General features: G+C 73.2%; 46 protein-coding genes and 1 pseudogene. 15 read left to right on the forward strand and 32 right to left on the reverse strand.

The window, feature by feature from the left end:
• Nucleotides 1–92 precede the first annotated feature (92 nt).
• Entirely contained in the window at nucleotides 93–746 is a 654-nt protein-coding gene (locus AB0D44_RS06850; protein ID WP_362585487.1) for a hypothetical protein, read from the forward strand.
• A 22-nt stretch (nucleotides 747–768) separates the two neighbouring features.
• Here AB0D44_RS06850 and AB0D44_RS06855 read toward each other — a convergent pair whose 3' ends face one another.
• The 3 genes from AB0D44_RS06855 to AB0D44_RS06865 are packed head-to-tail and all read right to left on the reverse strand — an operon-like array spanning nucleotide 769 to nucleotide 4,658.
• Nucleotides 769–1,143, reverse strand: coding sequence for a hypothetical protein (locus AB0D44_RS06855; RefSeq protein WP_362585490.1), 375 nt, complete (start codon nucleotides 1,141–1,143; stop codon nucleotides 769–771).
• Nucleotides 1,144–1,164: 21 nt separating this feature from the next.
• Nucleotides 1,165–3,636, reverse strand: coding sequence for an excinuclease ABC subunit UvrA (locus tag AB0D44_RS06860; RefSeq protein ID WP_362585493.1), 2,472 nt, complete (start codon nucleotides 3,634–3,636; stop codon nucleotides 1,165–1,167).
• Nucleotides 3,637–3,641: 5 nt separating this feature from the next.
• Nucleotides 3,642–4,658: an LLM class flavin-dependent oxidoreductase gene (locus tag AB0D44_RS06865; RefSeq protein ID WP_362585496.1), complete on the reverse strand. Its 1,017-nt coding sequence runs from the start codon at nucleotides 4,656–4,658 to the stop codon at nucleotides 3,642–3,644.
• 47 nt (nucleotides 4,659–4,705) lie between these two features.
• On the opposite strand from AB0D44_RS06865, the gene AB0D44_RS06870 reads away from it, so the two are divergent.
• On the forward strand, nucleotides 4,706–5,197 hold the full coding sequence (locus AB0D44_RS06870) for a hypothetical protein (RefSeq protein ID WP_362585499.1): 492 nt from the start codon (nucleotides 4,706–4,708) through the stop codon (nucleotides 5,195–5,197).
• Between the two features lie 122 nt (nucleotides 5,198–5,319).
• Here the strand turns inward: AB0D44_RS06870 and AB0D44_RS06875 are convergent, their stop codons facing one another.
• A complete protein-coding gene (locus AB0D44_RS06875; RefSeq protein ID WP_030663252.1) occupies nucleotides 5,320–5,535 on the reverse strand; it encodes a dodecin in 216 nt (71 codons plus the stop codon).
• A 171-nt stretch (nucleotides 5,536–5,706) separates the two neighbouring features.
• On the opposite strand from AB0D44_RS06875, the gene AB0D44_RS06880 reads away from it, so the two are divergent.
• From AB0D44_RS06880 to AB0D44_RS06890, 3 genes are all read left to right on the forward strand, one after another.
• Nucleotides 5,707–6,966, forward strand: a complete 1,260-nt coding sequence (locus AB0D44_RS06880) for an extracellular solute-binding protein (RefSeq protein WP_362585812.1) — start codon at nucleotides 5,707–5,709, stop codon at nucleotides 6,964–6,966.
• A gap of 227 nt (nucleotides 6,967–7,193) precedes the next feature.
• The gene (locus AB0D44_RS06885) at nucleotides 7,194–8,030 is read left to right on the forward strand and encodes a GNAT family N-acyltransferase (protein ID WP_362585501.1); all 837 of its coding nucleotides are present in this window, start codon (nucleotides 7,194–7,196) and stop codon (nucleotides 8,028–8,030) included.
• Nucleotides 8,027–8,956 carry a lysophospholipid acyltransferase family protein gene (locus AB0D44_RS06890; protein ID WP_362585504.1) on the forward strand — a complete coding sequence of 310 codons (930 nt, stop codon included), beginning with the start codon at nucleotides 8,027–8,029 and terminating at the stop codon, nucleotides 8,954–8,956. Before AB0D44_RS06885 ends, AB0D44_RS06890 begins: the two co-directional genes overlap by 4 nt.
• On the opposite strand, the gene egtD is transcribed toward AB0D44_RS06890, so the two are convergent.
• Genes egtD through egtA form a run of 4 tightly spaced genes read right to left on the reverse strand, consistent with a single transcriptional unit; the run spans nucleotide 8,839 to nucleotide 13,191 of the window.
• Nucleotides 8,839–9,813, reverse strand: coding sequence for an L-histidine N(alpha)-methyltransferase (gene egtD / locus AB0D44_RS06895; protein WP_362585507.1), 975 nt, complete (start codon nucleotides 9,811–9,813; stop codon nucleotides 8,839–8,841). The two genes, AB0D44_RS06890 and egtD, sit on opposite strands and share 118 nt — an antisense overlap.
• On the reverse strand, nucleotides 9,810–10,586 hold the full coding sequence (egtC, locus tag AB0D44_RS06900) for an ergothioneine biosynthesis protein EgtC (protein WP_362585509.1): 777 nt from the start codon (nucleotides 10,584–10,586) through the stop codon (nucleotides 9,810–9,812). The genes egtD and egtC overlap by 4 nt, the downstream gene beginning before the upstream one ends.
• Entirely contained in the window at nucleotides 10,586–11,890 is a 1,305-nt protein-coding gene (gene egtB, locus AB0D44_RS06905) for an ergothioneine biosynthesis protein EgtB (RefSeq protein WP_362585511.1), read from the reverse strand. Before egtB ends, egtC begins: the two co-directional genes overlap by 1 nt.
• Nucleotides 11,887–13,191 (reverse strand): ergothioneine biosynthesis glutamate--cysteine ligase EgtA, encoded by a 1,305-nt coding sequence (egtA, locus tag AB0D44_RS06910; protein WP_362585514.1) that lies wholly within the window; start codon nucleotides 13,189–13,191, stop codon nucleotides 11,887–11,889. Before egtA ends, egtB begins: the two co-directional genes overlap by 4 nt.
• Before the next feature lie 125 nt (nucleotides 13,192–13,316).
• Between egtA and AB0D44_RS06915 the strand changes: the two genes are divergently transcribed.
• Nucleotides 13,317–14,153, forward strand: coding sequence for a TIGR02452 family protein (locus tag AB0D44_RS06915; protein ID WP_362585517.1), 837 nt, complete (start codon nucleotides 13,317–13,319; stop codon nucleotides 14,151–14,153).
• Nucleotides 14,154–14,179: 26 nt separating this feature from the next.
• Here the strand turns inward: AB0D44_RS06915 and AB0D44_RS06920 are convergent, their stop codons facing one another.
• The gene (locus tag AB0D44_RS06920; RefSeq protein WP_362585520.1) at nucleotides 14,180–14,644 is read right to left on the reverse strand and encodes a type II toxin-antitoxin system PemK/MazF family toxin; all 465 of its coding nucleotides are present in this window, start codon (nucleotides 14,642–14,644) and stop codon (nucleotides 14,180–14,182) included.
• A gap of 62 nt (nucleotides 14,645–14,706) precedes the next feature.
• Complete coding sequence (locus AB0D44_RS06925) at nucleotides 14,707–15,369, reverse strand: O-methyltransferase (RefSeq protein ID WP_362585522.1); 663 nt, start codon at nucleotides 15,367–15,369, stop codon at nucleotides 14,707–14,709.
• 118 nt (nucleotides 15,370–15,487) lie between these two features.
• Between AB0D44_RS06925 and AB0D44_RS06930 the strand changes: the two genes are divergently transcribed.
• Nucleotides 15,488–15,892, forward strand: a complete 405-nt coding sequence (locus AB0D44_RS06930; RefSeq protein ID WP_362585525.1) for a RidA family protein — start codon at nucleotides 15,488–15,490, stop codon at nucleotides 15,890–15,892.
• Between the two features lie 183 nt (nucleotides 15,893–16,075).
• Here AB0D44_RS06930 and AB0D44_RS06935 read toward each other — a convergent pair whose 3' ends face one another.
• Nucleotides 16,076–17,458 carry an amidase gene (locus AB0D44_RS06935; protein WP_362585815.1) on the reverse strand — a complete coding sequence of 461 codons (1,383 nt, stop codon included), beginning with the start codon at nucleotides 17,456–17,458 and terminating at the stop codon, nucleotides 16,076–16,078.
• 153 nt (nucleotides 17,459–17,611) lie between these two features.
• Nucleotides 17,612–18,307, reverse strand: a complete 696-nt coding sequence (locus tag AB0D44_RS06940; RefSeq protein WP_362585528.1) for an alpha/beta fold hydrolase — start codon at nucleotides 18,305–18,307, stop codon at nucleotides 17,612–17,614.
• 697 nt (nucleotides 18,308–19,004) lie between these two features.
• Here AB0D44_RS06940 and AB0D44_RS06945 point away from each other — a divergent pair.
• The 5 genes from AB0D44_RS06945 (at nucleotide 19,005) to AB0D44_RS06965 (ending at nucleotide 25,186) form a co-directional block, all read left to right on the forward strand.
• Nucleotides 19,005–20,219, forward strand: coding sequence for a LacI family DNA-binding transcriptional regulator (locus AB0D44_RS06945; RefSeq protein ID WP_362585531.1), 1,215 nt, complete (start codon nucleotides 19,005–19,007; stop codon nucleotides 20,217–20,219).
• Nucleotides 20,220–20,417: 198 nt separating this feature from the next.
• Complete coding sequence (locus AB0D44_RS06950) at nucleotides 20,418–21,617, forward strand: thiolase family protein (RefSeq protein WP_362585533.1); 1,200 nt, start codon at nucleotides 20,418–20,420, stop codon at nucleotides 21,615–21,617.
• Nucleotides 21,618–21,800: 183 nt separating this feature from the next.
• Entirely contained in the window at nucleotides 21,801–23,240 is a 1,440-nt protein-coding gene (locus AB0D44_RS06955; protein ID WP_362585535.1) for an aldehyde dehydrogenase family protein, read from the forward strand.
• Between the two features lie 39 nt (nucleotides 23,241–23,279).
• Nucleotides 23,280–23,714 (forward strand): thioredoxin domain-containing protein, encoded by a 435-nt coding sequence (locus tag AB0D44_RS06960; protein WP_362585538.1) that lies wholly within the window; start codon nucleotides 23,280–23,282, stop codon nucleotides 23,712–23,714.
• Nucleotides 23,715–23,755: 41 nt separating this feature from the next.
• Complete coding sequence (locus AB0D44_RS06965) at nucleotides 23,756–25,186, forward strand: NAD(P)/FAD-dependent oxidoreductase (protein WP_362585540.1); 1,431 nt, start codon at nucleotides 23,756–23,758, stop codon at nucleotides 25,184–25,186.
• Nucleotides 25,187–25,283: 97 nt separating this feature from the next.
• On the opposite strand, the gene AB0D44_RS06970 is transcribed toward AB0D44_RS06965, so the two are convergent.
• The 6 genes from AB0D44_RS06970 to AB0D44_RS06995 all read right to left on the reverse strand — a co-directional run bounded on the left by AB0D44_RS06970 (nucleotide 25,284) and on the right by AB0D44_RS06995 (nucleotide 36,105).
• On the reverse strand, nucleotides 25,284–27,365 hold the full coding sequence (locus tag AB0D44_RS06970; RefSeq protein WP_362585543.1) for a hypothetical protein: 2,082 nt from the start codon (nucleotides 27,363–27,365) through the stop codon (nucleotides 25,284–25,286).
• Nucleotides 27,362–28,582 carry a VWA domain-containing protein gene (locus AB0D44_RS06975; RefSeq protein ID WP_362585546.1) on the reverse strand — a complete coding sequence of 407 codons (1,221 nt, stop codon included), beginning with the start codon at nucleotides 28,580–28,582 and terminating at the stop codon, nucleotides 27,362–27,364. The genes AB0D44_RS06970 and AB0D44_RS06975 overlap by 4 nt, the downstream gene beginning before the upstream one ends.
• Complete coding sequence (locus AB0D44_RS06980) at nucleotides 28,579–30,939, reverse strand: DUF5682 family protein (protein WP_362585549.1); 2,361 nt, start codon at nucleotides 30,937–30,939, stop codon at nucleotides 28,579–28,581. The genes AB0D44_RS06975 and AB0D44_RS06980 overlap by 4 nt, the downstream gene beginning before the upstream one ends.
• Before the next feature lie 12 nt (nucleotides 30,940–30,951).
• Nucleotides 30,952–32,064 (reverse strand): AAA family ATPase, encoded by a 1,113-nt coding sequence (locus AB0D44_RS06985; protein WP_362585552.1) that lies wholly within the window; start codon nucleotides 32,062–32,064, stop codon nucleotides 30,952–30,954.
• Complete coding sequence (locus AB0D44_RS06990; protein WP_362585555.1) at nucleotides 32,061–35,681, reverse strand: DUF4132 domain-containing protein; 3,621 nt, start codon at nucleotides 35,679–35,681, stop codon at nucleotides 32,061–32,063. The genes AB0D44_RS06985 and AB0D44_RS06990 overlap by 4 nt, the downstream gene beginning before the upstream one ends.
• 121 nt (nucleotides 35,682–35,802) lie before the next feature.
• Nucleotides 35,803–36,105 (reverse strand): DUF2087 domain-containing protein, encoded by a 303-nt coding sequence (locus tag AB0D44_RS06995; protein WP_362585558.1) that lies wholly within the window; start codon nucleotides 36,103–36,105, stop codon nucleotides 35,803–35,805.
• A 166-nt stretch (nucleotides 36,106–36,271) separates the two neighbouring features.
• On the opposite strand from AB0D44_RS06995, the gene AB0D44_RS07000 reads away from it, so the two are divergent.
• Nucleotides 36,272–39,022 carry a penicillin acylase family protein gene (locus AB0D44_RS07000; RefSeq protein ID WP_362585560.1) on the forward strand — a complete coding sequence of 917 codons (2,751 nt, stop codon included), beginning with the start codon at nucleotides 36,272–36,274 and terminating at the stop codon, nucleotides 39,020–39,022.
• 159 nt (nucleotides 39,023–39,181) lie between these two features.
• Here AB0D44_RS07000 and AB0D44_RS07005 read toward each other — a convergent pair whose 3' ends face one another.
• The 6 genes from AB0D44_RS07005 to AB0D44_RS07030 form a co-directional block, all read right to left on the reverse strand.
• Nucleotides 39,182–39,832: a hypothetical protein gene (locus tag AB0D44_RS07005; protein ID WP_362585563.1), complete on the reverse strand. Its 651-nt coding sequence runs from the start codon at nucleotides 39,830–39,832 to the stop codon at nucleotides 39,182–39,184.
• Nucleotides 39,829–40,299, reverse strand: coding sequence for a DUF6114 domain-containing protein (locus tag AB0D44_RS07010; protein ID WP_362585566.1), 471 nt, complete (start codon nucleotides 40,297–40,299; stop codon nucleotides 39,829–39,831). The genes AB0D44_RS07005 and AB0D44_RS07010 overlap by 4 nt, the downstream gene beginning before the upstream one ends.
• The gene (locus AB0D44_RS07015; RefSeq protein WP_362585569.1) at nucleotides 40,290–40,919 is read right to left on the reverse strand and encodes a DUF6230 family protein; all 630 of its coding nucleotides are present in this window, start codon (nucleotides 40,917–40,919) and stop codon (nucleotides 40,290–40,292) included. The genes AB0D44_RS07010 and AB0D44_RS07015 overlap by 10 nt, the downstream gene beginning before the upstream one ends.
• A 108-nt stretch (nucleotides 40,920–41,027) precedes the next feature.
• On the reverse strand, nucleotides 41,028–41,780 hold the full coding sequence (locus AB0D44_RS07020) for a MerR family transcriptional regulator (protein WP_362585572.1): 753 nt from the start codon (nucleotides 41,778–41,780) through the stop codon (nucleotides 41,028–41,030).
• Between the two features lie 28 nt (nucleotides 41,781–41,808).
• Nucleotides 41,809–43,002: a methyltransferase gene (locus AB0D44_RS07025; RefSeq protein ID WP_362585818.1), complete on the reverse strand. Its 1,194-nt coding sequence runs from the start codon at nucleotides 43,000–43,002 to the stop codon at nucleotides 41,809–41,811.
• 69 nt (nucleotides 43,003–43,071) lie between these two features.
• Nucleotides 43,072–43,416, reverse strand: coding sequence for a tetratricopeptide repeat protein (locus tag AB0D44_RS07030; protein ID WP_362585821.1), 345 nt, complete (start codon nucleotides 43,414–43,416; stop codon nucleotides 43,072–43,074).
• 146 nt (nucleotides 43,417–43,562) lie between these two features.
• Here AB0D44_RS07030 and AB0D44_RS07035 point away from each other — a divergent pair, with 146 nt between their 5' ends.
• Entirely contained in the window at nucleotides 43,563–44,528 is a 966-nt protein-coding gene (locus tag AB0D44_RS07035) for a pirin family protein (protein WP_362585575.1), read from the forward strand.
• Nucleotides 44,529–44,721: 193 nt separating this feature from the next.
• On the opposite strand, the gene AB0D44_RS07040 is transcribed toward AB0D44_RS07035, so the two are convergent.
• Together AB0D44_RS07040 and AB0D44_RS07045 are read right to left on the reverse strand one after the other, a co-directional pair.
• Nucleotides 44,722–47,097 (reverse strand): non-reducing end alpha-L-arabinofuranosidase family hydrolase, encoded by a 2,376-nt coding sequence (locus tag AB0D44_RS07040; protein WP_362585577.1) that lies wholly within the window; start codon nucleotides 47,095–47,097, stop codon nucleotides 44,722–44,724.
• Between the two features lie 444 nt (nucleotides 47,098–47,541).
• Complete coding sequence (locus AB0D44_RS07045) at nucleotides 47,542–49,107, reverse strand: sigma-70 family RNA polymerase sigma factor (RefSeq protein ID WP_362585580.1); 1,566 nt, start codon at nucleotides 49,105–49,107, stop codon at nucleotides 47,542–47,544.
• A gap of 472 nt (nucleotides 49,108–49,579) precedes the next feature.
• Here AB0D44_RS07045 and AB0D44_RS07050 point away from each other — a divergent pair.
• Nucleotides 49,580–49,951, forward strand: a pseudogene (locus tag AB0D44_RS07050) (DUF418 domain-containing protein); the annotation flags it as partial.
• Nucleotides 49,952–50,159: 208 nt separating this feature from the next.
• Here the strand turns inward: AB0D44_RS07050 and AB0D44_RS07055 are convergent.
• The 6 genes from AB0D44_RS07055 to AB0D44_RS07080 form a co-directional block, all read right to left on the reverse strand.
• Nucleotides 50,160–50,564, reverse strand: coding sequence for a ribonuclease domain-containing protein (locus AB0D44_RS07055; RefSeq protein ID WP_362585582.1), 405 nt, complete (start codon nucleotides 50,562–50,564; stop codon nucleotides 50,160–50,162).
• Between the two features lie 263 nt (nucleotides 50,565–50,827).
• Complete coding sequence (locus tag AB0D44_RS07060) at nucleotides 50,828–51,430, reverse strand: SigE family RNA polymerase sigma factor (RefSeq protein WP_362585585.1); 603 nt, start codon at nucleotides 51,428–51,430, stop codon at nucleotides 50,828–50,830.
• A gap of 555 nt (nucleotides 51,431–51,985) precedes the next feature.
• Nucleotides 51,986–53,293, reverse strand: a complete 1,308-nt coding sequence (locus tag AB0D44_RS07065; protein WP_362585587.1) for a cation:proton antiporter — start codon at nucleotides 53,291–53,293, stop codon at nucleotides 51,986–51,988.
• A 238-nt stretch (nucleotides 53,294–53,531) separates the two neighbouring features.
• Nucleotides 53,532–55,319: an ABC transporter ATP-binding protein gene (locus AB0D44_RS07070; RefSeq protein WP_362585590.1), complete on the reverse strand. Its 1,788-nt coding sequence runs from the start codon at nucleotides 55,317–55,319 to the stop codon at nucleotides 53,532–53,534.
• Nucleotides 55,320–55,403: 84 nt separating this feature from the next.
• Entirely contained in the window at nucleotides 55,404–55,622 is a 219-nt protein-coding gene (locus tag AB0D44_RS07075; RefSeq protein WP_362585592.1) for a hypothetical protein, read from the reverse strand.
• A 501-nt stretch (nucleotides 55,623–56,123) separates the two neighbouring features.
• Nucleotides 56,124–56,597: an NUDIX hydrolase gene (locus AB0D44_RS07080; protein ID WP_362585595.1), complete on the reverse strand. Its 474-nt coding sequence runs from the start codon at nucleotides 56,595–56,597 to the stop codon at nucleotides 56,124–56,126.
• Nucleotides 56,598–56,630: the final 33 nt, after the last annotated feature.

A 56,630-nucleotide genomic window follows, 5' to 3' on the forward strand; every position in this document is an offset into this window, starting at 1 on the left:
GTAGTGCTGGAGGGCCGTGGAGGACGGCGGGAAGCGCATCGCGCCCATCTCCGCGCCCGGACGCGGCGCGGGCCGTGGGGGACAGTGCACCCATGCCACATGCCCCCTCCGGGTCCGGACCGCGCCGCCGAGCCGTGCTCGCCGCGGCCCTCGCCCCGCTGGCCGCGGCCGGCTGCTCCGGGGAGGAACCCGCACGGCGGCCGGCCCCGGGAGCGCAGGCCGGGGCCGAGGACGCCCTGGTCATGGTGATCCGCCACGCGGAGAAGCCGTACGCCGGTGACACCGGCTCCGATGAGGAGGGCGAGGACGACCCCGGCTCGCTCGCCGGGCGCGGCTGGCGCCGGGCCGAGGAGCTCCCGCGGCTCTTCCTGCCGGCCCGCGGCACCTCGCTGCCCCGCCCCGCCGCCGTCTTCGCGGCCGGCGGCAGGGGCGGCGCAGCCCCCGCCCGGTGCAAGCAGACCGTGGCGGCGCTGGCCACCGCCCTGCACATCCCGGTCCGCACCGAGTTCGCCCTCGGCGCAGAGCCGGCCCTCGTGCGCGCCGCCCTGGCCGCGCCCATGCCCGTACTCGTCTGCTGGGAGCACAGCGGCGTCCCCCGCCTGGTCCGCGCCCTCGGCGCCGAGCGGGTGCTCGGCGTCCCGGCGACCTGGCCCGACCGCCACGACCTCGTCTGGATGTTCACCCGCCGTCAGGGCAAGTGGAGCTTCCGCGAACTGTCGCAGCACCTGCTCCCCGGCGACGCCTGAGCTCCCCGGCGGCGCCTGAGCTTCAGGGCCAGCGGACGAGTTCGTTCCCGGCGTCGTCCTCGATGATCGACAGCTCGCCGTTCGCCCAGACCACCAGCGTGTCCGGGTGGTGGTCCAGCTGAAAGGGCTCGTTGGGCACGTCGGTGCCCAACCAGGGCCGATCGCTGCCGGCCGTGCCGACGGTCACCACCGTCACCGTCCGGCCGGGCTCCACACATTCGTCCCAGCCCCACGGTTCGAGGATGAGCAGCAACGGCTTCTGCCCCCGGTTGGTCACCGGGAGGCGCGCGACGGGGGCGTGCGGATCGATCGGCTCCGGTGCGGCCTCCTCCACCGGAAGCACGGCGGCGGTCACCTCCGCGGCCGGAGCCGGGTCCCCCAGACGTCTCCAGAACATGGCGGCAGACTACCCCTGCCGCTACCGGGCCGTCCCGAGGGCCCGTGCCAGGTAGCCCGCCGTTCGGCTGCGGCCGACCGGGGCGCAGGCCACCTCCCGCGGCGTGCCCGCCGCGACCACCCGGCCCCCCTCCGCGCCCCCGCCCGGACCCAGGTCGATGACCCAGTCCGCGCCCGCCACCACCTCCATGTCGTGCTCCACGACCACCACCGAGTGCCCGGCGTCGACCAGCCCGTGCAACTGCCGCATCAGCACCCGCACGTCGGCCGGGTGCAGCCCGGTCGTCGGCTCGTCCAACACGTACAGGGTGTGGTCCCGGCGCAGCCGCTGCAGCTCCGTGGCCAGCTTGATCCGCTGCGCCTCGCCGCCCGACAGCTCGGTGGCCGGCTGCCCGAGGCGCAGGTAGCCCAGCCCGATGTCCTCCAGGGCCCGCAGGCTGCGCGCGGCCGAGGGGACCTCCGCGAAGAAGCCCGCCGCCGACTCAACCGTCAGCCCCAGCACCTCCGCGATGTTCAGCCCCGCGTACCGGACCTCCAGGGTCTCGGCGTTGTACCGCGCGCCCCCGCACTGCGGGCAGGGGGCGTACGTACTCGGCAGGAAGAGCAGTTCCACCGAGACGAAGCCCTCGCCCTGACAGGTCTCGCACCGGCCGCCCGCCACGTTGAAGGAGAACCGGCCCGCCTTCCAGCCGCGCGCCCTCGCCTCCGGCGCCGCCGTGAACAGCTTGCGCACCACGTCGAACAGCCCGGTGTACGTGGCCAGGTTGGAGCGGGGCGTGCGGCCGATCGGCTTCTGGTCCACCTCCACCAGCCGCCGCACCGGGAAGTCCGGTTCCGCCAGCCGCTCGGCGACCTCCCGGGCCAGCACCTGGCCCACCAGGGTGGACTTCCCCGACCCCGACACCCCGGTCACGGCGGTGAACACGCCCAGCGGGAACGGCACGTCCACGTCCCGCAGGTTGTGCCGGTCCACCCCGCTCAGGCGCACCGAGCCGGTGGCCTCGCGCACCGGGCGCCGCGCCCCGGCCGGCTCCGGCTCCGCGAACAGGTGCCGGGCCGTCGCCGACCGCGCCACACCGGCCAGCTCCCGCGGCGGACCGCTGTAGAGGACCTGCCCGCCGTGCTCCCCGGCCAGCGGTCCGACGTCCACCAGCCAGTCCGCGTGGCGCACCACCGCCATGTCGTGCTCCACGACGAACACCGTGTTCCCGGCCTCCTTCAGCCGGTCCAGGACGTCCAGCAGCGCCTCGGTGTCGGCCGGGTGCAGCCCGGCTGACGGCTCGTCCAGGACGTACACCACCCCGAACAGCCCCGACCGCAGCTGCGTCGCCAGCCGCAGCCGCTGGAGCTCGCCCGCGGACAGGGTCGGCGCGGCGCGGTCCAGGCTCAGGTAGCCGAGCCCGAGCTCGACCACGGGTCCGATCCGCGCGCGCAGGTCCTGCGCGAGCACCCGCGCCGCCTCGCCCTCCACGGGCGCGGAGGCGAGTACGCCGTCCAGGTCGGTCAGCGCCATGGCCGCCAGTTCGGCGATCCCGTATCCCGCGAAGGTCACTGCCAGGGCCTCGGGGCGCAGCCGCCGCCCCTCGCACACGGGGCAGGGGGAGTCGGCGAGGAAGCTCTCGGCGCGGGCCCGCAGGGTGGCGCTCTTGCTGTCGGAGAAGGTGCGCATCACATAGCGGTGGGCGCTCATGTACGTGCCCTGGTAAGGCCGTTGGATCCGGTCCGCGTCGCGCACCGGGTGCACGGTGACCACCGGCTGCTCCTCGGTGAACAGGATCCACTCGCGGTCCTTGGCCGGCAGCTCCCGCCAGGGACGGTCGACGTCGTGGCCCAGCGCCTCCAGGATGTCCCGCAGGTTCTTGCCCTGCCAGGCGCCGGGCCAGGCAGCGATCGCGCCCTGACGGATCGACAGTCCCGGGTCGGGCACGAGGAGTTCCTCGCTGGTGCGGTGGATCCGGCCCAGTCCGTGGCACGAAGGGCAGGCGCCGGCTGCGGTGTTGGGGGAGAAGGCATCCGAATCGAGCCGCCCGGCGCCCGGCGGGTAGGTGCCGGCCCGGGAGTACAGCATCCGCAGCGAGTTGGACAGCAGGGTCACCGTCCCGACCGAGGAACGCGAGCCCGGCGAGGAACGCCGCTGCTCCAGGGAGACGGCGGGCGGCAGCCCCGTGATGGAGTCCACCTTCGGCGCGCCGATCTGGTGGATGAGCCGGCGGGCGTACGGGGCCACGGACTCGAAGTACCGGCGCTGGGCCTCGGCGTAGATCGTGCCGAAGGCGAGCGAGCTCTTCCCGGATCCGGAGACCCCCGTGAACACGGTCAGCGCGTCGCGCGGGATGTCCACGTCGACGCCGCGCAGGTTGTGCTCCCTGGCACCCCGGACGCGCACACGGGAATCGGGGGCGGAAGGGGCCGCGGCGGGGCCGGCGCCGTCGGGAGGGGTGGTACCGGCGGGAGGGGTGGTACCGGCGGGACCGGCATCGGCGGACTGGTGCATTCGTCCTACTTTAGAGGCCCTGCAGGGGTTCTTCCGAGGCCCGCGATCGCGGCCAGCCTGCGGTGGGAGTCCAGCAGCGCGGTCCGGTCGTAGGTGGAGGTGGTGACCAGCAGTTCGTCGGCGCCGGTCAGCGCCGCCACCTCGGCGAGTTCGGCCGCGACCTGCTCCTGCGTGCCGTGGACGTGCCCGGCCAGGGCGCCCTCGTACAGCTCCCGCTCCTTCGCGGTCATGGACAGGGCCTCGATCTCCTCGGCCGGCCGCAGCGGAGGGAAGCTGCCCCGGGTGCGGGAGTACGCGACGGACCAGGCCTCGGGGAGCAGGATCCGCCGTGCCTCCTCGGCGGTGGCGGCCACCGCCACCGTGCCGGAGACCACCACGTACGGCTCCGCGCCCCAGGCGGAGGCGCGGAACTCCTTGCGGTAGGCCCCGATGACCTCCACGACCCGGTCGCGCGCCCTCAGGTCTCCCACCACCAGCGGCAGCCCGGCCCGGGCGGCGATCCCGGCCCCTTCGCCGGTGGCCAGCACGTACGCCGGTATCCGCAGTCCTTCGGAGGGGCGGGCGTGCACCTGGGGGTGGGCCTGCTGGCTGCCGTCGAGCCAGCCCAGCAGCTCGGCCAGCTGCTCCTCGAACCGGTCGGCGTCGCCGGTGCCGCGGCCCAGGGCCCGCCGGATGCCGTCGGTGAAGCCCACCGAACGGCCGAGCCCCATGTCGATCCGCCCGGGGAACAGCGCCTCCAGTACCCCGAACTGCTCCGCGACCACCAGCGGCTGGTGGTTGGGCAGCATGACCCCGCCCGTGCCGACCCGGATCCGCCGGGTGGCACCGGCCACGGCCGCGGCCAGCACGGTCGGCGCGGAGCCGGCGACCCCGGGCACGCTGTGGTGCTCCGACACCCAGAAGCGGTGGTAGCCGAGCTCCTCGGCCGTCCGGGCGAGGTCCACGGTGTCCCGCAGGGCCTCCGGGGCCGGGTGGCCCTCGCGGGTGCGGGAGCGGTCGAGCAGCGAGAGTTTGGGGATCACACAGGTCTCAACACCGGGGATCCCGGAGGATTCCCTAGGGTTGCGGGATGGCAGAGAACACGCACAGACCGCTGGCCGTCTTCGACATCGACAACACCCTGGCGGACACCGCCCACCGCCAGCACTTCCTCGAGCGCCGACCCCGTGACTGGGCCGGCTTCTTCGGCGCCGCCCCGGCCGACCCGCCGCTGGGGCGCGGCGTGGCCCTGGCCGCGCAGAGCGCCGCCGACTGCGAGGTGGTGTACCTGACCGGGCGCCCGGAGCGGTGCCGGGCGGACACGGTGGACTGGCTCGCCCGGCACGGCCTGCCCGAAGGCCGGCTGTGGATGCGCGGGAACCAGGACCGGCGTCCGGCCCGGACGACCAAGCTGGAGGTGCTGAAGCGGATCGCCCGGGGCCGGGAGGTGCGGATGCTCGTGGACGACGACGAACTCGTCTGCCAGGCCGCCCGCGCCGCCGGATTCCGGGTCGTCCTCGCCAACTGGGCGGCGGAGGCACCGGAGCTCAAGGCCGCCCAGGAGGGCGAGGGGCGCACCTGAGCGGCGCCGGGGGCGCCGGTGGGCAGCGCGGTAGCCGGGATCGGTCCTCGGGCTCAGTCCTCGCCTTCGAGGCGGAAGCCGACCTTGAGCCCGGGCTCGGTCCTCGGGCTCGGTCCTCGGGCTCAGTCCTCGCCCTCGAGGCGGAAGCCGACCTTGAGCCCCACCTGGTAGTGGGCGATCTCTCCGTTCTCGATGTGCCCGCGCACCTGGACGACTTCGAACCAGTCGAGGTTGCGCACGGTCTGGCCCGCACGGGCGATCCCGTTGCGGATGGCCTGATCGATGCCCTCGTGGGAGGTGCCGACGATTTCGGTCACCCGGTACGTGTGGTTGGACATGGGGTCTCCCGGAGCTGGGTGGCTTTTGCCTCGTTCTACGGTGCCCCAGTAAGTCCCGCTCCGCGAACTTTGCGGGAACAGTCCCGAGCGCAAGGGCCTTGACCCACCCATTGGTCTATGCCAATTTCAAGCCATCCGAGATCCGTCCCCAGAAGGTGACCTTTCGTGAAGATGCGCTTCCTTGCCGTGTGCACCGCCCTGGCCGCCGCGACGACCGCCCTGACGGGCTGCGGCCAGTCGGGTGACGCTGCCGCAGATGCGCAGAAGGTGACGCTCTGGCTGATGAAGGGCAGCGCCTCGGACGATTTCATCCGGACGTTCACCGCCTCCTTCGAACGGGAGCACCCCGGCGTCGACCTGGACGTCCGGATCCAGGAGTGGACGGGCATCGTCGAGAAGGTCAACGCGGTGCTGGAGGGCAGGAGCAAGGAGAGCGCCGACGTCATCGAGGTCGGCAACACCCAGGTCGCCCGGTACGTCGAGACGGGCGGCCTCTCCGAGCTCACCCTCGAGGGGCTGCGCGAATGGGGCAGCAAGGACTGGATCAAGGGCCTCTCCGACCCGGGAAGCATCGACGGCGCCCAGTACGGGGTCCCCTGGTACGCGGCGAACCGGGTGGTGATCTACCACAAGGAACTCTTCGCGAACGCCGGGATCAAGAGCACCCCCAAGAACCGCGCGGAGTGGATCCAGGCCACCCAGAAGCTCGACAAGTCCGAGCAGCAGGGCATCTACCTGGCCGGCCAGAACTGGTACGTCCTCGCCGGCTTCATCTGGGACGAGGGCGGCGAACTCGCCGTCGAGACGGGCAGCCGGTGGGTCGGCAGCCTCGACGACGAGAAGGCCCTGGCCGGAATGGAGTTCTACAAGCAGCTGCAGGCCCTCGGCGACGGCCCCAAGGGCGCGGACGAGGAGACGCCCCCGCAGTCGGAGGTCTTCGCCCGCGGCCAGGTCGCCCAGATCATCGCCCCGCCCGGCCAGGTCGCCGAGATCGAAGCCGCCAACCCCGCCCTCAAGGGGAAGCTCGGCTACTTCCCGATCCCCGGCAAGACCTCCGACAAGCCGGGCTCCGTGTTCACCGGCGGCTCGGACCTGATCATCCCGGAGCGGACGAAGCACCGCAGGAAGGCCGTCGACGTGATCACGGCGCTGGTCAGTGAGAAGTGGCAGACCGAGCTCGCCCGCACGATGAGCTACGTCCCGAACAAGACCACGCTCGCGCACGTGGTGGCGGGCAACGAGGGCGCGGCCACCATGGCCGTCGGCGCCGCACAGGGGCGGGCCACCCCGAAGTCCGCCCGCTGGGCCGAGGTCGAGGCCAAGAACCCGATCAAGCCCTTCATGACGGCCGTCCTGACCGGGCAGGACCCCAAGCAGGCCGCCCGGACGGCCTCGGAGGCCATCGGCACGGTGCTCAACGCGGACCGCTGACCGCGCGCCGGCCCACCGCCGGCCCGCTGCCGACCTGCTCCGCCCCTGCTCCCTGTGCTCCGCCCCCGCTCCATCCCCGCCCGTACGTGCCCCACCACCGAGTTCAGCGTCCTCACATCCGCGTGCCGCCGAGCGGTCATGTCGAATCCAGCCGGTCACGGAAAAAGTAAGGGAGCCGGGCCGCGCAGCCACCGGCCCGGCCCTCCGCGCCCGGATCAGGAGCCGCCATGACCCTCGCCCCCCTGTCCCCGTCCCCCCTGTCCCCCTCCTCCCTTTCCCCCACGGCCTCCCGCCCCACCACCACCGGCCCCGCCCCCGGCAGCGCCCCCGCCCAGGGCCCCCGCTACGCCGTCCGCCTCGCCCGCGACGAGACCGAGGTGCGCGCCGCCCAGCGCCTGCGCCACCAGGTCTTCGCCGGCGAGCTCGGCGCCCGCCTGGACGGGCCCGAACCCGGTCTCGACATCGACTCCTTCGACGCCCACTGCGACCACCTCCTCGTGCTCGACGAGGAGACCGAGCAGGTCGTCGGCACCTACCGGCTGCTGCCCCCCGAGCGTGCCGCCGTCGCCGGACGCCTGTACTCCGAGGGTGAGTTCGACCTCTCGGCCCTCGCCCCCATCCGCCCCGGCCTGGTGGAGGTCGGCCGCTCCTGCGTCCACCCCGACCACCGCAACGGCGCCGTCATCGCCCTCATCTGGGCCGGGCTCGCCCGCTACATGGACCGCTCCGGCCACAACTGGCTCGCCGGATGCTGCTCGATACCGCTCGCCGACGGCGGGGTCCTGGCGGCCGCCACCCGCGAGGCGGCCCTGGCCCGCGCCTTGGCCCCCCAGGAGTACCGGGTCACCCCCCACCTTCCCTGGAACCCCGAGGGCATCACCTTCCCCGCCCGCATGGAACTGCCCCCTCTGCTGCGCGGCTACCTGCGCCTGGGCGCCTGGGTCTGCGGCGAGCCGGCCCTCGACACCGAGTTCGGCTGCGCCGACCTGTACGTGCTGCTCTCCCTGCGCCGCACCAACCCGCGCTACCTCAAGCACTTCCTCTCGCTCGTCCCGGGCGCATGAGCGTCTGGCTGCCCACCTCGCCCTGCACCCCCGAGGCCTGCGCCGGCCCCGAGGGGCGCACGGCGAGCGTCCCGCTCGCGGTGCTCAGGCTCGGCGCCGCCGTCCTGCTGGTCCTGGCCGGGATCCTCGGCGCCCCGCCGGTGCGGCTGCTGCCGACCCGGCCCCGGCACGCGGTGGTGCGGGCCTGGTCGGCAGGGCTGGTCCGCGCCTTCGGGCTGCGGATCACCGTGCAGGGAAACCCCGGCCGGGGCGGCGGCCGGCTGATCGTCGCCAACCACATCTCCTGGATGGACATCCCGCTCGTCGCCGCCGTCCTGCCCTGCCGGATGCTCGCCAAGAGCGACATCCGGTCCTGGCCGGTCCTCGGCCGCCTCGCCGGACGGGCCGGAACCCTGTTCATCGAACGCGAGCGGATCCGCGCCCTGCCCGCCACCGTCGGGACCATCACCAGGGCACTGCTGGCCGGTGACCGGGTCACCGTCTTCCCCGAGGGCTCCACCTGGTGCGGGCGCGCCCGGGGCGCCTTCCGCAGGGCGGCCTTCCAGTCGGCCCTGGACGCGCGGGTCCCCGTACAGCCCGTCCGCCTCGCGTACCTGCGGGCCGACGGGGAGCCGGCCGGGGAGCCCGCCTTCGTCGGGGACGACCCGCTGACCGCCTCGCTCTGGCGGATCGCGCGGACCCGCGGGGTGAGGGCCGAGGTCACGCTGCTGCCGCGGATCCCGCCGGGCCGCTACGCGGACCGGCGGGACCTCGCGGCCGCGGCTCAGGCGGCGATCACCTCCCCCTCATCGCTGCCCGGCACTCCGACTCAGCGCCCCGCGCCGTCGGCGACCGACAGGGACAGGGCGAAGCGACCCGCCGCGTCCGTCCACCACTGCACCAATTCCAGCCCGGCAGCGGCCAGTTCCTTGCGCAAGCCCTCCTGACGGAACTTCGCGGACACCTCCGTCAGGATCTCCTCACCTGCCGCGAACGGCACCACCAGGTCCAGCGAGCGGATCTTGACCCGCAGCTCCGACCGGGCCCGCAGGCGCATTTCGATCCACTCCTGCTCCCGGTTCCACACCGCCACGTGCGCGAAGTCGGCCGTGTGGAAGTCCGCACCCAGTTCCCTGTTGATCACGGTCAGCACGTTCTGGTTGAACGCGGCCGTCACTCCCTGCGCGTCGTCGTACGCCGCCACCAGCACGCCCTCGTCCTTGACCAGGTCCGTGCCGATCAGCAGCGTGTCCCCGGGCGAGAGCATCGCCCGTACGGACGCCAGGAACACCGCCCGCTCCGGCGGCAGCAGGTTCCCGATCGTGCCGCCCAGGAACACCACCAGCCGCGGACCCGGGGACTCGGGCAGGCGCAGCGCCCGCGTGAAGTCGGCCAGCAGGGCGTGCACGCGCAGCCCCGGGTGCGCGGCGAGCAGCGTCTCGGCCGCACCGGCCAGTGCGCTCTCGCTCACGTCGACCGGGACGTAGGTGTCCAGCGCGGGCATCGCCTCGATCAGGTGCCGGGTCTTCTCCGAGGAACCGGATCCCAGTTCCACCAGGGTCCGCGCCCCGCTGGCCGAGGCGATCTCCTGTGCCCGTTCGAGCAGGATCTCCCGCTCGGCGCGCGTGGGGTAGTACTCCGGCAACCGGGTGATCTCCTCGAAGAGTTCACTGCCCCGCGCGTCGTAGAACCACTTCGGGGGCAGCGCCTTCGGCGTCCGCGTCAGCCCGTGCAGCACGTCCGCGCGCAGCGCCGTCTCCGCGGCGTGTTCGTCGAGGGTCCGGGTCATCTGGAAGTCACTCACGGGCACTCCTTGTCCCCCAGCGGGGTTTCCTTGAGGGGGGTCAGCTCGACCCGGGTACGGGTTGCGGTCAGCAGGGTGCGGTCGGGTACCTCGCACCAGCGCGGGTCCTGGTCGTACGGCTCGGACGCCACCACCGTGCGCCCGGCCGCCGCGTCGGCCAGGTACCAGAGCGAATCGCCCCAGGCCGTCGCCGCGATGGCCGCACCGTCCGTCAGCAGCAGGTTCAGCCGCGAGCCCGGTGCGGCCGCGGCCAGCTCCAGGACCGCTTCGGACAGGGCCCCGCCGAGGTCCCGACCGGCCCGCAGCCGGTGCAGGACCAGCGCCCAGACCAGCGCCGAGTCGGTGCTCGCGGCCAGCTGGAGCAGCTCCGTGGGCGGCAGGCCGACGGCCAGCGGGGCCGCCGAGTGCGGCCAGTCGCGTATCGCGCCGTTGTGGCTGAACAGCCACGGCCCGTCCGCGAAAGGAGCCGCCGCCGCCTCCCCGTCCGCCCCGGGCCGGGTCGCATCGCGTACGGCGGCCAGCGCGGCCTCGCTGCGCACCACGCGGGCGAGGTCGGCGAAGGTGAGGTCGGACCAGACCGGCCCGGCCCGGCGGTAGCGGGCGGGCACCGGGTCGCCCTCCGCGTACCAGCCGACACCGAAGCCGTCGGCGTTGACCGTGCCGCTGACCTGGCGGCGCGGCTCCCAGGATTGGTGCACCAGCGAGTGCTCTGGGTCGCTCAGCAGCCGTCCGAGGGCCACTTCAGGTCCCACATAGGCGAGATGACGGCACATCAGACGTCCCTCGCGGTGCGGAAGCCGGAGAAGATCTGCCGGCGCACCGGAAGGTCCCAGTTGCGGAACGTGCCCCGGCAGGCCACCGGGTCCACGGCGAAGGAACCGCCCCGCAGCACCTTGTGCTCGGGGCCGAAGAACACCTCCGAGTACTCGCGGTACGGGAAGGCCCGGAAGCCCGGGTACGGCAGGAAATCGGAGGCAGTCCACTCCCACACGTCGCCGATCAGCTGGCGCACCCCGAGCGGGGAGGCGCCGGCCGGGTAGCTGCCGACGCGGGCCGGACGCAGGTGGCGCTGGCCGAGGTTGGCGTGGACCGGGCCGGGATCGGCGTCGCCCCACGGGTAGCGGCGCGAGCGACCGGTGGCGGGGTCGTGCCGGGCGGCCTTCTCCCACTCGGCCTCGGTGGGCAGCCGGCGCCCGGCCCAGCGGGCGTAGGCGTCCGCCTCGTACCAGCTGACGTGCAGCACCGGTTCGTCGCCGGGGACCGGCTCGGTCACGCCGAACCGGCGCCGCAGCCACTGGCTGCCTTCGCGACGCCAGAACAGGGGGGCCTCGATGCCGTGTTCGCGGATCTGGGCCCAGCCGGGCGCGGCCCACCAGCGGGGTTCGTGGTAGCCGCCGTCCGCGATGAACGCCTGGTACGCCTCGTTGCTCACCGGCAGCGTGTCGATCCAGAACGGCGCCGTCTCCCGGGTGTGGGCCGGCCGCTCGTTGTCCAGCGACCAGGGCTCGGCCGAGGTCCCCATGGTGAACGGCCCGCCGGGAACCAGCACTTCGGCCGCCGACGGCGCCTCGTACGGGGCAGCGGGCTCCGGCGCGGTCAGCACCGCCTCGCCGCGCCGCAGCTGATGGGTGATCAGCATCGTCTCGTCGTGCTGCTGTTCGTGCTGGGCGATCATCCCGAAGGCGAAGCCGTCGTCGAGGAGCTCGCTGCCCTCCAGCGCGGTGTGCTCCAGGAGGTCGAAGACCCGGCCGCGCACCTCGGCCGCGTACCGGCGGGCCTCGGCGGGTCCGAGCAGCGGCAGCTTCGGCCGCTCGGAACGGGGGTGCTCGAACGCGTCGTAGAGGGGGTTGATCTCGGGGCGCAACGACTCGCGCCCGGCGACGCGGCCGAGCAGCCAGAGCTCCTCCTGGTTCCCGATGTGCGCCAGGTCCCAGACCAGCGGGGACATCAGCGGGGAGTGCTGCGCGGTGAGGTCCCGGTCGCTCACCGCGTCGGTGAGCGCGGCCGTGCGGGCCCGTGCGGCGGTCAGCGCGGCGGCGGCCCGCTCCCGCAGCCCGGGGTGGGATCCGGTGGTCATCGGCGGGCTTCCTTCCCGGCAGTGGCGGTCAGCGGCGGTGGCGGGTCGTCGGCCGGGCAGCGCCCGCGCAGCACGAAGCGCTCGGTGAAGGCGCCGACCGTCTGCTGGACTTGGGCGCTCGCGCCGAGCCGGGGCAGCGCCTCGGAGGCGGCCCGGAAGCAGGCCTTGGCGGCCGCCCGCAGTTCCGGATCGGCCAGACCGTGCCGGGCGGCGGACCGCCACAGCGGATTGCGGGGCGCGGGCGCGGAGCCGTAGGTGTCGGCCAGGGCCTTGGCCACCCTGTAGGCGGTCTCCGCCGCCTCCGGATCGTCGAACAGGGCGTGCACGACCGCCACCGGGACCACCCAGCCGTCGTCGCCGGGCTGTGCGTCGATCATCCGCAGCTCCAGGTGGCCGCGTGGCCGCACCGGCGGGAAGAGCGTGGTCAGGTGGTAGTCCAGGTCCTCCGCGGTGGGCGGTCGAAGCCCCGGGTACGCCGGTTCGCCGCCGGTGCGCAGCCAGTCGCGGAAGGTCAGGCCCTGCGGGATCGCCCACGGCTCGCCGTCGTATGACCGCACGCACATCACCTCGGTGTCCAGCGCCTGCCGGGTCCAGCCGCTGCGCGGCGGCCCGTCCAGCGGCGGGGCGAGCGTGCGCCGGCTGTCGATGTCGGCCCAGTTCCCCTGGCGGGCACAGCGCCATCCGGCGTACGGGCCCTCGTACGCGGGGGAGTTGGCGAAGGCGGCCACCAGGACCGCGCCCACCAGGTGCGCGAGCCGCCAGCGCCGGCCGTGGCCGAGCACGCCGGGCTCCTCGTACCCCGCGTCGACGCAGACCTGCACCGAGGCGGTGGCGCGCATCATGGTGCGTCCGGCCGGTCCGGTGCGGTCGAAGTAGGTCTCCATCGCGTCGTAGCGCGGGCTGGCCAGCAGGCGCCGGTGGGGGACGCGCGGATCGTGGCCGCGGCCTTCCAGGAGCAGGCCCTGGGTGAGCAGGGCGGCCCGTACGGCGGCCAGATCGGCCTGGAGGGCGTCCACGCAGCCGCTGAGGGATGTGGCGGGGGTCGAGCTGAACTCGAGCTGGCCTCCGGGTTCGACGGTCACCCGGGAGTTCAGGGGCAGGGCGTGTGCGGCGCCGTGCGCGGCGTGCAGCCGCTCGGGGGACAGCGGGCGGCCGGGCCGCTCGGCGTCCACGACCAGCCATTCGAGCTCCGCGCCGAGGAGGCGGGGCGGGCCGGTTTTGAAACAGATGCCGTGGATCAGGTCCTCGGCCTGGCTCTCGGATAGGGGGGTGGGGGAGGGAGCGGGTGAGACCTTGGGCATGACCGGGTCCTCTTCTCCTGTCGTCGTTGGTGACATCGGTCGTGACATGACATCACCCGTGCCTACCCGCCTGTCGCGTGCAAAATCCTTTTACCTGCGGGGGGTGCGGGGCGCAGGATGCCGGTGTGAGCAGCAGATTGCGTGAGATCGCGCGGGAGAACGCGGAGATCGTGGCGGCCGGCGGGTACCGGACGCGGTCGGGACGGCGGGTCGAGATCGCCGCCGCTCTGGCGGAAGCCAAGGCAGGAACCAGAATATATGGACCAAACCGGGCGATTCCAGACGGGAACATCGCCGGGGCCGGGCGTGCGACGGCCGTCGAGGTCACGGGGGAGAGCAGTACGGTGGCGGCCCGCAGGCTCGCCGCGGAGGGCTTCGCGGTGGCGGTGCTGAACTTCGCCTCGGCCCGCAATCCCGGGGGCGGGTACGTCCGCGGGGCCAAGGCCCAGGAGGAGGCCCTGTGCCGTGCATCGGCCCTGTACGAGACGCTGCTCGAGGCTCCGGAGTACTACGAGGTCCACCGTGCGGAGCGCAGCACCTTCTACACCGACCGGGTGATTCACTCGCCCGGGGTCCCCGTTTTCCGCGACGACCGCGGCGATCTGCTGGAGGCCCCGTTCCGGGTCGGCTTCCTGACGTCGCCGGCCCCGAACGCGGGCACGATCCACCGCCAGGAGCCGGGGCGGGTCGCGGAGATCCCGGGGGCGCTGGCCCGGCGGGCCGGGCTCGTCCTGGAGGTGGCCGCCCTGCACGGCTACCGGCGGCTGGTGCTCGGCGCGTGGGGGTGCGGGGTGTTCCGGAACGACCCGGCGGTGGTGGCGGAGGCCTTCCGGGGGCTGCTGGCCGGCCGTTTCGCAGACGTGTTCGACCGGGTGGTGTTCGGGATCCTGGACCGCAAGCCGGAGACCAGGGAGGCCTTCGAACGGGTCCTGGGCACGTCCTTCGGCGAGGCCTCCGCGTAGGCCGTCTGCCGCCGGGGCCCTGGCGGCTACTGCCAGCCGTAGCGCTCGCGGAGCCGGTCGACCACCAGCCGGAACCGCCCCCGGTCCAGCGCGCAGGCCTCGCGGCGCATCCCCGCCTCGTGCACCCGCAGCACCCGGTCCACGTCCACCCAGGACTCGCGCCCCGCGCCGTCCCACGGGCCGGTGCCGATCGGCACCCACTCCCGGTCGTGGTCGTGCCGCTTGCTGGACAGCTGCACGGCGAGCAGCGTCCGCCCGCCGGGCTCCCGGGCCACGACCAGGACCGGGCGGTCCTTGCCGCGGCCGTCGTTCTCCTCGAAGGGGACCCAGGTCCAGACGATCTCGCCGGGATCGGGATCCCCGTCGGGATCCGGCGCGTACGAGGTCCGCACCGGCCCGATGGCGCGCGGATCGGCCTCGGTGGTGGCGGTGGCTCCGCCGCGTCCGGGCTGGGTGGTGGGGTGGTTGCCGTGGGGGGAAATGGCCGTCATCCGGCTGAGGCTAGCGGCTCCCGGTTCCGGTTGTCCGGCACCGGGGACCCGAGTGGCGGCGGCTACGGCGTGACGAGGGCCATGACGAAGCCGTCGTAGCCCTTGCTCCCGACGGTTTGCAGGGCGGTGGCCGTCAGTCGGGGGTGCTCGGCGATCAACTCGGTGAAGCGGCGGACCCCCTGCACGCGGGGGTCGGAGCCGGTGGCGTCGACGACGGCGCCGTCGCGGACGACGTTGTCGCCGATGATCACGCTGCCGGGCCGCGTCAGCCTGAGGGCCCACTCGAGGTACTCGGGGTTGGAGGGCTTGTCGGCATCGATGAAGACCAGGTCGAACGGCTCGGTGTCCGTGAGCTGCGGGAGGAGGTCGACGGCCCGGCCGTGGCGGATGTCGACGACGTCCCGCAACCCGGCGCGGGCGATGTTCGCGGCGGCGATCTCGGCGCAGCGCGCGTCGACTTCCAGCGTGACCACCTGCCCGCCCGCGGGGAGGGCCCGGGCCAGCCAGATGGTGCTGTATCCCCCCAGGGTCCCGATCTCCAGGATCCGCCGGGCGCCGCGGATCCGGGCGAGGAGGTGCAGCAGCTTCCCCTGGTTGGGGGCGACCTGATGGGGCGGAAGTCCCGCCGCCGCGGAGTCGGCCGCGGCGGCCGTCAGGGCCTCGTCCTCCGCGACCAACAGCCCGTCGAAGTACGCGTCGACGGCCGTCCACGTCTGCTGAGCCATGGCATCCCCTTCGTCTCTCTTAAGTTCCTAAAGGGAACCTACTCGAGCCCCGCTTTGTTCAACAGTCTGTTGTGGAAATCGGCTCCTGCGGTGCGTGTGGCTCTGGCACCCTGACGGGATGGGAGACGTACGTGAGACCGTCAGTTCGGGGTCGCCGCTGGAGCCGAGGATCGGGTTTTCCCGGGCGGTGCGGGCCGGGACGTACGTGGCCGTCGCGGGGACGGCCCCGATCGGGGACGACGGCGCCACCGTCGGGCCCGGCGACGTCTACGTGCAGACGGTGCGGTGCCTGGACATCGCCGAGAGGGCGTTGGCGGACGCGGGGGCATCGCTCGAGGACGTGGTGCGGACGCGGGTCATGATGACCGACGTGACGCAGTGGAAGGAGGCCGCGCGGGCCCACGGGGAGCGGTTCGCCTCCATCCGGCCGGCGACCACGTTCGTGGAGGTCTCCCGGTTCATCGACGCCGACTGGCTCGTCGAAGTGGAAGTCGACGCGGTGACGGGGCCCCCGCCGGCCTGACGCGCGGGAGCAGGCCGACGCCCGGGCGGAGCGACGGCGCCGGGGCCGGGTGGGCGGCGCCGTGGCGGCCGTCCGGCCGTGGGTTTGCGGATCGCCCGCAGCGGTCCACGAGGCGACTGGCCGGTCGAATTGCACGATGCGCCGGCCGGGTTGCTCACGGGCAGGCGGTGAGCCGCTGTCGTCCTACCGGCCCCCTGCGCCCCCGGCCCACCGCGCGGCCCATCCTTCCGCCGACTCCACCTGCGCCGCGAGAGCCAGCAGGGTCGGTTCCGAATCCGCCGGGCCCAGGAGCTGGGCCCCCATCGGGAGCCCGTCTTCCGTGAAGCCCGCCGGGATGTTGACGCCCGGCCAGCCCAGCACGTTCCACGTCCAGGCGTACGGGCAGGCGGCGATCATCGCCCGGTCGGTGGCCATCGCCCCCAGGTCCGACAGCGCTCCGATCCGCAGGGGCGGCGTGGCCGTCGTCGGGGTCAGGACCACGTCGAAGCGCCCGAAGATCTCCCCGACCCGGCGCCGCAGCGCCGCCTCCGCCCGGCGGGCCGCCCGCAGGGGCAGGCCGCCCAGGATCCGGCCCGTCCGCACCGCCTCGTGCGTACGGGGGTCCAGCAGCCCGGGATCGGGCACCCGTGAGGCCCAGTCCCGTACGCCGCTCGTCGCCCGGGGGACGAAGGTCAGGCCGATCGGACCGTAACGGGGGTCCTCGGGGACCACCTCGTGGCCCAGCGACTCCAGCCGCCCGGCCAGCCGCTCCACCGCCGAACGGACTTCCGGATCGAGGGACTTGGGCGTCGCCGTGAACGGCATGGCGAAGGAGAGGGCGATGCGCAGCCGACGCGGCGTGCGGCGGGCCGCCTCGACCGCCGGGATGCGCGCCGGGCGGTGCAGGTCCTCGGGGTGCGGGCCGCTCGCCGCGTCCAGCAGGAGCGCCGCGTCGGCGACCGTGCGGGCCAGGACGCCGTTGACGGTGAGCCCGTGGAAGGACTCCGGATCCGGCCAGGTGGAGATCCGCCCGCGCTGCGGTTTCACACCGATCAGGTGCGTCCAGGCCGCGGGGATCCGCACCGAGCCCGCCCCGTCGGACCCGAGCGCCGCCGGTACCAGTCCCGCCGCCACCGCGGCCGCCGAACCGCCCGAGGAACCGCCGGGCGTGTAGGCCGTGTTCCACGGGTTGCGGGTCGCGCCGAAGGCCTCGCCCTCGGTGAAGGGCCACTGGCCCAGCTCCGGCGTCTGGGTCTTGCCGACGATCACGGCGCCGGCCGCGCGCAGCCGGCGTACCGCCTCGCTGTCGGCGGTCTTCGCGGGGAAGTCCCCGGCGCAGCCGAAGGCGGTCGGCTCGCCGGCCACGTCCATGTCGTCCTTGACGGCGAGCGGAGCACCCAGCAGCGGCAGCCGCTCGCCCGCGGCCAGCCGCCTGTCCGCCGCGTCCGCCTCGGCGAGGGCGGCCTGCGCACGTACGGAACGGAAGGCGTTGAGCTCGGGCTGGGCGGCCGCGATCCGGTCCAGTGCTCGCTCGGTCAACTCGCGGGCACAGACGCTGCCTTCGGCGAGCGCTGCCGCCATCTCCACCAGCCCGGTGGGCCCGTCGAAGCCGGTGCCGGAGCCGGAGCCGTAGACGGCCGGCCAGGCCGCCGAGGCTGTTGACGCTGAAGAATCGGACACCGAGACCACTCCCCATTACCGATCGGTAAGGAGACCGTAGTGGGGAGTGGCCGGGGGTGACTAGATCCAGCCCTCGAGCGAGGCCATGAACCCGTCGAAGTCGTCGCGGTGGATGGTGTGTCCGGCTCCGGCGACCCAACGCACCTCGAAGCCACGGGTCTTGAGGACGGCCGCCCGCTCCTGCGAGATCAGCAGGCTCGGATCGGCGAGCTGGACGAGCGAGGGGACCACCGGCGCCGCCGGCATCAGATCCGCTCCCGCGAGCGGACCGAGGCTCAGTGCGGTGGCCTCGTCCCATACCGCCAGGGTCTCCCGCTCGATGTCCACATCGACGTCCTCCCAGCGCGGGTTCATCGCCCGGATCCGCTCCCGGGGTGCCGTCTTGAACTGTGCGAGCGTCTGCGGACCGAAACCGTCCGTCGGAGCGGCGAGGTACCAGGCCGGGTCGGAGAACACCGCGCGCCGCGGCCTCAGCCGGTCCACCGCGAGTGACAGCGTCAGGCCGCCCAGCGAATGCCCCAGGGCGAGTTCGGCGCCGGCCGGGAGGGTCTCGACCACGTCGTCCGCGAACAGCTCCGGGCCGTACGCGCCGCGGCCGCTGGCGCCGTGGCCACGCAGGTCGACGGCGATCACGTGGTACCCGCGGTCGGCGAGGGCGGGACCGACCCGGCGCCAGGTCCGGTGGTCGGCCATGATCCCGTGGATCAGGAGGGCGATGCGGTCGCCCTCGCCCCAGGTCTGGGTGTGCAGCAGCACGGTGTGCCTTTCGGAGAGGAGTTCGCACAGGAGTGGGGGACAGAGAGAGGTGGCGGCGTCAGCGCACGCTGCGGATCGGCTTCACGGCCAGGGCGGCCGCCACCGCCAGAACGGCCGCGCCGACGAACAGGGCGGTGTACCCGCCGCTGAGCGAGCCGATCACCGAGGCGAGAGGGGTTGAACACGGTGGCGGAGATCGCCGAAACCCCCGCGATCAGGCCGAAGTTCGCGACGTTGTCCGCCGGATCGATGTCGTGCACCTGGAGCGCGAGCAGGACGCCGGCGACGCCGACGTAGAGCGCGTACGTGGCGCTGTGCCGACCAGCAGCAGCGGGAGCAGGCCGCGTCCTGGGCGGGACGGTCGGACGCGCCGGACCGGGCGCCGTACGCGGCGGTGGTGGCTGCGGCGTCGCCGGTGCCGCGGCCGCGGGAGGAAAGGCCCACGGTGCCCTCCTGGGCAGGTACGAGGGGGATGAGGGGTGGGGCGGAAGGGGTGCGCGCCGCCCTGTCGCGACGGCGGGGGTGCGACGGAGCGCGACAGGGCGACGGCACGGCGGGGGACGCGCGGGCGCCACCTCGGTGAAGAGGATGCGGCTAGGTTACACGTGTCAACGAATCGTGTAACCACTGTGCAGCATGCGATTCAGGCCATCCGCCCGGCCCCGGCCGCCAACCGGTCTGGAAAGATGCCACGGCCATGCCTCAGTCATCGAAAACGCCGAAGCCGCCGGCCCCGGCACCCGCGTCCAGGACCTCCGCGACCTCCACGCCGCAGCCCCCGCAGCCCCCCGTGCCGACCAGCGCCGACGTGGCCCGGCTCGCGGGCGTCTCGCGCGCCACGGTCTCGTACGTGCTGAACAACGCGGAAGCCGTGCGCATCAGCGAGCCGACCCGCCGCAAGGTGCGCGAGGCCGCCGAGGAACTCGGATACGTGCCGCACGCGGCGGCCCGCAGTCTGCGCGCCGGGCACACCCGGATCGTGCTGCTGCCCACCTCGCACGTGCCGATCGGACCGCTCTACAGCACGTTCCTCAACGAGCTCCAGTGGGCGCTGCGCCGGCTCGACTACACCGTGGTGCAGTACGGGAGCCTCGGCCTCGGCGGGGACGAGGCCGCCCGCGCCTGGGCGGAGCTGAGGCCGGTGGCGGTGATCTCGCTGGGGGAGATCGTGCTTTCGGCGCACAACGTGGCCACCCTCAAGCGGGCCGGGGCCCGCGCGGTGATCACCATGGGCCCCGTCGGTGTGCCGGGGGCGCACGCGCTGGTGATGAACCAGGAGGAGGTCGGCGCCCGGGCCGCTGCCCACCTGGTCGAGCGGGGCCGGCGCCGGATCGGTGTGATCGTGCCCGAGGAGGAGGGGCTGGAGCTGTTTTCCGCGCCCAGGCTGGCGGGCGCCCGCGCGGCGCTGTCGAGGACGGCCGACGCAGGGCCGGAGCCGGCCGCGGGGGCCGAGGCCGGGGCAGTGGCGGGCTCCGGGGCCGGGGCCGGGGCCGGGGCCGGGACCGCCTCCGAGGCCCGAGCCGAGGCTGGACCCGGCGCCGCGGCCGGGCCGGCGGCCGAGATCCGGCCCCTCCCGATGGCCTACACCGAGGAGTCGGCCGCGGCGCTCGCGGCCCGCTGGCGCGGCCTCGGCCTCGACGCGGCCTTCGCGTACAACGGCGAGTACGCCATGCTGCTCATGCGGGCCCTGCAGGACGAGGGCCTGCGCATCCCGCAGGACGTCGCCGTCATCGGCGCCGACGACCTGCTCATCGGGCGGCTGCTGCGGCCCCGGCTGAGCACGGTGCGGATCGAGCTGCCGACCGGTGACCACCTGGCCTCGCTGGTGGACCGCGCGGTGCGCGAGCCCTCGGAGGTCACCCAGCGGTACGACCTGATGGCGGCCTCGGCCGTCCACCGCGAGTCGACCTGACCGCCCGCGACCGGGCCGCATCCGCGACAGCGGCCGAGCGGGCCGCTTCCCGGACCGGGCCCGGGGGCCGTTGACAGGCGGTGACCTGCGGACGGAGACTGCGGGCGCGTCCCACCGGGCGCGCCCGCCGGCGTCCCGCGGTGCCCACACACGCACCGAAGCGCCACCGCCCGTACGGATCCGCCCAGGAGCGACCCCATGAGCATCCGCACCGTCCGCGACGTCTACGTCGTCGACGCCGTCCGCACCCCGATCGGCAAGTTCGGCGGTGCCTTCGCCGGAGTCCGGCCGGACGACCTCGCCGCGCACGTGGTCCGTGCGCTGGTGGACCGTACGCCCGACCTCGACCCGGCGCGCATCGACGACGTCGTCTTCGGCGACGCCAACGGCGCGGGCGAGGACAACCGCGACGTCGCCCGGATGGCGGTCCTGCTGGCCGGCCTCCCGGTGAGCGTCCCCGGCGTCACCGTCAACCGGCTGTGCGGATCCGGCCTCGAAGCCGTGATCCAGGCTGCCCGCGCCATCGCGCTCGGCGACGCCTCCGTCGCCATCGCGGGCGGAGTCGAGTCGATGACCCGCGCCCCCTGGGTGGTGCAGAAGCCCGAACGCACCTTCCCGGCCGGCCACCAGCAGATGTGGTCCACCACGCTGGGCTGGCGGATGACCAACCCGCGCATGCCCGCGGAGTGGACCGTCTCCCTCGGCGAGGGCGCCGAACTCGTCGCCGACAAGTACGCGATCACCCGCGAGGCGCAGGACGCCTTCGCCCTGCAGAGCCACCGCAACGCGGCGGCCGCATGGGCCGCCGGTCTGTACGACGACGAGGTGGTGCCGTACGCGGGCGTGGACCTGGTACGGGACGAGTGCATCCGCGAGGGTTCCACGCCCGAGGCCCTGGCCCGGCTCAAGCCCGCCTTCCGTACGGACGGCCGGGGTACCGTCACGGCCGGCAACGCCTCCCCGCTCAACGACGGTGCCGCGGCGCTGCTGTTGACCGACGAGGCGGGCCTGGCCGCCACCGGCCGGGAGCCGCTCGCCCGGATCAGCGCCTCCGCCGTCACCGGCATCGAACCCCAGCTCTTCGGCCTGGGCCCGGTGGACGCCGTCCAGCAGGCGCTCGCCAAGGCCGGCCGCGGGTTCGGCGACCTCGGCGTCTTCGAACTCAACGAGGCTTTCGCCGCACAGGCGTTGGGCTGCCTGGCGGCCTGGCCCGAGCTCGACCCCGCCCTGGTCAACCCGCGCGGCGGCGCCATCGCGATCGGCCACCCCCTCGGTGCGTCGGGAGCCCGGCTGGCCGGTTCGGTAGCGCACCAGCTGGCGGCGGCGGGCTCCGGTACCGGCCTCGCGGCGCTGTGCATCGGGGTCGGCCAGGGCATCGCGCTGGTCCTCGAGCGCTGAGGCCCTTCCGGGTGCGACCCTGAACCCGACCCGGGTTCAGGGTCGTCGATCGTTTCCGGTCACCGTCACCCTTCAAGTGCCCAATAACTGAACAGAAGTGGAGCCTTCGGTCTGGCACGATGGCGCGTGCTGCCGCCCCCCGCCCCCCGGCACCCGCCCATCCCCACCCGGAGGCCACGCGCCATGCCGCTCCTCGACCCGACGCTCTGGCAGGACGGACCCGTCCTCACCGGCGGCGCCGCCCCGGTCCTCGAACCCGCCACCGGCCGCACCCTCGCCACCATCGACCTGGCCGCGCCCGCCGACGTCGCGGAGAGCGCCGTACGGGCCCTGGCCGCGCAGCGCGACTGGGCGCGCGCCACCCACCCGGAGCGGGCGGCCGTGCTGCGCCGCGCCGGGGACCTGTTCACCGCGCACGCCGAAGAGCTGCGGGAATGGCTGGTGCGGGAATCCGGCTCGATACCCGGGAAGGCCGACTTCGAGCTGCACGTCGCGGCGCAGGAGTGCTACGAGGCCGCCGCGCTGGCCTCCCGCCCGACCGGCCAGGTGCTGCCGAGCGAGGCGCCCCGGCTCTCGTTCACCCGACGGGTGCCGGCCGGGGTGGTCGGCGTCGTGGCCCCGTTCAACGCCCCGCTGATCCTGTCGATCCGCTCGGTGGCGCCCGCGCTGGCCCTCGGCAACGCGGTGCTGCTCAAGCCGGACCGGCGCACCGCCGTGTGCGGCGGCCTCGCACTCGCCGCCGTCTTCGCCGCCGCGGGTCTGCCGGGCGGCCTGCTGCACGTCCTGCCGGGCGGCGCCGGGACGGGAGCCGCGGTCGTGGCCGATCCCCGGGTCCGGGTGGTGTCGTTCACCGGATCCACCGCCGCAGGACGGGCGGTGGGGGAGCTGGCGGGCCGTCACCTCACCCGCGCGCACCTGGAGCTGGGCGGCAACTCGGCCCTCGTCGTGCTCCGTGACGCGGACGTCGGGGCCGCCGTGGCCCAGGCCTCCTGGGGCACCTTCTTCCACCAGGGCCAGATCTGCATGACCGCCGGCCGCCACCTCGTGCACGCCTCGCTCTACGACGAGTACGTGGAACGGCTCGCCGTGCGCGCCGAGTCCCTGGCCGTGGGGGACCCGTACCGCGAGCAGGTCCACCTGGGGCCGCTGATCGACCGTGCCCAGGTGGAGCGCGTACACGCCCTGGTGGAGGCCAGCACCGCACAGGGCGCCAAGCTCGTCGCGGGCGGCACCCACCGGGACCTCTTCTACCGGCCGACCGTCCTGGCGGGCGTCGGGGACGACACCCCCGCCTACACCGAGGAGGTCTTCGGCCCCGTCGCGCCCGTACGGTCCTTCGCCACGGAGGAGGAGGCGGTGGAGCTGGCCTCGGCCGGCCCCTACGGACTCTCCCTGGGGATCGTCACCCGGGACGCGGGGCGCGGCCTGGACCTCGCAGAGCGGATACCGACCGGGATCGCGCACGTCAACGACCAGACGGTCAACGACGAGGCCGTCGCCCCGTTCGGCGGGGTCGGCGTCTCCGGCACCGGTTCGCGGGTCGGCGGCGAGGCGAACCTGGAGGCCTTCACCGAGCTGCGCTGGACCACCATCCGCTCCACCCCCGCAGGGCATCCGTTCTAGGACCCGTCCGTTTGCGGGAGGAATGATGCGGACACGACGTTGGTTCAAGGAACAGAACGCGCAACCAGGAGGCAGGACACCGTGGCAACAGTCGAGCTCACCAAGGAAAACTTCGACCAGACGGTCAGCGAGAACCCGTTCGTGCTGATCGACTTCTGGGCGGGCTGGTGCCGGCCGTGCCTGCAGTTCGCCCCGGTCTTCGAGAAGGCCTCCGAGGCCCACCCCGACCTGGTCTTCGCCAAGGTGGACACCGAGGCGCAGCAGGAGCTGGCCGGAGCCTTCCAGATCACCTCCATCCCGACCCTGATGATCGTCCGGGACCAGGTGGCCATCTTCGCCCAGCCCGGCGCCCTGCCGGAGGCGGCCCTGACGGACCTCATCGCGCAGGCGCGCGCCCTCGACATGGACGAGGTGCGCGCGAAGATCGCCGCGGAGCAGCAGGGCGGTGGGGAAACCGGCACGCCGGAGGCCTGATTGCGTGACGCCGCCCCCGGCGGGCGGTGACACTGACCCGTATGACCGAAGCCGTGGAGTACGACGTAGTGGTGCTCGGCGGGGGACCGGCCGGCGAGAACGTCGCCGACCGGACCCGCGCCGCCGGGCTGAGTACCGCCCTGGTCGAGAGCGAACTCGTGGGCGGGGAGTGTTCGTACTGGGCGTGCGTGCCGAGCAAGTCGCTGCTGCGCCCGGTGCTCGCCCGGGCCGATGCCCGCCGGGTGCCCGGCCTGGCGGACGCCGCCGGTGGGCCCCTGGACACGGCGGCGGTGTTCGCGCACCGCGACTACTGGACCGGGAACTGGAAGGACGAGGGCCAGATCGACTGGCTCGACTCGATCGGCGCCCATGTCTACCGGGGCCACGGCCGGCTGTACGGGGTCCGCAAGGTCGCCGTCACCAGCCCCGAGGGCGAGCACCACGTGCTGTCGGCCCGCCACGCGGTGGTGGTCGCCACCGGAACCCGCGCCGTGATCCCTGATGTTCCCGGAATGGCCGGGGCCGGCCCCTGGACCAGCCGCGAGGCGACCTCGGCCCGGGTGGCGCCGGGTCGGCTGCTGATCGTGGGCGGTTCGGTGGTGGCCGCCGAGATGGCCACGGCATGGCAGGGCCTCGGATCGCAGGTCACCGTACTCGTACGCGGCACGGGACTGCTGCCGCGGATGGAGCCCTTCGCCGGTGAGCTGGTCGCCGAGGCGCTGCGCGAGGCGGGCGCGGCGGTCCGTACGGGCGTGAGCGTCGAGGCCGTCGTACGGGACGGCTCCACCGGCCCCGTCACGGTGGTACTGGAGGGCGGCGAACTCCTCGAGGGCGACGAACTGCTCGTGGCGACCGGACGCGCACCGCGGACCGAGGACATCGGACTGGACACCGTCGGGCTCCCCCCGGGCCGGTGGATCGGGGTCGACGACAGCTGCCGGGTGCCCGGACACGACTGGCTGTACGCCGTCGGGGACGTCAACCACCGGGCGCTCCTGACCCACCAGGGCAAGTACCAGGCGCGGATCGCGGGAGCCGCGATCGCCGCCCGCGCGGCCGGCGGGACCCCGCTCGACACCGGTCCCTGGGGCGCGCACGCGGCGACCGCCGACACGCGGGCCGTCACCCAGGTCGTCTTCACCGACCCGGAGGCCGCCGCGGTCGGCCTCAGCCTGGCCGAGGCCGAACGGGCGGGCCACCGGGTCCGCGCCGTCGACTACGACCTGTCCAAGGTCACCGGCGCCGGGCTCTACGCCGACGGCTACCGCGGCCGGGCCCGGATGGTCGTCGACCTGGACCGCGAGATCCTCCTCGGAGCCACCTTCGTCGGCCCGGGCGCCGCCGAACTGCTCCACGCCGCCACGATCGCCGTGGCGGGCGAGGTCCCGCTCGAGCGCCTGTGGCACGCGGTCCCGGCCTTCCCGACGCTCAGCGAGATCTGGCTCCGGCTGCTGGAGGCGTACCGGGGCTAGGCCGTCTCTTTCGGATCTGGACTGACCCGCAAGATCCGAAAGAGACGGCCTGGGTGAGTGGTCCAGGCGGCCGTGCCGGCGGATCACATGCGCCGGGTCAGGCCGCCCGGGCGTGGAGTTCCAGGGCGGACAGCAAGTGGATCTGGGCGTCCACCCAGGGGCGGACCGCCGTGGCCGGGCCCTCGTCGTGCAGGGCGGCGAGGAAGGCACGGACCAGTCCTGCGGCGGCCGACAGGCCCGTGCGGGACAGGTCGGTCGCGGCCTCCTCCAGGCGGGCGCGGGCGGCCGCGCCGCATGCGCGCAGGCCGCGGTCGGCCGCCGCGGCCATCGCGGACACGGCGCCCTCCAGGGCCTCGCTGAGCGGGTCGCGCGGGCGCGGCAGCAGGTTCGGCACGAGCGGGGAGCCGGCGGCGGGGCTCAGGTCGGGTACGGTCACGCCCTGCGTCGTCATGACGGCGATCGGGTCGAAGACGAGCCCGGCGCCCGTCACCCGGACGAAGGCGCTCAGGTAGCGGACCTCGCCCCGGCTGCCCTCCAGGCACGCGGCGAGGACGTCCAGGGCGCCGGGACTGTACGGGTTGTGCACCGCCGAGAGCGTCGCGGCGGCGCCGTGGGCGTCGCGTACGGCGGCCTCCAGGCGCTGCTCGGCCGGGTCGTAGCCGAGCTCCCCGATCTCGTGCACCGCGACCACCCGCACGGAGTCGGCCCCGGTCCGGGGCCGGACCAGGTACAGCGGCAGCCGGTCCAGCGCGCGGGCGTGGGCGGCGAAGTCCCTGAGCAGCAGCGGCTCCGGGAGATCCGCCCAAGCCGAGCCGACCGGAGTCACGCTCGTCGACGCCACCCGGCCGGCGCCGATGGTGACGGACAGGCCGGGAGTGCGGGAGGCGCTCTCGCTCACCAGGTTGGCGCGGGCCACCGCCCCCAGCGGCGCCCCCGCCACCCGCCGGGCCGCAAGTTCGGGCCCGGTCGGATCCTGGCCCGGCGCGAGGGCCCACCGGCGGCGCAGCACCAGGCCCGTCCCGGCGTCGCCGTGGGCGAGGAACACCTCGGCGGTGCGGTCCTGCGGGGTACCGCTGATCCGGCATCCGAGCGCCGTGAGGCGCACCCGCCGCAGGGCGGTGTCACCGCGCTCCCCGGAGCCCAGCACCTGGGACGCGGCGACCTGCGAGGTGTGGGCGGCCGCGCGGAGGCGGGCGTGGAATTCGGTGATCAGCGCGGCGTGCCGCTCGGCCCGGTAGCGGGCGCCCCGGCCGGCGTGCTCGTCGAGCTGCTCGATCACGTCGGTGAGCGTTCCGGCCGGCCAGTGCAGGGCCCGGGCGGACAACTCGTCCCGCACCCGGCGCAGGGACGTCGCCAGTACCGGCCCGGCGTGGGCGGCGCCGTCCAGCAGCAGCTCGTCGAGGAGGGCGGCCGCCGTACGGAGCTCCGGCGACCCGGCGGCGAGCGTCCGGCCACCCCTTCCGCCCACGTCGACCTGGGCGGGCGGATCGGCCGGATCGGCCTCGGTGGCGGCGCGGAACGCCCAGACGGCGAGCGCGATGACCTCCCCGCGCCGGGCGGCGGTGGCATCGGTGACCGCATGCCCGATGCCGTCCGGCGCCGGTACCGGGAAGCGCACCGTGCAGGTGGGCAGTTCGGCCCGGGCGACGGGCTCCTCGGCCGTCGGATGGTGCAGCCGGGCCGTGTAGCCGCGGGCGAGGGTGCGCCGCGCGGAGGTCACGGCCCGGGCTCCCACGGCGGCGCTCAGCGCGTCGTCGTCGAGGCTGCCGGGGGACCACGGCCGCCATGCGGCTCCGCCTTCGGTTTCGGCATCGGTCCCGGCGCCGGTATCGGCCGAAGCGGCGCCGGCGCCGGCAGGGGCACCGGGGCCGGCTTGCCGGGTTTCGGCGGCGTCCCCCTGGCAGGCGAGGACCAGGCCGATCAGGTGCCGGCAGATCCCCGGTGCCCCGCAGGTGCACGTGCCCCGGTCGAGGCCCGCACCCGGCGGCAGCGCAACCTCCGTGCCGTCCGGGAACCGTCCGCGCAGCGTGCCGTCCGCGTCCGGCCACACCTCGGCCCCGCAGCCCGCGTCCCGTTCCTTCGCGGCACGTTTGACCAGGCCCCGGTTGGCGAGCGAGGCGAGCGTGGCGAGGTCGAGGGCCAACAGGTCGGGGCGGGCCGCCGCGCCGGCCCCGCTCATCGGCCCAGCCTTTCGGCGACGAACTCGGCGAGCTGACCCGGTGTCATCGCCCCGACGTGGGCGCCCGCGTCGGCGAGCCGCTGCGCGAGCGCGCGGTCGTACGCCGGGTTCGCCTCCTGGTCCAGCGCGGCCAGGCCCAGGACGGTCGTGCCCTGTTCGGCCAGCTCGCGCACCCCGCGCACCAGCCGGTACGGGTCGCCGCCCTCGTAGAAGTCGGTGATCAGCGCGACGATGGCGCGCCGCGGGTTGTCGATCAGCCGGGTGCCGTAGTCGACCGCCTTCGCGATGTCGGTGCCGCCGCCGAGCTGGACGCGCATGAGCAGCTCGACCGGGTCGGTGACATCGCTCGTCAGGTCCACCACGCTGGTGTCGAAGGCGACCAGATGGGTCTTCAGGCCCGGCAGCCCCCACAGGCTGGCGGCGGTGACGGCGGAGTGGATGACCGAGTCGACCATGGAACCGGACTGGTCCACCAGCAGGATCAGCTGCCACTGCTCCAGATGGGGCCGGGTGCGCGAGTGGAAACGCGGCCGCTCGATCAGGATGCGCCGCTCGGCGGGCTGGTAGTGGGCCAGGTTGGCGCGGAGAGTGCCGCGGAAGTCGAAGTCGCGGGCCGAGGGCAGCAGACTGGGGCGGCGCGAGCGCGTACCGGTGAACGAGCGCCGGATCTCGGGCTCCAGCCGGTCCAGCAGGCGGCGCACCACCGTCTCCACGATCCGCCGGGCCAGCCGCAGCACCTCGGGGTTCATCAGGTGCTTGGTGCGCAGGACCGCGCGCAGCAGCGTCGGGTTGGGCTCCACGCGCTCCAGTACGGCCGGGTCGGTGACGATCTCGTGGATCTCGTAGAGCTCGACGGCGTCCCGCTCCAGCCGCTCGATCGTCTCCTTGGGGAAGAGCCGGTGGATGGCGTCGAGCCAGTCGACCGCGGTGACCGCCGAAGGCCCGTCGCCGCCCTCCCGGCTCTCCCGCGCGTTCACGCCGGGACGGACGCCGCGCCGGGCCTGCTCCGGGTCGCGGCCGTAGAGCCAGTCCAGCGCGGCGTCGCGGGCGGCGGCCTCGGCGCCGAGCGGGCCCGTGCACCGTTCGGCGGGGGCGCCCAGGACGAGCCGCCAGCGCTCCAGGCCGGGATCGGGGGCGCCGGCGGGGATGCGGGGGCCGGGGGTGCTCGCGCGGTGGGGCTCGGCGGCGCCTGCGGGACGAGGGCCCGGGGCGGTCACGGGGCGGCCCGCAGGCCGTAGCGGTCAAGGGTGCGTTCCACGTGGTCCTCCAGGTTCCGGGCCCGCGCGATCAGCAGCGGGTCGGCGGTGACGCGCAGCAGCGACCGTGCCGAGCCGCGCAGACCACGCCGTTCGATCAGTTGCGCGGCGATCCGCTCGCGCTCGCGGGGCGGGAAGTAGGCGAACGCCTGCCGCAGAGCGGGCAGACCGGCCAGGAAGTCCTCCTCGGACATGGCGCGGACCAGTTCGTCGAGCACGCCGATCAGCGGTTCCGGGCCGCCGCCCGAGGTCAGTTCCGTACGGGCGAGGGCGAACAGGCCGGCCAGCCAGTCGCCGAGCGTCCCGGGACCGGCCGCCGCGCGGACCGCGGCGGCCGCGTCGAGACCGCCGGTGTCCCCCAGCACGCGGCGCAGCCCGAACGCCGCGCCGCGCAGGTCGGCCGGGGCGGCGGCGTCCGCGCTGATCCGGTGGCACACGCCGGTCACCGTCTCCCGCGGCACCGACAGCAGCTCCTCGGCGTGCAGCACCGCATCCCGTACGGCGGAGAGCGCGCGCAGCCGGCCGTGATCGGGAGCTGCGCCCGTCCCCTGGACCCCCTCCGCCAGCCACAGGACGCGGCCGACCGCGGTGTCGACGGCGGCGCCGAGCAACGGGTCGCGGGCCACGCCGTACACCCGGTCGTGCCGCCACAGCCCGAGGGCCGTGCGCAGCGCCCCGCCCAGCGGTCCGAGCGCGGTCGCCCGCCCGAGACCGGCGCCGAGCTCCGCGACCAGGCGGGCGGACAGTCGCGTGGCACCGCACACCACGGCGTCGAAGAGGACACCGGCCAGTGCGTCGGGCTCGGCGCCCGCGGCGTGCATCCGGTCGTCGAGGACGGCGGCCGCGGCCTCGTCCAGGGTCGCGCCGAAAGCGCCCGCCTCGATCAGCGCGGCCTCACGGCCCGCCGCCGTCCGGGGCTCCCAGGTCTCGGTGAAGACCGGGTCGGTGCCGTGGGCGGGGCCGCTCACCCGGGTGAAGCCCGGTACGTCCAGCACCCGCAGCCGGTGCAGCGCCTGGCTGCGGTTCAGGTCCGCCGGGTCGGTCAGCCGCAGCGTAACCGGCCGGCCGTGGTGCGGGCCCAGGCCCAGCGCCGCCAGCCGGGCTTCGACGTCGTGCACGAGCGGAGGCGCAGGCGTGCCCGGATGCAGCCGCCCCACGCGGTCGCCGCTGCAGGCGGCGACCATCTCCACGACGACGGGGTGGGCCCCGGGGCGCAGCGGGCCGCGTCGGGTCCAGGGCAGGGGCTCGTCGAGCGCCTCGGTGATCAGCGCCCCGGCCAGTCCGTCGAGCAGGTCGAGGCGGGTGGGCGCCCGGTGCCCGCGCAGCGCGGCCAGGCCCAGGGCGGTGCTGTGCGCGGCGACCAGCCCGGCCGTCGAGACCGGATGGCCGCGCTCGCGCAACCGCCCGGCGACCGCCCGCACCAGGGATTCGCCCGCGGCGTCGGGGCCCGCTTCCCACAGGCGCTGGTAGTACGCCGGTGAGGGCATCCCCGACTGGTACCCGGCGAAGGCGTCGAGCTGCCGGAAGGAGTACGGCACCAGGAAGCTCCCGCCCACGGCTCCCTCGGGCGGCTCGGGCACCTCCGGCCAGACTCCGGGCAGGCCGTCTCCGGGACCGCCCTCGGTGCCGTCCCCGTTGTTGCCGTCCCCGCCGTTGCCGTCCCCGTTGCCGTCCCCGGTCAGGGCGACCAGCGCGGGCCGGTGGAACCCGCCCGTGACCACGAGGACCGGGCGCTCCCCGGCGGCGGCCACTGCGGCCCGCACCCAGGAGGCCATGTACTGCTCCCGCGCCCGGTCGCCCTCGTCCGCGACCGCGTCGCCGCGCACGACGTCGAAGTACGCCTCCAGCCGGGCGGCGAGCCCGTCGTCCCCCGGGTCGGCGCCGGACTCGAACATCCGGTCCCACAGGGCGTCGACGGAGTCGACGTGGAAGCGCCGGCACAGCCGTTCGGTCGCCTCGGCGTAGCGGGCCTCGGCGTCCGCGTACCGGTTGGTGCGCCCGGCGAACGCCGGGTGCCAGGCGGGCAGGTCGATGAAGCGCACCTCCGCCCCCGCGGCCCGGCCCGCCGTCAGCGCCACCCACTCCGGCGAGTAGTCGCACAGCGGCGTCCAGGACGTGGCACTGCGCTGCGCGTCCCGGTAGTGGCTGAACACGGCGACCGGCAGCTCGTGCCCGAGCAGCAGCTCGTCGAGGCGGCCGGCCAGGTCGGCCGGGCCCTCGATCAGGACGTGGGCGGGGCGCAACTCCTCGATGGTGCGGGCGACGAGGCGGGCACAGGCGGGGGAGTGGTGGCGCACTCCCAGGAAGGTCGCGGTCATCGGGTCACCGGCTCATCGGCCCGCGAGCAGGTGGCGGGACGCGTGCAGCGCCTTCCACTGCGCCCCGCCGCGCTTGGCCGCCCGCTGTTCGAGGTAGCGCCGCAGCCGGGCCAGGTCCTCCGGGCTGTCCTTGGCCGCCGTACCCGCCAGGCAGGTGACCAGGTCCGCCGCGTTGCCCGGCTCGCCGCGCAGGAACCAGCCCCGTACGCCCACCGCGTGGGCGACCGACACGGCCTCGGCGGTGCTCATGACCGAGGAGAGCCGGTCCCGGCCCGCGCCCTCGCCGCCGACTCCCGAGCGCAGCTCCCGGAAGGTGGTGACGAGCACTTCCATGACGTCCGGGTCGGGCGCCGCGCTCACCCCCGAGCGCTGGAGCAGGGCCTTCGCCTCGGCCTCGACCAGGGCGAGCTCGGTGTCCAGGTCGCAGATCGGGAAGACGGTCTCGTAGTTGAACCGCCGCTTGAGCGCGGCACTCATCTCGTTGACCCCGCGGTCGCGGGTGTTCGCCGTCGCGATCACGTTGAAGCCCTGGCGGGCGAACACCATCCCGTCCGGCCCCTCCAGCTCCGGTACGGCCACCACCCGTTCGGACAGCAGCGACAGCAGGGAGTCCTGCACCTCCAGCGGGCAGCGGGTGATCTCCTCGAAGCGCACGAGCCGCCCCTCGCGCATCCCGGTCAGCATGGGAGCCGGTACCAGCGAGCGCTGGGACGGGCCCTCGGAGACGAGCAGGGCGTAGTTCCAGGAGTACTTGATCTGGTCCTCGGTGGTCGCCGCGCCGCCCTGGACGATCAGCGTGGAGTCGCCGCTGACGGCCGCCGCGATCAGCTCCGACAGCAGCGACTTGGCGGTACCCGGTTCGCCCACCAGCATCAGGCCCCGGTTGGTTGCCAGCGCCACCAGGGCCCGCTCGACGAGGGCCGCGTCCCCGACGAACTTGCGGCCGATGCCCGCCTCCTCGTCCCCGACGATGAAGCGGCGGGCGGCCCGCAGGCTCAACTGCCAGCCCGGCGGGCGGTGGTCGGTGTCGCGGGCGCGCAGGGCCGCGAGTTCCGCGGCGTGGCGGACCTCGGCGGGCGGCCGCTGCAGCTGCTCCGCGGCCGGGGGTGTGGTGGCGGTCGTCATGACGTCAGCTCCGTCAGGTCGGCCAGCACCTCGGAGACGATGACCGGGGACAGGTCGCCGAACTTCAGCGGATAGGTGCGGGAGCTCCAGTAGTCACAGGGCCGGGTGTCGAGCCAGACGGTCTCCAGCTTCTGGTCCGGGAACTCCCCGATCATCCCGACCGCGATGCCCTCGTCGAGCCCGATCACCAGATAGCGCTCGGGGCCCAGCCGGCGGGAGAACCACCGCTCCACCCCGGCGTCCTGCGGCTCGCCGCGCTCCCAGCCGCGCTTCTGCAGCGCGAGCAGCTTGCCGACGGGCACGGTGAAGCCCTCGAAGCGGGTCAGGCGCGCGTCGGCGGCCTCCTCCTCGGTCACCGCCAGGACCGGCCGGCCCAGCTGCGGGAACGGCTGCACGATCTCGTAGTCCGCGAACAGCTCGGACCAGGCCTCCAGAGCGCCGTCCAGGTGCAGCGGGTGCGCCAGTGTGATGCTCGCGTCGTCCGCGAACACCACCGTCTCGTCCTCGGCATCGGCGTACGTACGGTCCTCGGCCACTCGGAACGCGGTCACCTCGCCCCCCGCCTCGGCCCGCCAGACCAGCCGCCGCACCAGGTGCCACACCAGCGGGTGCTCGACGAACAGCTGACGGAACTCGGCGGCCGTCCACGCGCGTCCGTCCACCATCGCGGCCTCCAGGCGCCGCACCTGGTCCGAGGCGATCGTGCGGACGTCCTTCTTCAGGGCCGTGAACCGCTTGCGCTCGGCCGTGGCGAGCTCCGCGTCGTCCCGGGCTCCCGGCTTCGGCAGGTCCTTCAGGCGCCGGCCGTCCCCGTCCCGTACGTACGGCTTGAGCTGCTCGTCGAAGCCGACCGTGAAGCGGCGCGTGCCGTAGTCGATGACGGTGCTGCCGTCCGCGTCCAGACCGAGGTCCGGCACCAGCCGGTCCGACAACTGCTCGCCGGTGAGCCCCAGCTCGGCCGCGACCTCGGAGATCTTCTCCTGGGCGCGGAGCTTCAGCGCCTTGAACTTCACGCGCTGCGCGATCCCGTGCAGGTGCAGCAGGGCGACATCGGTGCCGATCGACGCCAGGACGTCGAGACCGTCGACCGCCCGGTGGTGCGCGCCCTCGCCCGGCCACGCCCGGATCACCGGAGTCAGTGCGCGTACCGTCCCGTCGTCGCCGAACCAGCCGAGCGCGTGCAGCGCCCACGCCTCCTTGGGCGGCATCCCGGCGAGTTGCCATTGGGTGAACAGCGCCCACACGAAGGCGGTCAGCGACTCCCGGGTGCACAGCTCGCGCAGCTGGTGCAGTCCGGGGAACTCCGCCCGGGGCGTGGACACCGCCAGCATGGTCAGCACGTGTGCGACGGCCGGGGCGGGCAGGGCCCCACCGGACTTCAGCAGGATCTGCGGCAGTGCGTGTGCGTCGGCCCAGCCGGGCACCTTGGGCATGCGGGCGGGCAGCGCGGACGCCAGCGGATCGGCCACCAGCAGCGGCTCCAGGGCCTCGGCGGCCTCCGGGCCGTACTCGGCGACCACCCGGCGCACCGTGTCGGCGCCGTGCGCCGCCACGATCACCGACAGGGCCCGCTCGGCGGCGGTCCGCTCCGCGCCGGGCGTGCCCAGCGCGTCGGGGACGAGCAGCCGTGCCGCACCGGCGCCGTGCCGGACGCACCAGGAACGCGCCGTCTCACCCGCCACCTTGAGCCGTACCAGCCACTCGGCCATCAGCCGCGCCACGCCCGCATCGAGGAACGGAAGGAGCAGGGGCGCCATGACCGTCGGGTTGCGCGTCGCCATGCTCACGGCCACGGGCAGCGCGGCCAGTTCGTGCCGGGCGACGAGCGGCTTGAAGGAGCCGAGCCCCTCGTAGGTGTACTCGGTCCCCGGCCAGTCGGCGAGCAGCGGGCGCACCAGCTCCACGGGGCCCTTGACGAACACCGCCAGCGCGTCCCACTGCCGGCGCCGCACGCCCTTGCGCAGGTTCTCGACGTAGGTCTCCATCGGGTGGTACGGCTCCCAGCTGGTGACCCAGGACTCGGTGGCGGCCCATGCCTCCCGCTCACCGGTCCGCCACCGGATCGCGGCTTCGTCCGGCGCGAGCAGCCCGGCGACCGTCCGCGGCTTGGCCACCGTCCGCTTGCGGGTCCACGGCGGGTTGGTCAGCAGCGGCGGCAGCGCGTCCCACGCCGCCTCCTCCACCCGCCCCGCCCGGTGCACGAGGGGGTCGATGGCCGCGGCGATCTCCTCCGGGAGGGTCGCCAGCAGGCCGAACGCGAGGTCGCGGTGGGCGGCCACGTGCCCGACCAGCAGCTGACCGGCCATCGATGCCGCGGCGCCCGAGCCGAGCGAGGCCTGCGCCAGCATCCGCAGGGCCCGCGCCGGGTACCGGCGCGCCGCGGCGCTCACGGAGGCCCGTACGTGCTTGTTGTCGAGGCGGTCGACCAGGAAGCCGAAGGCCGCGTCGGAGGGCAGCTCGGCCAGGGCGGCCGCGGTCGCCTTGGTTTCGTCCGTGTCGATGTACTGCCGGGCCAGCTCGCCGGCCAGCAGCGGAGCCATCGCCGCGCCCACGCCCTCCCCGAGCGTCGCGATGAGGTCCGCGCTCCAGCCCCGCCACCCGAGGTCCACCCGATCGCCGAACAGGGCGGCCTGCTCGGGCGACCCGAGGGAGCACAGCAGCATCTCGCGCACCTCGCGCTCGGGGTGCGTGCGCGTCGCCGGGTCGGCGCAGCACGCGTCCACCCACTCCTGCTCCGAGGGGGCGAGGAAGCACGCCGACACGTGCTGGCGGCCGGTCCGCCGGGCGCCCGCCAGGCCGGCGACCGCGGCCCGGTACGTTTCCTCGTCCGCCACGGCCAGCAGGGCCCGGACGCGCTCCAGGGCCGGCCGGGAGGCCGATCTGCCCCAGCCGCCGTGGGCGCCGTCGTTGTCCGGGCGCAGGGTGACCCCGTCGATGAAGTTCTTGTTCTTCCGCGTCACCCACTCGAGCCGGACCTCCGGCAGTTCGGCTGCCGCGCGGGCGGCGAACGGCAGCCCGAAGTCGGCCACCCAGGCGTCCGCGAGGACGGTGAAGGACCGGGAGTGCTGGGTCACGAGCCTCGCGAGGACCGCGGCGCCCAGCGGGCTCGGAGTGCCGCCCTGGTGGGCCCGGGCGGCCTCGACGAGTTCGGGGTCGCTCTGCGCGCAGGAGAGCGCCCGCTCGATCGTCGGGGCGTCGCGCTCGAGCCACTCGCGCACCGTCTGCGGCGCACTCTCGTCGACGGCGGGCACGGTCCGGGCCGTCCCGCCGCGCCGCGGATGCAGATTCCGCTTCCATGCCTGAGGCAGCGTGAAGGCGTTTTCGTCCGCGGGTACGGCCGGGGCGGCCGAGGCGCCGGCGGCGCCCGGCTCCACGGCGGGGGGCGCGGCTGCGGCGGCCGCTCCGGCAACCGCTGCGGTCTGCGCATAGCCCTTGCGCTCCTTCTCGGCTATGGCCTTGACCAGGTGTGATTGCGCGTCAGCGGCGGAGTCGAACTCCTTGACCCGTGTCTGGCCGGCGGTCCCCGTGCGACCGAAGCGGACGGTCACACAGGTGCCCTCCGCCGCCGCCTCCCAGAACTTGGCCGAACCGCCGTCGACGTACTCCCAGCGCCGCACGCTGCCTCCCCTTTTCGTACGTGATCAGTTGACCGAACAGTAAACGGCCCCTCTGACAACGCGGCCGGAGGGCGGCGCCCTGGTGTGAGGGGTGCTCGCCGACACCCCCCCGCGGGACCCGCTACCGGGTGGTCGTCGCCCGCCGGTAGCTGCTGCCGTCGCGGGTCCGGGTGAGGTGGCCCGAGGTGATCAGGTACCGCCGCAGCGCCGAGCAGTCCTCGTGCACCGTGCGCAGCGCTTCGTTCACCTCGGGCTCGGTGTACTCGCGGTCCGCCGCGAAGAGGGTCTGCGCGAGGTGGACGAGCAATTGCTCCCGCCGGGCCGCCTTGCGCGGGATCGAGGTGAGGCGGCCGCCCGAGAAGAGGTCCGAGACGTTCCGGCGGGCTTCGGCCGAGGGTGTTTGATCTTCGGTGCTCTGTGACATGGCAGGGAGCCTCTCCCGGCACCCGCCGCCCGGGCAACGCAATTTCCGGCTCCCGCGCCCGGCGGTGCACGCCTCGAAAAAAAGTGACGGTCGTTCATCTTACCGATTGGTAGTTCCGTCAGTACCCTCCCCGTGACCGGTTCCTGCCCCCCACGGAGGAGCACGCATGCGACGACCCACCGCTCGCCTGAGAACTGCCGTCGCCACCGCTCTGATCACCCTCGGCGCGACCCTGCTGACACCGGCCGCCCCGGCCGGCGCCGCTGCCGACCCGGTGCCGCTCCCGATCGCCGACTACTGCGCCGGCCAGTGCTCGGACATCCTGCCGCCCGGCCAGAACGGCAACGCCACGCTCGCCCAGATCCTCCTGCACAAGGCGTTCGGCACGCTGCCGGCCCACACCTCCGACCAACTGGCCCGCTACGATTCCCTGGTGGCCGGCTACCCGGGCCTGACCGACGCCAAGGTCAACGACTTCTTCAACACCGCCGCCTTCGGCGTGCCCGCCGACCAGGTCGAGTCCACCACCAGCCCGCGCCCCGACGTCACCATTACCCGGGACAAGAAGACCGGCGTCCCCCACATCAAGGGCACCACCCGCTACGGCACTTCCTTCGGCGCGGGCTACGCCGCCGCCCAGGACCGCCTCTGGCAGATGGACCTCTTCCGGCACGTGGGGCGCGGCGACCTGACCCCCTTCGCGGGCGGCGCCCTCGCCAACCAGGGGCTGGAGCAGCAGTTCTGGCCGCAGGCCCCGTACACCGAGGCCGACCTGCAGGCCCAGGTGGACCGGATCCGCACCACGGAGGGCGAGCGCGGGCGGCTCGCGATGGAGGACGCACAGGCCTACGTCGACGGCATCAACCTCTACCGCACCCAGTCCAAGAACGGCCGCTACTTCCCCGGCGAGTACGTCCTCACGGGCCACATCGACTCCCTCACCAACGCCGGCGAGATACAGCCCTTCAAGATCACCGACCTGATCGCGCTCGCCTCCGTCGTCGGCGGCCTGTTCGGCGGCGGCGGGGGCGGCGAGGTACAGGCCGCGCTGTCCCTGCTGTCCGCGCAGCAGAAGTACGGCGTGGAGGAGGGGACCAGGGTCTGGGAATCCTTCCGCCAGCGCAACGACGCCGAGGCCGTGCTCACCGTCCACGACGGCACGAGCTTCCCGTACGCGCAGAAACCCGCGGACCCGCAGGGCGTCGCCCTCCCGGACGCCGGGTCCGTCGCCGCCGAACCGCTCGTGTACGACCGTACGGGCGCGGCCACCGCCAAGGAGGCCGCGAACCCGCCGAGGCCCCTCAGGCAGAGCATGTCCAACGCCCTGCTCGTCTCCGGCGCCCACACCGCAGGCGGACACCCCATCGCCGTCTTCGGGCCGCAGACCGGCTACCTCGCCCCCCAGCTCCTCATGCTCCAGGAGCTCCAGGGCCCCGGCATCAGTGCCCGCGGCGCCTCCTTCGCCGGCGTCAGCATGTACGTACAGCTGGGCCGCGGCCAGGACTACGCCTGGAGCGCCACCTCCGCCGGCCAGGACATCACCGACACCTTCGCCGTCGAGCTGTGCGAGCCCGGCGGCGCGGCACCGACGAAGGCGAGCACCTCGTACCTCTACCGGGGCACCTGCACCCCGATGGAGAAGCTCGAACACACCAACACCTGGAAGAAGTCGGTCGCCGACCCGACCCCCGACGGCTCCTACCGGATGCAGGTCTGGCGCACGCACTACGGCATCGTCACCCACCGCGCCACCGTGGCCGCGAAGCCCGTCGCCTACACCGCGCTGCGCTCCACCTACCGGCACGAGGCCGACTCGATCATCGGCTTCCAGATGCTGAACGACCCCTCGTACGTCAAGGACGCCCGGACCTTCCAGCAGGCGGCCCAGCACATCGGCTACGCCTTCAACTGGTTCTACGCCGACTCGCGCGAGGCCGCCTACTACAACAGCGGGTTGAACCCGGTGCGCGCGGCGGGCGTGGACGCGGCCCTGCCCGTGCACGCCCGGCAGCAGTACGAATGGCAGGGCTTCGACCCGGCCGCGAACACCGCCGCCTACACCCCGCCCGCCGAGCACCCGCAGTCCGTCGGCCAGGACTACTACATCAGTTGGAACAACAAGCAGGCGAAGGACTACAGCGCGGCCGGCTTCGGCATGGGCGCCGTCCACCGCGGCGACCTGCTCGACCGCCGGGTCAAGCAGCTCGTCACGGCCGGCGGGGTCACCCGCGCCACCCTCACCCGGGCGATGGCCGAGGCCGCGGTCACCGACCTGCGCGCCGAGAACCTGCTGCCCGAACTCCTCGCCGTGCTGCGCAGCGGGGCCATCACCGACCCGGCCCTCGCCGCGGCCGTCGACAAGCTGGCCGCCTGGCAGGCGAGCGGCAGCAAGCGCAAGGAGACCGCCCAGGGTTCGCGGACGTACGCGCACGCGGACGCGATCCGGATCATGGACGCCTGGTGGCCGCTGCTGATCGAGGCCGAGTTCAAACCGAGCCTCGGGGCCCCGCTGTACGACGCCCTGCGCGCCTCGCTGACCGTCGACGAGGCACCCAACGCGGGGCACGGGCCCACCGGTTCCCATGCCGGATCGGCCTTCCAGTACGGCTGGTGGAGCTACGCGGACGAGGACCTGCGGATGGTCCTCGGGCGGCCGGTGGCCGATCCGCCCTCCCGGGTCCACTGCGGCGGCGGCTCCCTCGCCGCGTGCCGCGAGGCCGTGGCCGCCACCCTCACGCAGGCGGCCGCGGCCGCCCCGGCGGCGGTGTACCCGGCCGACGGGACCTGCGCGGCGGGCAACCAGTGGTGTGCGGACTCGATCGTCCAGCGCCCGGTCGGCGGGCTGGCCCACCCGCAGGTCAACTGGCAGAACCGGCCCACCTACCAGCAGGTGGTGCAGTTCCCGGCGCACCGCTGAGTCGTCCGCGTGCCCGCGTGCCCTCGTGCCCGCGTGCCGACGTTCCGACGTGTCCACGTGCCGGCGTGCCCGCCTTCCCGTCGGCTACGAAGCGGGCGGGCACGACGGAGGCCCGCCGTTCCGGACGGTTTCCGGGGCGGCGGGCCTCGTGGCGGCGGGTCAGGGGCCGACGGTGATCTGCTGCGCCGGGTCGGTCGTGTCGGTGACGAGGTAGACCGCGTTGAAGGTGGACGCGGTCGCGCTCGTCGGGCAGCCGAACCCGCCGGTCACCTTGACCGGGACGGACGCGTTGGTGAAGGTCAGGCTCGGCGGGGCGCCGTTGGCCCAGGTGCCGCCGACGTTGGCCGCGGCCGTGGGCGCCGCGGTGACGGTGCAGGAGGCGAGCCCGGTCGTCTTGACGACGAGGCCGCCGGCGGGCACGGTCATGGTCGCGGTGATCGGGGCGCCGTCCTGCATCGACACCGTCCAGGCACCGCTGGTGGTGACCGTCGGGGTCACCCCCGGCATGCTGGAGGTGCAGGAGCTGTACGTCGGCGGTGAGATCGGGGACGAGACGGGCCCGGCGGCGTTCTGGTTGCCGGGGGCGGCCGGGACCGCCCCGGTGGCCACGGAGACCGTGCAGGTCACCGTCACCGAACCGGCCTTGAGGGTGGCCTTGCCGCTGAGGGTGGCCTTGAAGGCGTGCCCGGCCGGGGTGACGGTGGTCGACCCGGCCACGGGTAACGGCGCGGCGGAAGCGGTGACCGAGGCCAGCGAAAGGGCTCCGGCGGCGGCCATCCCGAGGGCGAGCGCGGTACGGGTACGGCTCATGGCTGTGCTCCTTGGGGATCGTGGTGCACGGGTGACGTGGGGGACGCGGTGGAGGATGCGGAGGGCGAGGGCTCGGGCTGGGGCGAGGGCTCGGGGGACGGAGCGGTGGAACGAGGGGCGGCGTACGGCTGCCAGGCGAACATCAGGCCGCCGCCCAGGATGCCGAGCAAGGTGCCGATCAAGAATCCGCCGAGGTTCGACAGGACCAGGGCCGCGGTCGCGATCAGCGTGGTCAGGACGCCCGCGAGGACGCGCTGGGCGGGGGAGAACCAGGCGGTGAGGCCGAGCACGATCATCACGGCACCCATCAGGACGGACGGGATCCCCGCCACTCCCTGCTGGAGCATGATCTTCAGTGGTGCCAAGGGCAGGACGCAGATCCACGCCCCCGCCAAGGCGGTGAACAGTCCGCCCCAGAACGGTCTGCCGCGCCGCCACCGCCGCCACCGCCGACGGCTCAGAAGCATTCCTTCTTGCCCTTGTTGATGTCCATCTTCAGGCCGGAGAGCTTGAAGGTGCCGGCGTTGGTCGCCCACGCCGTCTGCTGCAGATCGGTGATGCTGACCGTGTCGGCCTGCTGGGCGAACAGGTCCTGCATCCCCTGGGCGTCGGCCGGTCCCTTGTCCAGGGTGGAGGCGTCGCGCCCGATCTCGATGTTGCTGAAGACCGCGTCACCCGAGAGCTGCGTCGCGTCCACGAACAGGTTGCTGGCCTCGACGGGCTTCTTCTGGCCGGCGGTCAGGTTGAGCGAGATGTCGCCGATCACCGGGAGCGTGGTGACCACCGACTGGCACAGGCTGTTGAGCTTCGCCTCCCGGATGGCGGTGACCGCCACCGGGATGAGCTCTTCGCGGGCGTTGACGTCGACGCTGCCGTACTGGACGAAGCCCTCGCCCTCCAGGCTTTTCGCCGACACCTTGAACTGCTGCCCCGACACCGCGAAGGAGGCGGCGAGCGCGCCCTGCGCGAGGGCGATGCCGAGGCCGGCGGTCACGGCCACGGCGGGTACGGTCAGGACGGCGAACCGCCGCCACCGGACACGGCCGGAGCCGCTGTCTTCGTCGGGTAAGTGGGGGGATTCCGTCATGAGATCGTCCCTTGTGATCGGCTGTGCACCGTTGTTACCGACGAGTTGAATGTAAGAGTGCCAATGGGGGTTGGCAAGGTTGTGCGAGCGCACCCTTTCGGCCGACTCCTACTGCTCCGTACGCAGCAGCTCGGCGACCTCCGTGTCCACCCGGCGCGCCATCGCCCGCGCGAACTCCGTGGCCACCACCTCTCCGGCCACCGGCCTCAGGGCCGTCACCGCCTCGGTGATGTGCTGGAGTTGAGTGGCCGAAAGCCGCTCCAGCCCCTCCGCGCCGATCACATGCCGCCGGAACAGTCCGACGAACCGGTCCGCGAGGGCGGCCGCCTGCGCCTGTACGAACTCCCCGGCGTCCAGGATCTCCGCGAGCGGCACGCCCTGGCGCACCAGCGCGAGCGTCGCGTCCAGCAGGCGGGGGCTCGGGTGGGTGACCAGGTCCCCGTCGACCGTGACGTACCCCAGCTCGGCGGCCCGCCGGGTGTCCTCGGCGGTCGCCGTGGGCCCGAACAGCTTGCGCAGCTCGGCCCGGGTCATCGTGACCGGCTCCTCGCGCACCCAGTCCCGGGTCATCTCCCGCTCCAGGCCCAGCAGTCCGGACAGGCCGCCGCCGCCCTCCCACGCCTGCAGGAGTTCGGCGATGCCGTTGACCGTGTACCCCCGGCCCAGCAGGTCGCTGATCAGCCGCAGCCGCGTCAGGTGCTCCTCGGAGTACCAGGCGATCCGGCCCTCGCGGCGCGGCGGCGGCAGCAGCCCGCGCTCCTGGTAGTAGCGCAGGTTGCGCACCTTGACACCGGCCGCGCGGGCCACGTCCTCCCGGCGGTAGCGCCCGCCGCCCGTCCCGTCCTCCACCTGGCTGCTCACGCGGCAGAGTGTAGGACGTACCGGCAGGTCACATAGGGCGCGGCCGGTCTTCCTTGACCGCCCGCAGAATCACGAACTTCGGTTCGCTCGCAACGACTTCGCTGTTGCCGAAGAGCCGCCGCAGGTGGGTGTGGTAGCCCATGTGCCGGTTGGCGACGATCCACAGCTCGCCGCGGGGCCGCAGCACCTTGCGCGACTGCGCGAACATCCGCAGCGCCGTCGCGTCCGTGGTGGCCTGGTGGGAGTGGAACGGCGGATTGCTCAGCACCAGGTCCACGGAAGCGGGGGCCAGCATCGCGACCCCGTCGCCGACGTGGAACTCGGCCGTCCGCCGGCCCTCGCGGATGTTCGCCCGGTACGTGGCCCGCGCCGAGGCGACCGCCTGGTAGGACTCGTCCGTGAAGACGACCTCGGCGTCCGGGTCGTGCACCTGCACGGCCGTGCCGACGATGCCGTTGCCGCAGCCCAGGTCCACGACCCGGGCCCCGTCGGTGTTGGTCGGCAGGTTCTGCAGGAAGAAGCGGGTGCCGACGTCGAGCCGGTCGGCGCAGAAGATCCCGGCGTGGTTGACGACGGTCAGCCCGGAAGCGGACCCGGCGTCCTCGTCCGCCGTGTACGTCACCGGCCAGGGACCGGCCGTCGCGGGCCGTGTGGCCCCCGGGGTGCCGGGCGTGCAGAAGATCAGCCGCGCCTTCTTCTCGGCGAGAGAGGTCTTGGTCGGGCCCAGGATCCGCTCGAAGAGCCGCAGCGTGGAGGTGTGGATCTCCTTCACCATGCCGGTGCCGACGACCACGGTGCCCGCGTGCACGTGCGGCGCCAGCCGGTGCAGCTGGTCCTCCAGCAGCGCCAGGCTCTTGGGCACGCGCACCAGCAGGACGTCGATCTTCTCGGGCGGCGGGTCCTGCGTGGTCAGCAGCGTGACCGTCGCCTTGGAGGTCCCGATCCCGTTGCGGTCCAGGTTCGCCGCGGTGGCGGAGCGGGTGAGGGAGGAGTCGGTGATCTGCGTCGGGCGGTACGCGGCGAGCGCCGTGGTCAGCGCCCCCCAGCGGTCCCCGAGGACGGTGATCTGCCCGGCGCCGGCCAGGTCCACCGGCCCGCGCTCGCCGGTACCGGCGTCGAGGTGGCGCAGCAGGTACTCGTCGGCGGCGTCCCAGGCGCGGAGCCGGTCGCGCGGGTCCTCGGGGAAGCGGGTGAGCTCGTAGGAGCCGAAGGGCGTGGTCAGGCGGTTCATATGGGACCCAGGCTAACCGAGTCCGGCCGCGGGCCCCGCACGCGCCGGGCCGGGGAGCCCCTACTGCGGGAACTCGCCCGCCATCGCGGCGGCCATCCGCAGGTAGGGACGGGCCTCGGCGGCCCGGCCACTGCGCTCCAGTGTGCGACCGAGCATCAGCTGTGCGTAGTCCTCCACGGGCCACCGCTCCAGGATCGCGCGGAGCTCGCGCTCGGCCCGGGAGAGCTGGGCGGAGTGGTAGTAGGCGCGGGCCAGCAGCAGTCGGGGCGCCAGCTGCTCCGGGGCCTCGGCCGCCAGCGGGTCCAGGATGCGCGCGGCCGTCGCGTACTCCTTCGCGTCGAAGAAGAGCCGTGCCCGCTCCCAGCGCTCGGCCGCGGTCCCGTGCTCGAAGTACGAGGTGTCCATCGCGCTCATCGCGTCCCTTCCGCCCTTCCGCTTCCCTGTTCGTGTCCATGGCCGGTGTCCGGTGTCCCGTGTCCGGTGCCTCCAACACGCAGGACCGGTGGAACATTCCACTGACCAGCTCGCCTGTGCGCCGTTAGGTTGTCCGTATGAGCAATCTCGATCGCCAGCCCGCCCTCTCCGTCTGCGGCGGCCGCGGCTTCGTCGTGGCCGAACCGGTACGCGAGCTCCTCAGCCCGCGCACGGTCAGGCTCGGGGAGTCCACCGAGGTCCGACGGCTCCTGCCGAACCTGGGCCGCCGCATGGTCGGCGCCTGGTGCTTCGTGGACCACTACGGCCCGGACGACATCGCCGACGAGCCCGGCATGCAGGTCGCGCCGCACCCGCACGCCGGCCTCCAGACGGTGAGCTGGCTGCACGAGGGCGAGGTGCTGCACCGCGACAGCGTGGGCAGCCTGGCGACCGTGCGCCCCCGGGAGCTCGGCCTGATGACCTCCGGCCGGGGCATCAGCCACTCGGAGGAGAGCCCGCGCCCGCACGCCCGCTTCCTGCACGGCGCCCAGCTGTGGGTGGCCCTGCCGGACGCCCACCGCGATGTGGAACCGCACTTCCAGCACCACGCGGAGCTCCCGCAGGTCACCGCCCCGGGTCTGACGGCGACGGTCATCCTGGGCAGCCTGGACACCGCGACCTCGCCGGGCACGGCCTACAGCCCGATCGTCGGCGCGGACCTGGCCCTCGCCGCGGGCACCGAGACCCGGCTCCCGCTCGACCCGGACTTCGAGTACGCGGTCCTGTCGATGTCGGGCAAGGCCCACGTCGACGACGTCCCGGTCCTCCCGGGCTCGATGCTCTACCTCGGCTGCGGCCGCACCGAGCTCCCCCTGCGGGCGGACTCGGACGCGGGCCTGATGCTCCTGGGCGGCGAGCCGTTCGAGGAGGAGATCGTCATGTTCTGGAACTGGATCGGCCGCTCCCACGAGGACATCGCACAGGCCCGCGAGGACTGGATGAACGGGACCCGCTTCGGCGAGGTGAAGGGCTACGACGGCCCTCCGATTCCGGCCCCGGAGCTGCCTCCCACCCACCTGAAGCCCCGGGGAAGGGTGCGCTGACCTGCTGGTTTGTGAGCGTGAGGGCTGGGTGTCGTCCGAGAGCCCGGCCCTCCGATTCTGGTTTCGCAGGGGCGGGCGTCAGACGCGCGGGCCGGCGGGCGGGGCCCGGCCGCAGGCCGTCGAGCCTGCGGCCGGGCCCGAGCGCAGGGGTCAGGTCGGGTCTCTCTTTGCGTACTTCTGTGATTGGGGCGGGTCAGCGCTGCAGGGTGAGGAGACCCGGCCGGTACGCCAGCCGGTCGTAGGGGCCGCCTGCTGTGGGCGCCTTGCCCTGGTACAGGAACCGCAGGTTGCAGGGGTTGATGGTCATGGTCTGGTCGGGGTTGTCGCGGACCAGGTCACCGTGGCTGATGTCGTTGGTCCAGGTTGCACCGCTGTTCGCCTTGCCGGCGAAGGGGTTGTTCTCGGCGGCGGCCTGGGGGGTCCAGGGACCGTTCAGGCTGGAGGCCGTGAACGAACGGAAGTAGCGGGCCTCGTTCGCGCCCCTCGCCTCGACGATCATGAGGTACTGGTTCTGGCCTTGGAGCTTGTAGACCTGCGGGGCCTCGAACAGATTCGAGGGCGTGTCGCTCATGACCGTCGTGTACGAGGAGCCGAAGTTGCCCGGGAAGTTCCCGATCGGCATGCTCGCCCGGTAGATCTTGCCGTTGTCACCGGCGAAGAAGAGGTACATGTTCTGGTCGTCGGCGATCAGGGTCTGGTCGATCGGACCGGTGGGGGAATCGGTGCGGGGGATGCTGCCGGTGAACAGCGGCTGCGGCGCGGACCAGCCGTCGGGGTTGGCCGGGTCGCTCGACGTGCGGTAGGCGAAGGGCCACGCCCCCCACTGGTACGCCAGCACCCAGATCTTCTTGGGCGCGAAGTAGAACAGCGTGGGAGCCACCGCGGCCTGGCTCATCCCGGTCTGGCGGGCCGACGCCATGTCCGACCAGTTCGTGAAGGGCCCGGACATCATGGAGCCGTACGAAGAGCCCGAGAAGTTCGACCCGTAGACCAGGTGCTTGCCGTTGTAGGACACGTGGGTGAAGTCCTTCAGAGAGGCCCACCCGTTCGCCGGCTGCGCCAGCGCACCCGTTGACGTCCACCGGTACGTCGACGGAAGAGCACACGTGCCCGACGGCGCGGGCGTTGCCGGGGCCGGAGCCCCGGACGGGCCGGTCCACTTCTGGTTGCCGCCGGACCAGCAGGAGTGCAGCTGGATCCCGGTGCGGTTGGCGGTGGCCGCGCCGACGGCGTCGAGGCACAGCCCGGACTGGACCCCGGAGATCGTGCCGTCGGGGTTGATGTTCCACTGCTGGCCGGCGCCGCCGTTGCAGTCCTCGATGACCACCGCGGTGCCGTTCCCGGTGCCCTGGTCCTTGGCAGCCAGGCACTTGTTGCCGTAGACCACCAGCTGCTTGCCGGAGGTGTGGGTCCAGCGCTGGTTGGCCCGTCCGTGGCAGTCCCACAGCTGCGCCTGGGTTCCGTTGGCCGTGGTGGAGCCCTTGATGTCGATGCAGCGGCCGGAGGCGACGCCCTTGATCGTGCCGGTGCCGGTCCCCGAGGTGGTGCCGGGGACTGTCTTGAAGGCGTTCACCACGGCGGTGTAGGCGGCCTTGGGGTTGCCGTTGCCGTCGAACAGCAGGGGGTTCTCACCCTTGCGCCAGGAGTCGCTGTCGCGGATCCCCCAGACCGTGATGCCGGTACACCGAGCCACGGAGAGGCAGGCCTTCACCGCATTGGTGTAGTGGGCCGGCGACGCCTGGGCGATGTCCAGCTCGGTGATCTGGACGTCGACGCCCAGTGCGGCGAAGTTGGCCAGGGTGGTCTGGAAGCTCGCCGGGGGGCCGCCGGCGCCGAAGTGGCTCTGGAACCCGACGCAGTCGATCGGTACGCCACGTGACGTGAAGTCCCTGACCATGCTGTAGACGCCCTGGGTCTTGGCGTCCGACCAGTTCTCGATGTTGTAGTCGTTGTAGCAGAGCTTGGCGGAGGAGTCGGCCGCCCGGGCGGTGCGGAACGCTTCCTCGATGAAGCCGTTGCCCAGCACGTTCTGGAACACCGAGCTGCGGTGCTGGGTGGAGCCGTCGGCGAACGCCTCGTTGACGACGTCCCAGGAATGGATCTTGCCCTTGTAGCGGGTCATCAACGTGGTGATGTGGTTGTTCATCACACCGCGCAGCGTGTTCGCGTCACCGATGGAGCTGACCCAGGAGGGGAGCTGCGAGTGCCAGACGGCGGTGTGGCCGCGCAGGCGCTGACCGTGCGCCGCGGCATGGTTGACGATCTGATCGGCCGGGCCGTACGTGAAAGTGCCGCGGGACGGTTCGATGGCGTCCCACTTCATCTCGTTCTCCGGGGTGATCATGTTGAACTCCCGGTCCAAGACGGCGGCGTATCTCGGATCGCCGAGCCTCCCGGCGGCCACGGCGGTACCGAAGTACCTGCCCGAGGGCGCCGCCTGCGTGCCCAAGGGGTGTGCGGCTCCGGCAGAGCTGGGGAGGAGCGTCATGACACCGGCCAGCAGCGCCGAGGCCGACAGTCCGATCGTCAGTGTCCGGCGACGTCGGCCGTGCCGGTGCAGGCCCTTCATGCTGCTCCTCGGTGGTCTGGGGCGGCTTCGGGGTGCGTGATCGCGGGTGCATCGGCCGGTACGGCCTGATCCGCCGCCGGGTGGGTGCGGCGCAGGACGGGGCGCCGCTCCTGGGTGCCGGGCGCGCGGCGTTCACGGGTATCTCGCGTCATGGGGCGCTTTCTTCCGGGGATGTGCCGATGGAGGGTGGGGCACTCGTCACGCCGGCTCGCATGGTGAGCGGCGGGAAGAACCCCACGAAGAGGAGGCTTCCGAACGCGGGGCCGCGTAACAGAAACATCGCGCCATCCCGACGATCACCCGGTGATGCATCTCGCAGCCGAAAAGTGTTACGCCCGGCCCCTCGGTCCGGTCGTCCACGGTGAAGGGCAGGCCGCGCCCGCTTCACGGTGGTGTTCGTAAGGGCACCGGCCGGCGGTCGCCTTGCTGCTCAGCGAGCGGTGCTCAGGACCGGGCCTCGCGGACGACGAAGGAGGCCTGGCCGGCGAAGGCTCGGGTACCGTCGGAGCCGTCGAGCCAGATGCCGCCGTCGCGGTGGCGGATGACCGATCCCGGGTAGTTGTGGGACTGCAGGGTCACCGACCCCGCGACCGCCCCGGGGCGCGGACAGAAGGTGGCGTCCTTCCGGAACAGTTCGCTGCCGTCGTCGGTGCTCAGCTGCAGCCGCAGGTAGTGGTGCCGAAGGTAACGGCCGTCCGCCGCGCGGAAGGTGGCGCACCGTGTGTCGGCCAGCCCCCGGACCACCGTGAACGTGACGCGCTGCCGTGCCTGCGCGCTGCTGGACGCGGAGGCCGGGCCCAGCGTCGCGAAGTCACCCGAGTACGTCAGGTAGAGGTCGGGCTGGTCCACGGACTCCAATGATTGTGCGCCCAGCGGAACAGTGCCTCCTGCGACGGCGGACGGACTCGCCGACGGTGGTCCGGCCGGCGTGGGTGTGCCCGACGCGACCGGTGTGGGATCGCCGGCCGTGGGACCGACGGCGGTAGCGGCGCTGACGTCGGGCACCCGGGGTGCCGGTTCCGGCCAGTTCGCGTAGGTGGCGGCCCCCGTGATGAGGACCGCGCCGACGGCGAGGCCCGCCAGCTGCTGAGCGGTCACGGCGTGGAGTTTGCCCGCCACCGCGCCGTGCAGACCGCCTCCCTTGACCGCCGCGGCGGCGGCGACGGGGACCATGGCCGGCCCGGCGGCGCTCGCAGCCGCACTCGACAGCAGGCCCTTGGCGGTCAGCGTGGCGATGAGTCCGGCAGGGACGGCCAGGGGGGCGAGGCTGAGGAGCAGCAGCTCGGCAGGGACCCGGTTCGTCGCCGTCGCGGTGCAGACCGGGCAGTCGCGGGTGTGCCGCGCGATCCGCTTCCGCCACACCGATGTACGCAGACCGTCCCAACCCGCGACGGTCTCCCCCAACTGCCGGCATCGCGGGTGGGCCGCCAGCGCGGCGACGATCGTCCGGCTCAGTTCCAGCTGTTCGCGCATGCGTTGCAGGCGCACTCCGGCGTGGGCGACGGTGAGGCCCGTCGCGCCGGCGATGTCCTCACGGCTCAGCAGCCCGGCGCGCTCCTGCCACCACAGGGAGAGAAGCACCTGGTGGTCCGGGTCGAGCCACCGGCCGGCTTCGGCGATCTGACGGCGCTCGTCCGACACGTGGAGACGCAGGATCGTAGCGTCCTCGGGTTCGGGGCCGGCGTCCGGTATGTGGAGTGCCTCGTCCATGACTGCGGTCCGCCCGGCGAAGACGCGCTGCCGCTGCCAATGGGTTTGTATCTGGCGGAGCGTGATCGACACCAGCCAGGAGCGGAAGCTGTCGGGAGCGCGCAGGGCAGGCAGATCGCGCACCACGCGCAACAACGTCTCCTGGACGACGTCGTCGGCGTCGGCATGTCCGATCAAGGCTCGCCGGACGATGTTGTAGATCAACGGCAGGTAGGCGGCGATCAGCTCTTCGCGCGCCCGGTCGTCCCCGGCCTGCGCCGCGATGACCAGGTCCGCGTGGTCCGCGTCCATGAGCCCCATGCCCACCCTCCTCGTTACGGCGTCAGACCCTAACGCCCGCGAAGGCGTGCGGCCAAAGCCCGTGCCTCGGGCCGGGATCGGTCCCCTACGGGGCAAGCGCCCAGGATGAGCGGCCTCGCCGCCGGAAGGCAGGCGGGACGCCCCGCGTCCCTCGGGCCGCGAGAACGTCCCGGCCCGCCGGTCGGCGGGGTGGTCCCGGCCGGTCGGCGGGGGCGTCACCGAAGCCTGCCGGATGGTCCGCCTCCCTACCCCACCGGGAGATTCCTCGTATGACACAGATACGGCCGCCGCAGGCGCCGTCAGCTCCGCAGGAGAACTCCCCTCCAGGACTCCGTACCTCGTCCGAGGCCGCCGGGACACCCTCGATGGGGCGTCTGGTGGCTCCGGGTCCTGGTCCGGCGGCTCGGGGGCCGCTTTCAGCGGTTCCGGATCGGGGTCCGGCGGCAGCGGCTCCACCGAGCAGCTCGTGTCGTCCGCCTCGGACCTCCTGGGTGCCGGCCCGCACACCGGCACCACGTTCGACATCATCGGCAGTGTGGGCGTCGCGATCCTCGTGATCGTGGGCGCGACGGTGCTGATGGACCGCGTGGCGCGCCTGCGCCGTCTGGCGAAGCCGGTCATCGCCGTCGGCACCATGTCCCTGACGGCCTACGTCGGCCACTTCCTCGTGCAGACGCTGCTGGGCATATCGGCCGGCGAAAGCACCCAGGTGTCCTGGTTACCCGTACTCGCGCTCATCCTCGGGGCGATCGTCTTCGCGGCGCTCTGGTCCCGCTTCTGCCGCCGCGGACCGCTTGAGGCGTTGCTCAACGCCGCCACCAGGCCGGCGAAGTACGTCCGATGATGCCGGCTGGGGCGGGCGGCCTTCACGACCCGCCCCGGATACGCGAACCGCGCGGGCACAGGCCGGTGCCCCGCTGAACGGGTACGACGGCGTCCGCCGGGCTCATGGCGCCCCGGGGATGGCTGCCGGGATCCGGCTGTAGGCACTCGCGGCCCGCCTCCCGGGGGAAGCGGGCCGCCGTACCGCGATGCCGACCCGACTGCCGGCCTCAGCAGCCGAAGTCGACCCGCTTGAAGGTCGCGTAGTGGTCGGCCGTGTAGTAGTCCTCCTGGCTCTGCCGACCGGTGACGATGCGGCGCGCGCCGCGGGTCGGGGAGCCCGGGGTGATGACCGTGTACTCGTGGTAGTAGCCCCTGCTCTGGCTGGGCAGCAGGCGCTCACGGTTCTGGAAGACGACACCGTCCTGCCTGTACGGGAAGGGTCCGCCCGCGTCGATGAGCTTCAGGGTGTCGTGTGCCTGGGAGGGCAGCGCGGAGGAGCAGATGCTGCCAACAGCCTTGATGGCGTAGGAGGTTGCCGAGGCGGGCGCGGCGGTGGCGGTGGGCCCGACGACGAGGGCTGCGGCGACGGCGAGTGCGCCGCCGAGGGCGAGAATGCGTGGGGGAATCTGCATGGCCACATGATGACGCGCGTAGACATGAGCACGTCAACACCAAAGCCGTAGATTTTTCAACCAGTTGGCTTGGTGGACGGAGTGCACAACCAGGTCGCCACCTCCCGTTCACTCCTCGGCGTCGGCCCGCTGTTCGAGACCGATCGGTGTCCGGGCATTCGGTGCGGCATTCGCGTATCTCAGGGGTCAGGCGGGTCGCCGGCATGGCGCATGCCCGCACCGACGGAAGGGCCACCGGTTTTGGAGTACGGCGCACGCGTCCCTCAAGCGGCGGTCTCGCGCCCGGTCAGTTCTTGGCGCAGAACCCGGAGCGCCCGGTGCAGGGTGCTCTTGACCGTGCCCGGGGAGACGCCCAGTGCCCCGGCGGTCTCCTCGATGCTGAGCTCCGACCAGTACCGCAGTACCACCACGGCGCGCTGCTTGGTGCTGAGCACCGTCAGGACCTCCAGCAGTTCGGCCCGGTCCAGAAGCTGGTCCGTACCGTCTTCTCCGGGGAGCTCGGGCGGGCGTTCCATCGGTACTTCGTCCGTTTTGCGGGCGCGCCACCAGTCGGTCCGTACGCTGATCATGACGCGGCGCAGGTAGCCGTCGGCGAGGGACTTGTCGGCGATGCCGTCCCACCGGACATGGGTGCGCAGGAGCGCCGCCTGAACCAGGTCCTCGGCGTCCGCGGGGTCGGGCACGAGGCGCCGAGCGGTGCGGAGCAGGGCGGGGCGCCGCACTCGTACGTACGCTGTGAAGTCCTCCTGCCCCTCGTAGCCCCCGGGCGGTGGAGGGTGCCCAACGCGGCGCGCGTCGGCGTCGGTCCGTGATGGTGCGAGGCCTCCTGAGAGCCCGGCCCCGCAGGCGGGCTCGGTGTACGTCATGACGCCCTCCCGGGTCGTGAGCGTGGGTCGGAGGCCGACGCCGAAGTCCTGGGCGATGCCGGCCAGGCCCGGGCGTATCCCCGGCCAACCGTGCGGAGCTTCCTCGGCCGGTGCACGGTGGCGTACGCGAACGCCATTGCGTCGGGGGTGAGGCCGAGCCCGTGGAGTCTGCGGCGGGACCGCCGAGCGCGACGACGCTGACGAGGACGGCCACGCGGCGGCCAGAGCCCTGTCGGACACGGAGCGACGGGCGGGCGTCGACATCGCGGATCTCCCAGCGGTGGTCGCGTGCGCCGCGGTGCGGCGCGGTGTAGGCGTCGGACAGACCAGGCCGTGCGTGCGCCGGAGCCGCGGCGCACCGGCTGATGTCTTCACCCTCGCAAACTGCCGGGCCGGCCTGAATCCGTCAGGTGTCCGGCCACACCCCGTCAGGTGGCCGCCGGACACCCCGCCACCTGACGGGGCCCTGAGACGCCCGCGGCCGCCCTCCCACCCGCGAAAGAGTCACCGAACGCGATGATCGAGGGGCCGGGGGGAGTACCGCCGGCGCACCGGTCACGCTCGTTCCCGGCCGGCATCGGCCCGTGAGTGCGGCGGCTTGGTGAGTGGCGGGCCCGCGGAATCAGCGGCCGGGGACGAAGAAGGAGGAGGTGCCAGCAGCCGGGCCAGGGCCATGGAACCGCCGCCGTGGAGCAGGACACTGCCGAGCACGGCCAGTGTCATGGCATCCAGGGCGGTGTCGGCGAAGGAACCGAGCGGAAGAGCGTTGAACGCGAGCAGGCCGAACACGATCGAGGTGGTGCCCCGCGGTCCGAGCACGCCGACCATGAGCCGTTCGCGCCAGCTGAACCTGGAGCCGAGGAAAGCCAGCGCGATCGGCAGGATCCGCAGGATGGTGAGCGCAGCCACACACAGCAGGAAAACGGGCCAGTCGATGCCCTCACTCAGTGCGAGCACCACCGCGTTCCCGAAGAAGAACCACATGACCATGGTCATCATCGAGTTGGTGTCCTCGATGAGCTGGAAGTCCGAGGCGGCGGGAGCCTGAGCACCGTGCCGGCGGACCGGTGCCTGCCGTACGTACCGGAAGGCGATTCCGCACACGAACGCGGCCACGAAACCGTTCCCGTCCACCGCCACGGTCGTGGTGTAGGTGAGGAGCGGTGCGATGAGGACCAGGGTCCGCCTCGACTGCTCGGTCATCCAGTACGCACGGTCAGCCAGGTTCATCAGCCAGGCGACCAACGCCCCCAGCAGGGCGCCGACGGCGAGGGCTTTCACCGCGAACGGCACCGCTGTGGCCAACGCCTCCATGGGAGTACGCGCCTGGGACTTCGATCCGGCCAGGATCACCGCGAACAGGAAGAGGGGCGACACGATCCCGTCGTTGTAGCCGCTCTCCACGTTGAGCACGCTGCGCACCTTCTCCGGGATGCGTCGGTCGCGCACGAGGAGTTCAGCGGGGGCGAAGTCGGTCGGCACGATGATGCACGCGATCAACAGCAGCACCACCAGCGGCAGCCCCGGCAGCAGCCACGCCCCCAGCACGACCGTGAGGATCAGGCTCAGCGGAAGTGCCACCAAAAGCGCCCGGGCGGCCGAGCCGGGATCACGGCCGAACAGCCGCCCTCCCGGCAGCTCCGTGGCATCGACGAACAGCAGGACGGCGAGGATCACCTCCACCACACGCAGGGCGATCTCCGAGTTGAGCGCGCCGGCTATCTGGCTGTGAGAGAACACGCCCGTGACGCCACCAGCGAGCACCAGGACCATGGGCGCCCGCACGTGCCAGCCCTCCAGCCGACCGGCGACGAGCGACCACCCGGCCACCACCGCAGTGATCACGATCAGGACAAACGTCATCTGGAAACCCGCTTCAGGAACCTCGGAACTGGGAACGGCCGAACCCCTTTCCACCCGAGGCCGGCGGAAAGGAGCGGGGTGGGCGATCACCGGGAACGTCGCTCGCGGCCACGCCGGCGCTGCCCTCAGCCTCACGCGTCGTGTGGTGCACCGGTATCCGGCCGATGTCCGGCGTCACCCCGTCACATGGCCGTGCTGCCCCCGCCATGCGGCGGGGGCAGCCGGTGGGGCGCGCGTCTCACCCGGTGGGGCGCGCTGCCGGGAGCAGGAGCTGGGTCGCGGCGAGCTGTGCGTACAGCTCGTCCTCGGAGATCAGCTCCTCGTGGGTGCCGATCGCGCGGACCTTGCCGGCGTCCATGACGACGATGCGGTCCGCCTCCGTGACCGTGGACAGGCGGTGCGCCACCACCAGGACGGTGGTCTCCCGTGCCGTCTCGGCGATGACCTCCCGCAGCGCCAGCTCGTTGACGGCGTCGAGCTGCGAGGTCGCCTCGTCCAGGAGCAGCAGCCGAGGTGTGCGCAGGAGCGCGCGGGCGATCGCGACGCGCTGGCGCTCGCCGCCGGACAGTTTCGAGCCGCGGTGCCCGACCAGGGTGTCCACGCCGTGCGGGAGACGCTCGACGAGGGTGTCGAGCCTGGTCCGGACGAGGACGGCGTGGATGTCGTCGTCCGTCGCGTCGGGCGCGCTGAAGACCAGGTTCTCCCTCAGCGTGCCGGCCAGCACCGGCGCGTCCTGCTCGACGTACCCGATGACGGACCGCAGCTCGGACAGCGGCCAGTGCCGTATGTCCCGGCCGTCGACCAGGATCCGGCCGCCGGTCGTCTCGTAGAACCGCTCGATGAGCGAGAAGACCGTCGACTTGCCCGCACCGGAGGGCCCGACGAAGGCCGTCATCCCGGCGCCCGGCACCTCGAAATCCACCTGCTGGTGGATGCACGGCAGCCCGGGCCCGTAGCGGAAGGACACACCCTCGAAGCGGACCGAAGCCGGACCTACCTCGGTCCGCACCGGCCTGTATGTGGCCGGCGGCTCCGCGTCCAGACGGTCCACCTCCTTGATCCGGGAGATCGCGGCCGCGCCCTCCTGGTACGCGGAGGCGGCCTCGACCAGCTTGTACACCGGCTCCATCAGGTAGAACAGGTACAGCAGGAAGGCGATGAGTGTGGAGACGGGGATGTCCCCGGACGCCACCCGCGCCCCGCCTACCGCGAGCACCGCGAGGAATGCCAGCTGGACGGCGAGGTTGTCCGCCGTTCCCAGCAGGGCTTCCCACTTCGCGCCGCGCACGCCGTGGCGCCACGCCCGCCGGGCCGACGCCTCGACACGGGCGGTCTCCCGTTCCTCCGCGCCGGACGCCTTCACCGTGCGGAACGCGCCGAAGACCCGCTCCAGGCCGGTGGACATCTTCCCAACGGCCTCCTGCGCCCGCTCGGCGGCCTGTCCGATCTTCGGCATGACCAGGGCGGCGCCCACGGCGACGACCGCGACCACACCGAGCGTGACGCCGAGCAGGACGACGTCGAGGAAGGCCATCACCACGACCGCCGCAACCAGGGTGAGCGCCCCGGTCGCGGCGTTGACCACTGCCTGGGTGCTGACGGCCCGCAGCAGCGTGGTGTCGGAGGTCACCCGTGACATCAGATCACCCGGCTGCATCCGGTCCACCGCCGTCAGCCTCAGCCGCAGCAGTCGGCCGATCAGGCTGCGGCGAGCGGCCAGGACCACCGACTCCGCCGTCCGCTCCAGCACATAGGCGCCGAACGCCTCGGCCACCGTGCTCAGCAGCACCAGCACGGTCAGAGCCAGCAGAATGGAGGCGACCGTGCCGCCGGATGAGAGCCGGTCGACCAGCGCCTTCGTGGCCAGCGGCTGCAGCAGCCCGCCGGCGGCCCCCGCCAGCGCCAGCAGCAGACCGAGGACGACGGTCCACCGGTGCGGGCGGATGTACCTGTACAGCGCCTTGAGCGTCTCACGGACGCGCGGGGACTCGACATCCGTCGTCTCCGGGGCGGATGCGGTGTTCACAAGATTCCTTTCCTACGTGTTCTGCCGCCGACCACCGCGTCAGCGGCGGCGGGCATCGGCCCGCGCGGGGCCGTGGCGCTCGGCTCAGCGGGCCGGCTCGGCGGCCGTCGCGGCGCGGGTGTGCGCCACGGCGTCGCGGAGGTCAGGGCTGACGACGGCCAGACAGAGTCCGCTCGCCACCAGGGCCATGCCGAGGAACTCCCAGAGCGCGCTCCTGCGCCGCCCGGCGTTCCCCTGACCCCCTGCTCCGGCCGGCGGCCGGCCGGCAGTGTTGAGCTCCCGCTCCTGCGCACGCTGTGTCATGCCACCAGCCTGGGAGCCCAGGCCCCCCGTCGGCCATCCGGCGATCGTCGGGTAGACCCCCGCCAAGTGGCTGGAACCCCCTGCACACACTGTGACCGCTGGCGTACGAGGCCCACAGGGGTCTGCCGTCCACGGCGTACAGCACCACGTTGCGGTCCGTCTGTACGGCGAGCCGGTCGACGTCCTCGCCATGGGTATCGGTAGCCCACACCGGCCCGTCGTCGGGTAGACCACGAAGTTGCCGCCGTACGGAGCACGACCCGCTGGGTGCCTCGTGCACTCGAGCGTGTGAGTGGCCTACAACTCGCTTGCGTTCCAGACCCACGGACTCATGTGCTCAGTTCACGCGCGGACGGCGGATGTGGTTGCGTGGGCAGCACCCGAACTGTCCCACCTGGTGTGGCCAGTTCCGGGCCGGACCATGCTGCATATGCAGCGGAACAACGAACTGCTCCTCGTGATGCATGGCGCGAGAGCGGTCGATACGTTGAGCGAGGCGGCTCAGTGGTGATGGCCCGTGCGGAGCTGCGAGTCCAGCAGAGCAGTGATGGCCTCGACGTTGTCGGCCGCAAAGTCTCGGAGCTGTGGCGGCATGAGGACAATCTGCTGGATCGCCTCTGCAGTGAAGGGGATTCGGACGATGTCGTACCGGCCGCGCTCAGGCTTGGCGAACTCGGTGCCGGTCCGCGCGTCGAGGTTCATGTCCTCAAGGCGCGCGGCGAAGATGTGTTGGACGGCCACCCCGCCTTCCGTCGGTGTGCTGATCAGATAGACCAGTTCAGTCCTGCCCAACCTCCCGCCGATCTCCTCGAAAACCTCGCGGTGCAGCGCGTCCTCGAGGGAAGCGTCATCGTCCTCGACTCCGCCGCCGACTGTCACCCAGTACGGGGCCTGACCGGGTCTTGTCCGCTTGATGAGGACGAGGTCTTCGCCATCGAGCAGGATGGCGCGGGCACTGCGCTTGAAGATGGCCATGCCGTCTTCCCTTCGGTGCTGTCTACCGGTGGG

The organism is Streptomyces sp. NPDC048349, assembly GCF_040651925.1.
Lineage (GTDB): Bacteria > Actinomycetota > Actinomycetes > Streptomycetales > Streptomycetaceae > Streptomyces.

Excerpts from the sequence above, each read along its gene's own strand:
- AB0D44_RS06945 (WP_362585531.1), top strand. The coding sequence starts at position 19,005 with ATGCCTCAGTCATCGAAAACGCCGAAGCCGCCGGCCCCGGCACCCGCG.
- AB0D44_RS07040 (WP_362585577.1), bottom strand. The coding sequence starts at position 47,097 with ATGAAGGGCCTGCACCGGCACGGCCGACGTCGCCGGACACTGACGATC.
- AB0D44_RS07030 (WP_362585821.1), bottom strand. The coding sequence starts at position 43,416 with ATGGACACCTCGTACTTCGAGCACGGGACCGCGGCCGAGCGCTGGGAG.
- AB0D44_RS07000 (WP_362585560.1), top strand. The coding sequence starts at position 36,272 with ATGCGACGACCCACCGCTCGCCTGAGAACTGCCGTCGCCACCGCTCTG.
- AB0D44_RS06950 (WP_362585533.1), top strand. The coding sequence starts at position 20,418 with ATGAGCATCCGCACCGTCCGCGACGTCTACGTCGTCGACGCCGTCCGC.
- AB0D44_RS06880 (WP_362585812.1), top strand. The coding sequence starts at position 5,707 with ATGCGCTTCCTTGCCGTGTGCACCGCCCTGGCCGCCGCGACGACCGCC.
- AB0D44_RS07055 (WP_362585582.1), bottom strand. The coding sequence starts at position 50,564 with ATGCAGATTCCCCCACGCATTCTCGCCCTCGGCGGCGCACTCGCCGTC.
- AB0D44_RS06850 (WP_362585487.1), top strand. The coding sequence starts at position 93 with ATGCCACATGCCCCCTCCGGGTCCGGACCGCGCCGCCGAGCCGTGCTC.
- AB0D44_RS06855 (WP_362585490.1), bottom strand. The coding sequence starts at position 1,143 with ATGTTCTGGAGACGTCTGGGGGACCCGGCTCCGGCCGCGGAGGTGACC.
- AB0D44_RS07075 (WP_362585592.1), bottom strand. The coding sequence starts at position 55,622 with ATGACACAGCGTGCGCAGGAGCGGGAGCTCAACACTGCCGGCCGGCCG.
- AB0D44_RS06870 (WP_362585499.1), top strand. The coding sequence starts at position 4,706 with ATGGCAGAGAACACGCACAGACCGCTGGCCGTCTTCGACATCGACAAC.
- AB0D44_RS06920 (WP_362585520.1), bottom strand. The coding sequence starts at position 14,644 with ATGACGGCCATTTCCCCCCACGGCAACCACCCCACCACCCAGCCCGGA.
- AB0D44_RS06980 (WP_362585549.1), bottom strand. The coding sequence starts at position 30,939 with ATGACCGCGACCTTCCTGGGAGTGCGCCACCACTCCCCCGCCTGTGCC.
- AB0D44_RS06965 (WP_362585540.1), top strand. The coding sequence starts at position 23,756 with ATGACCGAAGCCGTGGAGTACGACGTAGTGGTGCTCGGCGGGGGACCG.
- egtC (WP_362585509.1), bottom strand. The coding sequence starts at position 10,586 with ATGTGCCGTCATCTCGCCTATGTGGGACCTGAAGTGGCCCTCGGACGG.
- AB0D44_RS07015 (WP_362585569.1), bottom strand. The coding sequence starts at position 40,919 with ATGACGGAATCCCCCCACTTACCCGACGAAGACAGCGGCTCCGGCCGT.
- AB0D44_RS06970 (WP_362585543.1), bottom strand. The coding sequence starts at position 27,365 with ATGAGCGGGGCCGGCGCGGCGGCCCGCCCCGACCTGTTGGCCCTCGAC.
- AB0D44_RS06930 (WP_362585525.1), top strand. The coding sequence starts at position 15,488 with ATGGGAGACGTACGTGAGACCGTCAGTTCGGGGTCGCCGCTGGAGCCG.
- egtB (WP_362585511.1), bottom strand. The coding sequence starts at position 11,890 with ATGACCACCGGATCCCACCCCGGGCTGCGGGAGCGGGCCGCCGCCGCG.
- AB0D44_RS07005 (WP_362585563.1), bottom strand. The coding sequence starts at position 39,832 with ATGAGCCGTACCCGTACCGCGCTCGCCCTCGGGATGGCCGCCGCCGGA.
- AB0D44_RS07045 (WP_362585580.1), bottom strand. The coding sequence starts at position 49,107 with ATGGGGCTCATGGACGCGGACCACGCGGACCTGGTCATCGCGGCGCAG.
- AB0D44_RS07065 (WP_362585587.1), bottom strand. The coding sequence starts at position 53,293 with ATGACGTTTGTCCTGATCGTGATCACTGCGGTGGTGGCCGGGTGGTCG.
- AB0D44_RS07035 (WP_362585575.1), top strand. The coding sequence starts at position 43,563 with ATGAGCAATCTCGATCGCCAGCCCGCCCTCTCCGTCTGCGGCGGCCGC.
- AB0D44_RS06985 (WP_362585552.1), bottom strand. The coding sequence starts at position 32,064 with ATGACGACCGCCACCACACCCCCGGCCGCGGAGCAGCTGCAGCGGCCG.
- AB0D44_RS06995 (WP_362585558.1), bottom strand. The coding sequence starts at position 36,105 with ATGTCACAGAGCACCGAAGATCAAACACCCTCGGCCGAAGCCCGCCGG.
- AB0D44_RS06875 (WP_030663252.1), bottom strand. The coding sequence starts at position 5,535 with ATGTCCAACCACACGTACCGGGTGACCGAAATCGTCGGCACCTCCCAC.
- AB0D44_RS06925 (WP_362585522.1), bottom strand. The coding sequence starts at position 15,369 with ATGGCTCAGCAGACGTGGACGGCCGTCGACGCGTACTTCGACGGGCTG.
- AB0D44_RS07060 (WP_362585585.1), bottom strand. The coding sequence starts at position 51,430 with ATGACGTACACCGAGCCCGCCTGCGGGGCCGGGCTCTCAGGAGGCCTC.
- AB0D44_RS06885 (WP_362585501.1), top strand. The coding sequence starts at position 7,194 with ATGACCCTCGCCCCCCTGTCCCCGTCCCCCCTGTCCCCCTCCTCCCTT.
- AB0D44_RS06890 (WP_362585504.1), top strand. The coding sequence starts at position 8,027 with ATGAGCGTCTGGCTGCCCACCTCGCCCTGCACCCCCGAGGCCTGCGCC.
- AB0D44_RS06955 (WP_362585535.1), top strand. The coding sequence starts at position 21,801 with ATGCCGCTCCTCGACCCGACGCTCTGGCAGGACGGACCCGTCCTCACC.
- AB0D44_RS07080 (WP_362585595.1), bottom strand. The coding sequence starts at position 56,597 with ATGGCCATCTTCAAGCGCAGTGCCCGCGCCATCCTGCTCGATGGCGAA.
- AB0D44_RS07010 (WP_362585566.1), bottom strand. The coding sequence starts at position 40,299 with ATGCTTCTGAGCCGTCGGCGGTGGCGGCGGTGGCGGCGCGGCAGACCG.
- egtA (WP_362585514.1), bottom strand. The coding sequence starts at position 13,191 with ATGCCCAAGGTCTCACCCGCTCCCTCCCCCACCCCCCTATCCGAGAGC.
- AB0D44_RS06860 (WP_362585493.1), bottom strand. The coding sequence starts at position 3,636 with ATGCACCAGTCCGCCGATGCCGGTCCCGCCGGTACCACCCCTCCCGCC.